The 57255-nt window shown below is 45.0% G+C and carries 38 protein-coding genes; 15 read left to right on the forward strand and 23 right to left on the reverse strand.

What is annotated here, in order from left to right; all coding sequences use genetic code 11:
* Positions 1-103 precede the first annotated feature (103 nt).
* The 7 genes from QUA16_RS02105 (at position 104) to QUA16_RS02135 (ending at position 9032) form a co-directional block, all read left to right on the forward strand.
* Entirely contained in the window at positions 104-430 is a 327-nt protein-coding gene (locus QUA16_RS02105) for a DUF433 domain-containing protein (RefSeq protein ID WP_333101719.1), read from the forward strand.
* Between the two features lie 4 nt (positions 431-434).
* Positions 435-779 (forward strand): DUF5615 family PIN-like protein, encoded by a 345-nt coding sequence (locus QUA16_RS02110; protein ID WP_333101776.1) that lies wholly within the window; start codon positions 435-437, stop codon positions 777-779.
* Between the two features lie 169 nt (positions 780-948).
* Complete coding sequence (locus QUA16_RS02115; protein ID WP_333101721.1) at positions 949-1872, forward strand: hypothetical protein; 924 nt, start codon at positions 949-951, stop codon at positions 1870-1872.
* An 83-nt stretch (positions 1873-1955) separates the two neighbouring features.
* Positions 1956-4931, forward strand: coding sequence for an L-glutamate gamma-semialdehyde dehydrogenase (gene pruA / locus QUA16_RS02120; protein WP_333101723.1), 2976 nt, complete (start codon positions 1956-1958; stop codon positions 4929-4931).
* 120 nt (positions 4932-5051) lie between these two features.
* Positions 5052-6668, forward strand: coding sequence for a glycosyltransferase family 39 protein (locus QUA16_RS02125; RefSeq protein WP_333101724.1), 1617 nt, complete (start codon positions 5052-5054; stop codon positions 6666-6668).
* 36 nt (positions 6669-6704) lie between these two features.
* Positions 6705-8375: a glycosyltransferase family 39 protein gene (locus tag QUA16_RS02130; protein WP_333101726.1), complete on the forward strand. Its 1671-nt coding sequence runs from the start codon at positions 6705-6707 to the stop codon at positions 8373-8375.
* A gap of 177 nt (positions 8376-8552) precedes the next feature.
* The gene (locus QUA16_RS02135) at positions 8553-9032 is read left to right on the forward strand and encodes a hypothetical protein (protein ID WP_333101727.1); all 480 of its coding nucleotides are present in this window, start codon (positions 8553-8555) and stop codon (positions 9030-9032) included.
* 191 nt (positions 9033-9223) lie between these two features.
* Here QUA16_RS02135 and QUA16_RS02140 read toward each other — a convergent pair whose 3' ends face one another.
* Entirely contained in the window at positions 9224-11269 is a 2046-nt protein-coding gene (locus QUA16_RS02140; protein ID WP_333101728.1) for a S8 family serine peptidase, read from the reverse strand.
* A gap of 632 nt (positions 11270-11901) precedes the next feature.
* Between QUA16_RS02140 and QUA16_RS02145 the strand changes: the two genes are divergently transcribed.
* On the forward strand, positions 11902-12951 hold the full coding sequence (locus QUA16_RS02145) for a lysylphosphatidylglycerol synthase domain-containing protein (protein WP_333101730.1): 1050 nt from the start codon (positions 11902-11904) through the stop codon (positions 12949-12951).
* 332 nt (positions 12952-13283) lie between these two features.
* The gene (locus QUA16_RS02150) at positions 13284-18119 is read left to right on the forward strand and encodes a DUF4347 domain-containing protein (protein WP_333101732.1); all 4836 of its coding nucleotides are present in this window, start codon (positions 13284-13286) and stop codon (positions 18117-18119) included.
* A 172-nt stretch (positions 18120-18291) separates the two neighbouring features.
* Here QUA16_RS02150 and QUA16_RS02155 read toward each other — a convergent pair whose 3' ends face one another.
* From QUA16_RS02155 to QUA16_RS36840, 3 genes are read right to left on the reverse strand one after another with little or no spacing between them, the layout of a single operon-like run.
* The gene (locus QUA16_RS02155; RefSeq protein WP_445252138.1) at positions 18292-18582 is read right to left on the reverse strand and encodes a hypothetical protein; all 291 of its coding nucleotides are present in this window, start codon (positions 18580-18582) and stop codon (positions 18292-18294) included.
* Positions 18506-18958, reverse strand: a complete 453-nt coding sequence (locus tag QUA16_RS36835) for a hypothetical protein (protein ID WP_445252139.1) — start codon at positions 18956-18958, stop codon at positions 18506-18508. The genes QUA16_RS02155 and QUA16_RS36835 overlap by 77 nt, the downstream gene beginning before the upstream one ends.
* Positions 18952-19131: a hypothetical protein gene (locus QUA16_RS36840; protein WP_445252140.1), complete on the reverse strand. Its 180-nt coding sequence runs from the start codon at positions 19129-19131 to the stop codon at positions 18952-18954. The genes QUA16_RS36835 and QUA16_RS36840 overlap by 7 nt, the downstream gene beginning before the upstream one ends.
* A 121-nt stretch (positions 19132-19252) precedes the next feature.
* On the opposite strand from QUA16_RS36840, the gene QUA16_RS02170 reads away from it, so the two are divergent.
* From QUA16_RS02170 to QUA16_RS02180, 3 genes are all read left to right on the forward strand, one after another.
* Positions 19253-19906, forward strand: a complete 654-nt coding sequence (locus QUA16_RS02170; RefSeq protein ID WP_333101734.1) for a DUF1190 domain-containing protein — start codon at positions 19253-19255, stop codon at positions 19904-19906.
* A 331-nt stretch (positions 19907-20237) separates the two neighbouring features.
* On the forward strand, positions 20238-21545 hold the full coding sequence (locus tag QUA16_RS02175) for a glutathionylspermidine synthase family protein (RefSeq protein ID WP_333101735.1): 1308 nt from the start codon (positions 20238-20240) through the stop codon (positions 21543-21545).
* Positions 21546-21563: 18 nt separating this feature from the next.
* Entirely contained in the window at positions 21564-22289 is a 726-nt protein-coding gene (locus QUA16_RS02180) for a hypothetical protein (RefSeq protein ID WP_333101737.1), read from the forward strand.
* A gap of 160 nt (positions 22290-22449) precedes the next feature.
* Here QUA16_RS02180 and QUA16_RS02185 read toward each other — a convergent pair whose 3' ends face one another.
* From QUA16_RS02185 to QUA16_RS02230, 10 genes are all read right to left on the reverse strand, one after another.
* The gene (locus QUA16_RS02185; protein ID WP_333101738.1) at positions 22450-23199 is read right to left on the reverse strand and encodes an amino acid ABC transporter ATP-binding protein; all 750 of its coding nucleotides are present in this window, start codon (positions 23197-23199) and stop codon (positions 22450-22452) included.
* Positions 23165-24622 carry an ABC transporter substrate-binding protein/permease gene (locus QUA16_RS02190; RefSeq protein ID WP_333101739.1) on the reverse strand — a complete coding sequence of 486 codons (1458 nt, stop codon included), beginning with the start codon at positions 24620-24622 and terminating at the stop codon, positions 23165-23167. Before QUA16_RS02190 ends, QUA16_RS02185 begins: the two co-directional genes overlap by 35 nt.
* Positions 24623-25232: 610 nt before the next feature.
* Positions 25233-27617: a TIGR03986 family type III CRISPR-associated RAMP protein gene (locus QUA16_RS02195; RefSeq protein ID WP_333101741.1), complete on the reverse strand. Its 2385-nt coding sequence runs from the start codon at positions 27615-27617 to the stop codon at positions 25233-25235.
* 39 nt (positions 27618-27656) lie between these two features.
* A complete protein-coding gene (locus QUA16_RS02200; RefSeq protein WP_333101743.1) occupies positions 27657-28244 on the reverse strand; it encodes a Uma2 family endonuclease in 588 nt (195 codons plus the stop codon).
* A gap of 72 nt (positions 28245-28316) precedes the next feature.
* Positions 28317-28931 (reverse strand): type III-D CRISPR-associated protein Csx19, encoded by a 615-nt coding sequence (gene csx19, locus QUA16_RS02205; RefSeq protein ID WP_333101744.1) that lies wholly within the window; start codon positions 28929-28931, stop codon positions 28317-28319.
* A complete protein-coding gene (locus QUA16_RS02210) occupies positions 28924-30474 on the reverse strand; it encodes an RAMP superfamily CRISPR-associated protein (protein WP_333101746.1) in 1551 nt (516 codons plus the stop codon). The genes csx19 and QUA16_RS02210 overlap by 8 nt, the downstream gene beginning before the upstream one ends.
* Positions 30467-32158, reverse strand: a complete 1692-nt coding sequence (locus tag QUA16_RS02215) for a type III-B CRISPR module-associated Cmr3 family protein (RefSeq protein ID WP_333101748.1) — start codon at positions 32156-32158, stop codon at positions 30467-30469. The genes QUA16_RS02210 and QUA16_RS02215 overlap by 8 nt, the downstream gene beginning before the upstream one ends.
* A complete protein-coding gene (locus tag QUA16_RS02220) occupies positions 32155-32871 on the reverse strand; it encodes an RAMP superfamily CRISPR-associated protein (RefSeq protein WP_333101750.1) in 717 nt (238 codons plus the stop codon). The genes QUA16_RS02215 and QUA16_RS02220 overlap by 4 nt, the downstream gene beginning before the upstream one ends.
* Positions 32872-32875: 4 nt before the next feature.
* Positions 32876-34495 (reverse strand): Cas10/Cmr2 second palm domain-containing protein, encoded by a 1620-nt coding sequence (locus QUA16_RS02225; RefSeq protein ID WP_333101751.1) that lies wholly within the window; start codon positions 34493-34495, stop codon positions 32876-32878.
* Positions 34495-35928, reverse strand: a complete 1434-nt coding sequence (locus QUA16_RS02230; RefSeq protein WP_333101752.1) for a hypothetical protein — start codon at positions 35926-35928, stop codon at positions 34495-34497. The genes QUA16_RS02225 and QUA16_RS02230 overlap by 1 nt, the downstream gene beginning before the upstream one ends.
* Positions 35929-36010: 82 nt before the next feature.
* On the opposite strand from QUA16_RS02230, the gene QUA16_RS02235 reads away from it, so the two are divergent.
* The gene (locus QUA16_RS02235) at positions 36011-37432 is read left to right on the forward strand and encodes a TIGR03985 family CRISPR-associated protein (RefSeq protein ID WP_333101753.1); all 1422 of its coding nucleotides are present in this window, start codon (positions 36011-36013) and stop codon (positions 37430-37432) included.
* Between the two features lie 27 nt (positions 37433-37459).
* Positions 37460-37582, forward strand: a complete 123-nt coding sequence (locus tag QUA16_RS02240; RefSeq protein WP_333180993.1) for a hypothetical protein — start codon at positions 37460-37462, stop codon at positions 37580-37582.
* 65 nt (positions 37583-37647) lie between these two features.
* Here QUA16_RS02240 and QUA16_RS02245 read toward each other — a convergent pair whose 3' ends face one another.
* Positions 37648-38568, reverse strand: a complete 921-nt coding sequence (locus tag QUA16_RS02245) for a cation diffusion facilitator family transporter (RefSeq protein WP_333101755.1) — start codon at positions 38566-38568, stop codon at positions 37648-37650.
* Positions 38569-38809: 241 nt separating this feature from the next.
* Between QUA16_RS02245 and QUA16_RS02250 the strand changes: the two genes are divergently transcribed.
* Positions 38810-39157, forward strand: a complete 348-nt coding sequence (locus QUA16_RS02250; protein WP_015174783.1) for a hypothetical protein — start codon at positions 38810-38812, stop codon at positions 39155-39157.
* 391 nt (positions 39158-39548) lie between these two features.
* Here QUA16_RS02250 and QUA16_RS02255 read toward each other — a convergent pair whose 3' ends face one another.
* From QUA16_RS02255 to QUA16_RS02290, 8 genes are all read right to left on the reverse strand, one after another.
* A complete protein-coding gene (locus QUA16_RS02255; RefSeq protein WP_333101756.1) occupies positions 39549-40391 on the reverse strand; it encodes a rhodanese-like domain-containing protein in 843 nt (280 codons plus the stop codon).
* Between the two features lie 3 nt (positions 40392-40394).
* Positions 40395-40916: a type IV pilin-like G/H family protein gene (locus QUA16_RS02260; RefSeq protein ID WP_333101757.1), complete on the reverse strand. Its 522-nt coding sequence runs from the start codon at positions 40914-40916 to the stop codon at positions 40395-40397.
* Between the two features lie 4 nt (positions 40917-40920).
* Entirely contained in the window at positions 40921-41982 is a 1062-nt protein-coding gene (gene mtnA, locus QUA16_RS02265; RefSeq protein WP_333101759.1) for an S-methyl-5-thioribose-1-phosphate isomerase, read from the reverse strand.
* A 328-nt stretch (positions 41983-42310) separates the two neighbouring features.
* Positions 42311-43135, reverse strand: a complete 825-nt coding sequence (locus QUA16_RS02270; RefSeq protein WP_333101760.1) for a hypothetical protein — start codon at positions 43133-43135, stop codon at positions 42311-42313.
* A 73-nt stretch (positions 43136-43208) separates the two neighbouring features.
* On the reverse strand, positions 43209-44570 hold the full coding sequence (locus QUA16_RS02275) for a cytochrome 450 (RefSeq protein WP_333101761.1): 1362 nt from the start codon (positions 44568-44570) through the stop codon (positions 43209-43211).
* A gap of 325 nt (positions 44571-44895) precedes the next feature.
* Positions 44896-52338, reverse strand: a complete 7443-nt coding sequence (locus QUA16_RS02280) for an FG-GAP-like repeat-containing protein (RefSeq protein ID WP_333101762.1) — start codon at positions 52336-52338, stop codon at positions 44896-44898.
* Between the two features lie 69 nt (positions 52339-52407).
* On the reverse strand, positions 52408-52905 hold the full coding sequence (locus QUA16_RS02285) for a hypothetical protein (RefSeq protein ID WP_333101763.1): 498 nt from the start codon (positions 52903-52905) through the stop codon (positions 52408-52410).
* Positions 52906-53166: 261 nt separating this feature from the next.
* Positions 53167-57255, reverse strand: a 4089-nt coding sequence (locus QUA16_RS02290; protein WP_333101764.1) for a S8 family serine peptidase, incomplete at its 5' end; no start/stop codon positions are given.

Genomic DNA, 57255 nt, shown 5'->3' on the forward strand with positions numbered 1-57255 from the left:
CACAAGTACCATTTTTTTGTCTGGTGGTTTATTTTTACCAGTAAAAAGCTCCATCGCTATAATAGAGATACGACCTTCCCAGCAGCCAAACTCCTGATTAACTATGACACTAAAAGAATTAGAACCGCAACTGCTTTCCCTGAGTCCGCCCGAGAAAGCTCAAGCAATACAGATATTAGCTCAAAGTTTAGCCAACACCTGGCAGGGAATTGAAAAAACTCCCGGTGTAGTCGGCGGTAATGCCAGGATTGCAGGGACTAGAATTTCTGTTTGGGGATTGGTAGAGTCTCGTCGATTAGGTGCAACTGATGCTCAACTTTTAGAAGATTATCCGCATCTTAGTGCTAGCGACTTGAAAAATGCCTGGGCTTATGCTGAAGCATTTCCTGACGAGATTGAAGCAGCGATTAAGTTGAACGATATTGACTAATATCATGGCAGGTTTGTATGCAGATGAACAATTCCCGCGGGTAGTAGTTGAATTACTTCGCGCTCTAGGTCATGATGTGCTTACTGTACAAGAAGCGAGTAATGCAAATCTGGGCATTCCTGATGAAGATGTCCTGGCTTTTGCTGTCACAAAGGAACGGGCAGTTTTAACACTCAATCGAATCGATTTTATTCGACTGCACGCTTCACAACCTAATCATGCTGGTATCATTGTCTGCAAAGACGATCAGCAGGACAGACAGAGGATGGCTACACGTATTTCGGAGGCTATTTCTAATGTGGAAACATTGATAGGAATGCTGGTTAGAGTCAATCGTCCATCTCAATAAGTAACAGAGATTTAAAAAGTTGGTAAATTGCGATCGCCCCAGCAGATAGATTTCTCGATCGACACGGACGGCATTTTGTCAATAGCCGTGCCCTATGGGTGCTGTGCAGGCGATCGCACCAGTAACGTAAAATGTCTAAAAGCGGTATTTGTAAAATAAATTTAGCCCCATGAGCGACGAACAGGAAAAAAAACAAATTTTGACTCAGCAACCGGAAACAATTTCCCCTACCAGCGATGAGTTCGAGCGCAGTGAAATTGCCAGGGCTGATTCAACTTCCGCATCAGCAGAAACTCCCGCAGAAATTGCCGCCCCCGAAGATATTTCAGCGCCAATCGACGAAGCCGAAACAATTCCAATTGCCGCCGATAGCGCGCCGGAAACAACTCAACTTGCAAGTTACCCGCCTCCAACAATTCCAACTGCCAACCCCGAACCAAAACCAGCTCGCTCGTGGCAAATTTTAGCAGTTTTTCTCAGCGGAATGTTAGTCGGTTCCGTCCTTAGTCTCGGCAGTTTGCTAGCGTGGAGAATGTATCAGGAAAGAGCGAACCTTCAAATCAAACTACCCGCTGACGTACCCCTCCCCGAAAGACCTCCAACCGTCGCAACAGCGCCCGTCAACCGCAGGCCCGGACTTCCCCCAGCCCCTGGAAATGGACGGCCCCCCACAATCCCTCCGTCGCCCCGTCCCACTCAAATCCCCTCTCTGTCTGCCGTTCCGCAACTGGCTTCGCCGTCGCCGTCGCCGTTGCCGTTGCCTTCTCCTTCTCCTTCTCCCGCTGCGGTTGAAACCCCTGTAACTGAGCGAGTTTACTTTCAAGCCGGTGCTACGGGAACTACTCTGAGCAATAGTTTGCGAGCCAACATATCGAGGCGCTACTTACTGGAGTGCAATAGCGGCCAAAGCATGACAATAAAGGTTCAAGAAGGTCAAGTTAGCGCAGCAATTATTGCTCCTAACGGTGAAAATTTAGGTACTGCTAATAGCACAGGTCAGTGGCAAGGTCAACTAGCCAGTAGCGGCGATTATACTATTGAAATTTCAGGCGATCGCCAAGCCAACTACCAAGTTAAAATTGAAGTCAAATAGCAACTATAATTGTATCAGGGGGTAGTTACAAAATACATCAGCCCCCCTGTTGCTAATTACAAATTACCAATTACTTATTACCAATGATCGCACAAGTATCTGAAAACATCTACGAAGCAAAAACCCAGGAAATTGCCAAAGAAATCCTGAAGGCAACTCAAGACAAAAAGCGCTCTTTTTTCGGGCAACTGCAAGACCAAATGCGCTGGGACGACAAATTAATGGATTGGGCGATGGCTAGCCCCGGACTGCGGGTGCAATTGTTTCGATTCATCGACTGTTTGCCGGCACTCCGCAGCAAGCCAGAAATTGCCCGCCACCTGCAAGAATACCTGACGGCCCAAGAGGTAGAATTGCCCGAAGCTTTGAAAAAATTGCTCAATTTTACTAACGCTGAGTCGATTCCTGGACAATTGGCGGCGACGACGGTTGCGCCTGCGGTGGAAACTTTGGCGCACAAGTATATTTCTGGGGAAAATATCAAGCAGGTAGTTAAAACTTTAGAGCGACTTCGCAAAGATAAAATGGGTTTTACAGTTGACCTTTTGGGGGAAGCTGTTATCACTGAAACTGAGGCGCAAATTTATCTTAACCGCTATTTAGAATTGATGGAGGAACTGGCGAAGGCAGCGAAGAATTGGCCGCAGGTAGATGCAATTGACAAAGCTGACGGCGAAACTTTGCCACGAGTGCAAGTATCCGTAAAGTTAACGGCTTTTTATTCTCAGTTTGATCCTTTGGATGCTAAAGGTAGTGAGCAGAAAGTAAGCGAGAGAATTCGCCTGTTACTGCGCCGCGCGAAGGAGTTGGGCGCGGCGGTTCATTTCGATATGGAACAGTATGCTTACAAAAGTTTAACTCTGACAATTCTCAAAGACTTATTGTTAGAGGAAGAGTTTCGCAGTCGCACGGATATCGGAATTACATTGCAAGCATATTTGCGCGACAGTGCCCAAGATTTGCGAAACCTGATTTCCTGGGCAAAAAAACGCGGAAATCCGGTGACAGTGCGGCTGGTAAAAGGCGCTTACTGGGATCAGGAAACTATCAAAGCGATGCAGAAAGATTGGCCGCAGCCGGTCTACAATGACAAAGTTGCTACCGATGCCAATTTCGAGCAGATGACGCAGTTGCTGTTAGAAAATCACGAATATTTGTATGCAGCTATTGGCAGTCATAATGTACGATCGCAAGCGAGGGCGATCGCCATTGCCGAGACTCTCAATATACCGCGCCGCCGCTTTGAAATGCAAGTGCTGTATGGCATGGGCGACAAATTGGCTAAGCTTTTGGTCGATCGGGGTTATCGCGTTCGAGTCTACTGCCCCTACGGCGATTTGCTGCCGGGAATGGCTTATTTGATCCGCCGTTTGCTGGAAAATACCGCCAACAGTTCTTTCATCCGGCAAAGTTCCGAAGAAATGCCGATCGAACAATTGTTAGCCGCACCAGTTGCTAGTGGCAATGACCAGCTAGTTTACAGCAAAGTATTTCCCAACGTTGCCGATACCGACTACGCCAATACCAAATTGCGGCAACAAGCAGAAACAGCCATCAAATCAGTGCGCGCCAACTTAGGTAAAACCTATTTACCGCTAATCAATGGCGAGTACCAAAATACTGAAGCAACAGTTAACTCACTCAACCCTTCCAATCCCACAGAAGTAGTTGGCAAAATCGGATTGCTTTCCGAAGAACAAGCCCAACAAGCCCTTGAAGCAGCAAAAGCAGCCTTCACAGGTTGGCGAAAAACCCCCGTCCGACAGCGCGCCGGCGTCCTCCGCAAAGCCGCAGAATTGATGGAACAGCGGCGGCACGAACTATCAGCTTGGATGGTGTTTGAAGTCGGCAAACCAGTCAGAGAATGCGATGCCGAAGTCTCCGAAGCTATTGATTTTTGCCGCTACTACGCCGACGAAATGGAACGGTTGGAACAAGGGAAAAATTACGACATCCCCGGAGAAACTAACCGCTACAGCTATCAGCCGCGCGGCATTTCTTTAATCATTTCGCCTTGGAATTTTCCCCTCGCAATTCCCGTCGGCATGACAGTTGCATCCCTAGTTGCAGGTAATTGTACTTTGCTCAAACCTGCGGAAGTTTCCTCAGTAATTGCAGCGCAAATAGCTGAAATATTGCTAGAAGCCGGAATCCCCAAAGGCGTATTTCAATACGTACCTTGCAAAGGTTCAACGGTGGGCGCTTACATGGTGAAACATCCTGATGTCCACATGATTACTTTCACCGGTTCTCAGGAAGTTGGCTGTCAGATTTATGCCGATGCTGCGATTTTGCAGCCTGGACAAAAACACCTGAAACGAGTAATTGCGGAAATGGGCGGCAAAAATGCAATTATTGTCGATGAAAGTGCGGATTTAGACCAAGCAGTCGCAGGCGTAGTTTATTCGGCATTTGGATACAGCGGCCAAAAATGTTCCGCTTGTTCGCGAGTAATTGTGGTCGAATCGGTGTACGATAATTTTGTGGCAAGATTGGTAGAAGCGACGCGATCGCTCAATGTCGGCCCAGCAGAAAATCCCGGCACTCAAGTCGGCCCTGTGATCGATGCAAATGCCCATTCGCGCATCCGCGAATACATCGAAACAGGTCGCGCCGAAGCTAAAATAGCTTTAGAAATGCCGGCACCAGAAACCGGTTATTTTGTCGGCCCAGTCATTGTTACCGAAGTATCGCCCACAGCCACTATCGCCCAAGAAGAAATTTTCGGCCCGGTTTTGTCGGTGATTCGGGCTCATAATTTCAGCGAAGCGATTGCGATTGCTAACGGCACGAATTTTGCTTTAACCGGCGGATTGTATTCTCGCACGCCTTCGCATATCGATCGAGCCGCATCCGATTTTGAAGTCGGAAACCTGTACATCAATCGCGGAATCACCGGCGCTGTGGTATCGCGGCAACCCTTCGGAGGATTCAAACTTTCGGGAGTTGGTTCTAAAGCTGGTGGCCCGGATTATTTGCTGCAATTCCTCGAACCCCGCACCATAACCGAAAATATTCAGCGGCAGGGTTTTGCGCCAATTGAAGGAGTAGATGATTAATCTCTAATTCGGTTGATTAAGATTTGATACCCGACTTCTTAAAGAAGTCGGGTATATGCTATCTTGGTTTCAAGAAATCGGGGTTCGGCTATTCTGTTGTTCTAATTGAATTTACTTAAAATGGAATCTACAAAAAATGGTAGTCGCCTAAATTCTCACCATCCTTCACTTGACAAGTGGGTGAGAGTTTTAATGATAGTTATATTAGTCCTGGGTATATTTTTTCGTTTCGCCAATCTCGACAAAAAAGTTTACTGGCTAGACGAAGGTTACACTTCTCTGCGGATTTCCGGTTATACAGAATCGGAATTTATTCAAGAGTTTGGTGACGGTCAAATCCAGGAAATAAAAAGTCTACAAAAGTATCAGCGGATAAATGCAGAGAAAACCGTTTTTGACACCGTAAAAGGATTGGCAATAGAAGAATCTCAACTTACTCCCCTGTACTTTGTAGCAGTGAGATTCTGGGTGCAACTGTTTGGAGATTCCATCGCAGTAACTAGAAGTTTGTCGGCGGTTTTTAGCGTGCTGGCATTACCTTGTATGTATTGGCTATGCTTAGAATTATTTGAGTCATCGGTGACAGCTTGGTTAGCAGTTGCCATAATAGCTGTATCGCCTTTTCAGGTAGTTTATGCTCAGGAAGCTCGACCTTACAGTTTGTTTGTCATGTTAATTTTACTCTCAAGCGCGGTCTTGCTACGAGGAATGCGTCGAAAAACTAATAGTAGTTGGGCAATTTATGCTGTAACATTAGTAGTTGGATTTTATTCTCACCTATTATTTGGAATAGTTGCAATAGGACATGGAGTCTATGTATTAATTATCGAAAAATTCCGGTTTAATAAGACGGTAATTGGCTATTTGCTAGCATCCATAGCAGGATTGATTGCTCTGTCTCCTTGGATTATAGCTTTTATAAAAAATTCGGGCAGTGCCGCTGATAAAACCTCCTGGCTGTCTCTGAGAAGACCTGTTTCAGAATTGATGAAAAATTGGGTATGGAACATTAGCAAGCAATTTTTTGATGTGGGAATTTACTGGGATTTGCTACGACCCTATTTGATATCTACTCTGCCAGTTAGTTTAATGATTTTAATAATGGTCGGGTATTCTTTTTATTTACTTGTCAGTAAAACCGAAATGCGAGTTTGGTTGTTTGTTGTGACCTTAACGTTCGTGATAGTAGGAATTTTCTTACCAGCGGACTTAATTAGGGGAGGGATTCGATCTATCAACACTCGTTACATGATCCCCTGTTATTTAGGAATCCAGATATCTCTTGCTTATCTTTTTACTCAACTTCAAGTTACAATCCAATTACAAAAGCTGTGGAGAGTAGCTCTAGTTGTTCTGCTCTCAATTGGAATTGCGTCTTGCTGCCTCTATGTGTCAGCAGATAATTGGTGGAATAAATCCGGCTCTCTTCTTAACGTTTCGATCGCCCGCACAATCAACTCAGCTTCTAAGCCATTAATCATAACAGACTTTTCAGAGTATATTGTATGGGATATCGGCAATTTACTCAGTCTGAGTCACAAACTCGATCCCAAAGCTAAATTATTACTAATGTCACCTACAAATAATCTTGACATACCGGAAAATTTTGACGAGATATTTTTGTACAGTATTTCTCCAGAATTAAAGACAAAAATTGCCAAAAGTAATCAATATAAAATACAAACAATCTATGCGGAAAATGACGAAATGATCCTAGGCAAAATAGTCAATAAATGATATTTTATATAGTAACAGCAGGTGAGTTTGTTGAAAATGGAATTTCCTAAAAATTGCGATCGACTCAATTCTCACAACCCTTCACTTGACAAGTGGCTGCGATTTTTAATTATAGCCGTATTAGTCATAGGTGTTTTATTTCGCTTCGCCAATCTCGATCGCAAATTTTACTGGCTCGACGAAACATATACTTCTTTGAGAGTTTCGGGCTACACCGAAGCCGAAATAATCACAGAAATTTCGTACCAGAAAATAACCTCGCCCTCGGATTTACAAAAATATCAGCAGATAAATTCAGAACACAATTTAACTGACACGCTACATTCTTTAGCAACAGAAGACCCCCAACACCCGCCGCTGTATTACATACTAGCGCGACATTGGGCGCAATGGTTCGGCAGTTCTGTTACAGCAATGAGAAGTTTGGCCGCCGTGATTAGCCTGCTAGTATTTCCCGCAATTTATTGGCTGGCTTGGGAGTTATTTGAATCTTCAGCCGTAGCGTGGATGGCGATCGCAATTTTCGCAATTTCTCCCTACCACATCTTGTTTGCCCAAGAAGCAAGACAGTACAGTTTGTGGACATTAACTACTATTTTATCCAGTGCCGCCCTACTGCGAGCCACGCGCCCTGAAAAAAATCAAAATGCTCTCGCCCTTGTGTCTCACTGGGCACTGTACGCAGTCACAGCAGCAATGGGATTTTACACCCACTTGTTATTTGTCTGCGTCGCCGCCGCCCATGCAATCTACATCGCAATCATTGCCAACTGGCGGGATATTAAAACATTTATTGCCTATTATGTAGCAGTTGTAGTAGCATTAATTGCCTCCATCCCTCCCCTGATAAATTCTTTAGAAAACTTCAATCAAATTAGAAGCACAACAGCATGGACCGAACAAACAAATTTCTTAAGATTAGTCAGCAGGTGGGTTGGTTCCGTCACCATAGCATTTTTTGATATTGGCATCGATGGAACTGCCAACGCCACACAACTAGCCTTGCTAATTCCAGTTGGGCTCATGATTCTAGCTTTAGTCGGCTATGCCCTTTATTATCTATGCCGACAAACACCAAAGCGAGTGTGGTTGATTGTATTGTTATTAATTGCAACAACTGCTTTATTTTTGGCAGTGCCTGATATAATCAAGGGTGGAAGGCGATCGGCAAATCCGCGATATTTAGTTCCTTGTTATGTGGGAATTCAGCTAGCAGTGGCTTACCTACTGTCTGCGAAAATTAGTAGCAATTTGGAGAACTTCAAACCGCAAAAACTGTGGAAAATAGTTATAGTTGCCGTTTTTTTTGCAGGTATTATATCCGGTGGAGTTAGTTCTCAAGCAGATATTTGGTGGAATAAAGGCAGCGGTTGGTTGCGTGCCTTGGAAGTAGCTGGGACTGTCAATCAAGCCAGGAATCCCCTAATTATCAGCGATGCCAATATCGCACATATCATGCCTTTAAGTTATTACCTAGAACCCAAAGTCAAACTGCTAATAGAACCCCGCTGTTACACTTCTTGCTACAAAAATCGAGAATTGGCAAATAAAAAACCCCAACCCCCGCAAATTCCCGGCGGTTTCAGCGAGTTGTTTTTATACAGACCGTCCTCTACTTTGCGATCGGCAATTCAGCAACAAAACTATCAAATAGCTCCGGCTGACACTAAAGTATATCTTAATCTGTGGAAAATTACCAAGAAATAATCTCAAATATTAAGGCAAAAAACACTTGTTTGCTGCCAAGAAATAAATTTATTATTCAAGGCGACATACTGGCCATAAACGGTCTTTTTGGAAGTATGTCGCAAGTATAGTTCGATAGGTTTGCTTTTCGTGGTAAGCTAAAAGTTAAGAATCAAAAAATAACATCAAAAATCTCAAATGACAGTCACTGAAACCTCCAACATTCGTAAGCTGCTGTGCGATCCAGACTTAGGGCTGATTCCTCACCTAGAAAAGTGCCTGAAAGATTTGCACTCATCTGCGATCGCCAGTGGAGAGAAATTCAAGGTAGAACCTTACGATATAGAACTCAAAAGCTGCCACACCCAGAAGCATCCCAACGACCAAAAACCCCTCGTCACTCAGTCAGTGTTAATAAAAGTTCCCCTGACTGGGAAAGTTCAAGACAAGATGCACCTATATCTGATCGCAACTGAGTTGCAGAACCAAATCGACGTTAAAATTATCGACTGGAGTGCCTTAGAACGCCGCCAATACGACATTCAGGGCATCCCCTTAAAGCAGCCGATCACCAAAATAGACGGGCAGATGAATTACGAGTTAGTATTCGATCGACCAACCTACTGCTGCATCACCCTGTGTCGCCAATTTGACTTAACTTACGCCGCCAATTTTTAATTTGGCTTGTAGGGGCGGGTTTCACCAACAATATTTAGGTTAATTAACAATCTATAAAACCCGCCCCTATCCCACGGTAAACCCCTTGTACATTTTTCGCATTCAATACAAATCAATGTTGATGTAGATTGTTAGTTGTGTGGGGGCGGGATATTATGGTTAATCGATCGGACATGATATTATCAATGAATTCAAACCGCTCGATTGGCAGTTTCCGCAAGAATCCTCTTAATATCAGCAGGAGTCAGACTCGGATTAGCTTGCAACATCAAAGCTATCACGCCGGATACTTGTGGCACTGCCATTGAAGTACCGGCAAAATATCGATAGGGAATCCCCGGTTGAGAAAGTGGCACAGTGGAATAAACATCACTAGAATCCGCCCTACCACCGTCGCCGCCCGGAGCAACAAAATAATTAATAGTCTCCGTACCCGCCCGGTTAGAATACTCCCCAAACAAGCCATTTCGGGTAACACCACCGACAGCAATTCCTACCTCATTGGCAAACCGAGCCGGATAATCTACTTGTGGGCGAGCATCATTTCCCGCCGCCGAAATCACGATCGCGCCTTGAGCTTCGGCCGCTCGAATAGCATCCAATTCTTGAGCATTCAACTGTTGACCGCCCAAACTCACATTGATTATCTTCGCTCCATTTGCCACCGCATAATTAATCGCATTAATTTCATCCCGAATTTTACCTACCCCTGCCCGATCGAGTATTTTCAAAGGCATAATCTTCGCAGTCGGAGCCGTTCCAGTAATCCCAACCCCATCTTTTTTCGCAGCAACTAAACCCGATATATGAGTGCCGTGATTGTTATCATCCATCGGGTCATTATCGTTATTGACAAAATCCCATCCTCGGAAATCGTCAACAAACCCATTGTTGTCATCATCAACCCCGTTGCTAGCTTTATTGCGACCGATCGCATCAACGCCGGTTTCCCCCGCATTGCTCCAAATATTCCCCGTCAAATCCGGGTGATTGTAGTCCACTCCGCTGTCGATAACTGCCACCACAATTCCGTCTCCAGTCAAGCCCTGGGCCCAAACCTCTGGAGCTTTAATTAAATCTCTGCCCCACTCGTCGCCACCCAAGTCGGGAACATCAGGAAAAGTTGCAGTACCTTGAGCTTTAGCAACTGCCGCTGCAGCATTCACCAAACCGAACCCAAAACGAGAGTCAAAACCCTGCAAGTTGCTCGGATTGTTAGGAGAAACAGTTGCAGGGGTTGCAGACAGATTGAGGGAGAAATTTGTACTGCCTTGGTATTGATAAATTCTGACAAAGTAAGTTCCTGCAGCTAAACCGTTGATGTCGATCGTTTCCGGCGATAAATCCGGTTGTTGAGAAGAAGCAATAATATCGGTGAAGTCAATAGAATTGTCGCCGTTAATATCTTTAATGAGAGCAACATCAACATCTGCCGTCAAACCGGTGACAGTTAATTTAAAGTCGCTAGTTGCAGGCAAAGTAAAGCGGTAAAGGCCGTCTGGCCGGGCGTTGCTAAGCGAGTCTGCGATCGTTTGAGTGCCGCCCAAAACGCCTAAATCGCGAGCTTGATCCAGTTGGTTGCCCAATACGGTAGTTGCAGAGATGAATGTATTGGCGAGGTCTTGTGGAGATGCGTTGGCTACCAAGCCTAAAATAGCATTGGATTGGCGAATTTTAATTAATGTATTGGAAATACCGGGGGCGATCGATATTTCTTCGAGAATCAAGTCAGCTTCGGTAAGATTGTCAGTCAGTCCGATCGAATCCACAAAACTGTTAAAGTCAGTAATAACGTCTGCAGCCGCCGGATCGGACACTGCGGAGTTGCTGCGGAGGACAAAGGTATCGGGGCCCAAACCCCCTGTCAGCGTATCTTTACCCCCATCCCCCACTAAAACGTCGCTGCCGTCGCCGCCGTTGAGGGCGTCATCTCCCTTACCTCCCTGCAAGGTATCGCTGCCGGCATCGCCAAACAGGAAGTCGCTGCTGACACCGCCGTTAAGTACATCGTTGTCTGCGCCCCCTAACAGCGTATCGGAATTGCCACCGCCGAGAATGCGATCGTTACCATTATCACCGCTGATTATTTCGGCATCCGACGAACCGACAATAAAATCGTTGCCGCCGAGGGCAAAAAATCCGTTAGGATAAGGAGTCAAAAAGCCCGGAGTCAAGGCGAAACTATTGGGGTTATCATCTAAAAGATAGGAAAGACCGTCAGGGCTCGGGCCGGGCATAGAAATGTACTCCTAGTGAGGTATATCGATCTAAATTTTAGATTTTAAATTTAAGTTTGTGGTTAAAAACGCCCTAAATAGTCTGTAATGCGGGCATTACGCACAGTCTGTAGAGGTCTGCATAGGTTAGGCTAAACTGAGATGTTCCACCCTTCTCAATTACTTGTTTAGGAACAGGCAAGATGCCTGTTCCACAAAAATGTTGAGTTATTGTGGCACGGGCATCTTGCCCGTTTAGGAACAGGCAAGATGCCTGTTCCACAAGAATGTTGAGTTATTGTGGAACCAACAGGCAAGATGCCTGTTCCACAAAAATGTTGAGTTATTGTGGAACGGGCATCTTGCCCGTTTAGGAACAGGCAAGATGCCTGTTCCACAAGAATGTTGAGTTATTGTGGCACGGGCATCTTGCCCGTTTAGGAACAGGCAAGATGCCTGTTCCACAAAAATGTTGAGTTATTGTGGAACGGGCATCTTGCCCGTTCTTGACAATGGTGCAACATCTCAGGTTAAACAGATTTATTCCGTCATATCATGCCGTGTAAATCAACCACAATTCCGTCTTAGCCCATCTAAAATATAAAATCTAAAACAGTATAACTTAATCCCAAATTCAAAATCGGGATCAGAAAATGGGGAAACAACACTTGCATCGAATTCAGAATTTTTTGAAGATTGCGAAGTCGCATTTAAAGCCTTATTTGCGCTATTTGATTTTAGGCGGGACGTTTTTATTTATTGCCAAAGCTTTTTTAACTCACTGGCGAGAAGTCGCGAATATCCAAATTCGAGCAGAAAGTTTTCCGTTGCTGGCGATCGCCCTTGGCGTCACTTTACTTTCTCTAATTTTTGTCGGCTGGGTGTGGATGTTGATTTTGCGGGAATTCCGTCAACCTGTAACTGCTGCCTGGGCGATTCAAGTTTTTCTCAAAACTAATATTGCCAAGTATTTGCCGGGGAATATTTGGCATTTTTGGGGTCGAATATTGGAAGCCAAAAAAGCCGGCATTTTCCCGAAAGCTGCTACTCTCAGCGTGTTGCTGGAACCGCTGCTGATGGCTTCTGCGGGCGTTTTGATTGGGTTGATTTGTTTTGACAAATTCAATTGGTGGTTGCGGCTTGTGGGTTGTGCTGCTATTTTAACGGCGATTCATCCCCGCATTTTAAATCCGATCGTTCTCTTTGTAGAGCGGTTGAAGTTATCAAAAAATAATGGGGAAAATTCCCAGGCTGGGGCGGCTGCGGGCGAGGAACTGAATTTTCGTGAAGAGTCTACCTCCAATCTAGCTAAAAGAACATCGAATGTCAAGTCCCGACGCAAAATTAATTTGCCAATTAAACGCTATCCTTTAGTGCCGTTAATCGGACAAATGTGTTTTATCGGATTGCGGGGCTGCGGTTTTTTGCTAACTGTAATGGTTTTAACTCCGGTGAACTTTAGCAATATTCCCAACTTGTTCGGTGCTTTTTGTTTTGCGTTTGTTGTCGGTTTAGTCGTACCGGGAGCACCGGGGGGAATGGGAGTATTTGAAGCAACGGCGATCGCCCTGCTGTCCGATCGCTTTTCTACGGGTATAATTTTGAGTGCGGTGGCTTTGTATCGGATAATTAGCATTCTGGCGGATGTTTCCGGTGCTGCTTTGGCAAAGCTCGATCGCCAGCGCGATCGGCACAGTCGGTGAGTGGGAAAATATATGAGGCCAGCGGACTTGCCCCGATTAGCAGGACTCGAAAATATGTATTTTTATTAAGATTTTTTGCATACGTACGTATGCTGGGTATATTGGACTCAATAAAAAAAATCTCAACTCATTTGTTTAGGCTGCTAAGAAAAAAAGCCACAAACAATAGAGTCTGAATCCATAAATTTAAGACCTGCAAACAAACCGAGTTGCTCTCATAAAATCTACACCTTTAGGTATTTCTACCGTGAAGAAAACGGTTTTTTTAGTTCCGGTGTGCTTGTCCTGGATTTATGAAAAATTGTTAACTTTAGGATATAGGGTACACAGCCATGATGCCAGTTTTATCAGCAGGTGCGATCGAACTTCCGAATCAAATCAACGCGGGCAATGGGAGTTTTGGGGAAAAGAGCGATCGGCCCAATAACCCCAGTACAATAGTATTTATCGATGCCGCAGTAGCAGACTATCAAACACTCCTAGATGGAGTGAAATTGGGAGTAGAAGCAATAGTTATCGACTCGCACAGAGATGGAGTAGAACAAATTAGCGAAGTCTTAGCGAATCGCACTAATATTGACAGCATTCATCTAGTTTCCCACGGCGAACCTGGAAGCTTGCAACTCGGTAAAACCAGACTGTGTGTGGATAACCTAGAAGCTTATAGCCAGCAATTGCAGCAATGGCGACGCGCTTTAACAATTGATGGAGACATCCTGATTTACGGCTGCAATGTAGCAGCAGCATCCCGCGCTTGTCAGAAAGTCCGCCAGGGAATTTATTCCCTGTCTCAAAGCGAAAGTCGGTTGAAACCGACATCTTGCAGCAATATCAATAAGAGGATTTTTCGTGGGATCGGGCGGGTTTATAGAACCTATTTGCAAGCTTTAAGGCTGTTGGCGAACCCGCCCCTAGGGCTAATTGAGAATGGTGCAATATCTCAGTTGAAACCGACTAAAAACAATTTCATTAGACAGTCCTCTTTAGAGGACTTTTGCTATGAGACGGGGGTTGAAACGAACGGCGGAATCGAGGGCGAACTAGCCTTAGAATACTTTGGTGAAACGAGAATTGAAACCTCCAGCGGACTCGATGAACAAGCGGTAGATGGTAAGCACTTCCTCCACCGCATTGCATCCCTCACTGGTGCAAATATCGCCGCATCCAAGCATCTCACAGGGAGTGCAAAATTAGGTGGCAACTGGGAACTCGAAACACAAATCGGCTACATCAAATCTCCCCTAGCATTCGAGTCAAAGGCGATGCAAAACTATGCGTCGGTTTTGAATACCTATACCGTTAAAAATACTTTCGATAGCGGTACAGATTCTCTGAGAGATGCGATCGAAAAAGCTAATTTTAATCCCGGATTAGACACAATTAACTTTAACATTCCCGGCACTGGCCCTTATACCATTACCCTTAATCAAGCCTTACCTGTCATCACCAGCCCAGTTAGTATCGATGGGACATTTCAACCTGGATATGCTGGTAAACCGATAATTGAACTAAATGGCAGTTTAGTACAACAACCAGCATCATTTTCAAACTCTTTTTATATCAATGGTTTAGAGTTAGGCAAGAATCCTTTGGGCGGCGCAGAAGATTCCAGTGGAAGTACCATTCAAGGATTGGTTATTAACGGATTCGGAAAGGGTGGAAATTCTATAGGTCACGGCATTGGGGTACAGACTAACAACAATATCATCCAAGACAACTACATTGGTACTGATATTAGCGGTACGACTGCTGTAGGCAACACTTTCACTGGGATCAGAATCCAAAGTTACACTCAAAACAATCCTCCTAACGTTGTCCCTCCCGTAACAGGTAATATTATCTCCCGCAACGTCATCTCTGGCAACGGCTTGACAGGCATATTTGTGGCGAGGGAAGGAGTCACAAATACCAAAATTACTGGCAATTACATCGGGACTGATGCCACGGGAACAATAGCTTTAGGTACCGAGGGCGATGGCATTTTGATCTTAGGCAAAAACGGGAATAATACTATCGGGGGTACAGCACCTGGAGAAGGTAATATCATTGCTAACAATAAAGGGAGTGGTATTGAAATTAATGCACGTTCCGGCAGTAACACCATACAAGGCAATCGTATCTTTAATAACAAACGATTAGGAATTGACTTAATCGGCAATACTGGCATCACTCCCAACGATTTGGGCGATGCGGATATAGGCAGCAACAACCTGCAAAATTACCCGGTTCTGACCTCAGTTAGCGGCAACACAGTCAGCGGCATTCTCAACAGCACTCCTAACGCCAACTTCCGCGTCGAATTCTTTGCTAATAGCAGTTATGACCCGGCAGGGGCCGGTCAAGGTGAAACTTTCCTGGGTTTCCAAGACGTTACTACAGATAGTGCGGGCAATGCTAATATCAACTTCGCCTACACTCCAGTAGCAGGGAAACCGGTTCTCGCTGCTACTGCTACTAACAAAACTACAGGCGATACCTCGGAATTTTCCCGTCGCAATCAATCTCCTATTAATTCAATACCGGGAAGAACAACCACCACCACAACTAACCCGAATAACATTACCCTCAACAGCGGAGACTTCGTATATAACGTTTTAGCGACACCCTATCCGTCTGCTATTGACGTTTCAGGTGTAACAGGAAAAGTAGACAGCGTTACGATCGCTCTTAACAATGTTAAAACGGTTTATGGTCAATATCCCGATGAATCGCAGGTCATCAATCTCTTGCTAGTTGGGCCAGAGGGACAAAACGTGGTGTTAATGTCTCACGTTCCATCGACACCACTCAACAACGTCACGTTGAAGTTGGATGATAATGCAGCCTCTTTTCTTTATGATTTTTCTAGTTCTACAGTCCCAACTATCGCTTCAGGCAACTACAAACCGAGTAACTATTCGTTAAACAATGCTCGCGATATTTATCCCTTAGCTTTACCACCCGGTACGCCGACAGGGGCACCAGAAGGGCCTTACGGTTCGACTCTTTCTGTTTTCAATAAAACTAACCCCAACGGCACTTGGAAATTGTATGCAGTTGATGCTAACCAATATAATTCTAAAGCTTCCAATGCTACTACTCCAGGAAATATTGCTAGTTGGAGTGTAGACATTACTACTGATATCGGCAAAGAAACGACGACTCAAAATACTCCTCGCATCTTCTCGGCTAGCAACGGCAATAGTATCTCTGTATCGGATTCAGATAGCGAGTCGGTGGAAGTTAATCTCAGCGTTACCAGCGGCACTCTTACACTCAAGTCGCTGACGGGAGTTACCGGATCGGGGAATGGCAGCAACAGCCTGATTTATACGGGAAAACAGGCTGATATTAATGCTGCTTTAGATGGTTTAACTTATACGCCGAATCCGAATTTTAGCGGAACAGATACGCTGACTTTGACGACAAACGATCGCGGATCGGCAGAATTAGGCGGTGCTCAAACCGATAGCGATCGTGTGGATATTACCGTCAACCCACTAACTCCGACACCAACTCCACCGACGCCAACTCCGACTCCAACTCCGACGCCAACCCCGACTCCGACTCCAACTCCAACGCCAACTCCAACGCCAACTCCAACGCCAACTCCAACGCCAACTCCAACTCCGACTCCAACTCCGACTCCGACTCCCACGCCGACGCCCACTCCAACTCCGACTCCAACTCCGACGCCAACCCCGACTCCGACTCCGACTCCAACGCCCACTCCAACGCCCACTCCAACGCCCACTCCAACGCCCACTCCAACGCCAACTCCAACGCCAACTCCAACGCCAACTCCGACTCCGACTCCCACGCCAACTCCGACTCCGACTCCCACGCCGACGCCTACTCCGACTCCCACGCCGACGCCTACTCCGACTCCGACTCCGACTCCGACTCCGACTCCGACTCCGACTCCGACGCCAACTCCGACGCCAACTCCGACGCCAACTCCGACTCCTGCGGAAACTCCGACACCTACGCCGACTCCTTCGGAAACTTCTACTCCGACTCCGACGCCGACTCCGACTCCAACTCCGACTCCGACTCCGACTCCGACGCCGACTCCGACTCCGACGCCTGCGGAAACTTCTACTCCGACGCCAACTCCGACCCCAACACCAACGCCTGCGGAAACTTCTACTCCGACGCCGACTCCAGCAGAAAATCCGACGCCAACACCAACACCAACGCCTGCGGAAACTCCGACTCCGACTCCGACTCCAACTCCGACGCCTGCGGAAACTCCGACCCCAACACCGACCCCAACACCATCAGTACCTGTTGTTACAACAGGAAGTGATACTGATTGCATTTGCAATACTATTGAGTATCCAAAAGTCGATCGCCAAAACCAAGCTGACAACATTATCAACGGCAATGGTAGCGGTGCAATTCTGTTTGGTACACCAGAAAATGATGCTTTTTACGGCAGTCCAACTCCGAATATTTTCGATGCGGATTTAGGCGATGACAACCTCTACGGCGGTGAAGAAGACGACATCCTTTACGGCAACCGAGGCAATGATTTTATTGACGGCAACCAGGGAGATGATATCCTTTTTGGCGGCAAGGGCAATGACATCTTTGTTGGCGGTGAAGGCGAAGATATAATTTTTGGCAATAGCGGCAATGATTCAATAAATGGTAAACAAGACAACGACTTAATTTTGGGCGGTGAAGGTGATGATTTTATCGACGGTGGCAAAGGCAGCGATATCGCATTGGGAGGCAAGGGAAATGATATAATCTTCGGCAGCGAAGGCGAGGATTCTCTCTACGGCGATTATGGTAATGATACCCTCTGCGGAGGTGCTGGCAATGATTGTCTGAGTGGAGGTGCTGGCAATGATTTGCTAGACGGGTGCGAGGGAAATGATACTTTGATTGGTGGCAAAGGTAATGATACTCTGATTGGCGGTTTGGGGGATGATTGTTTAATTGGAGGTGCTGGGAGCGATCGCTTTTTACTGTCTGCCAATTCTGGTATCGATATTATTGCCGATTTTGAAGCGGGAAAAGATTTGCTGATGCTAGCTAATGGCTTGACATTCGAGCAATTAACTCTTACTGAGAATAGCGGTGCAACATTGATTCAGTTTGGGAAAACAGGAGAAATTATAGCTGCTTTAAACGGAGTTTCTGCTAGCATAATAAGCGCCAGTGATTTCACTTTCATTTAAACAGGCTCACCACTGATGCAGGTCGGCAACAAACGGTGTCCCGGAACTCGACTTTTTGTGCCGATCGAGCCTCTCCAACCTGACGCACCCTACCGCAACTTTCTCTTTCCCCTCTAACTCTCTCTGTGTCCTCTGTGTCCTCTGCGGTTAAAAACTCTAATTCTTATATGAATTAAAGCATTTTTTCCAGAAATTGCTTGGCGCGATCGCACTTCGGGTTACTAAAAAACTCCTGCGGCGGCACATCTTCCGCCACCTTTCCCCCATCCAAAAACAAAATCCGGTGGGCGACTTCCCGCGCAAAACCCATTTCGTGAGTTACAATCGCCATCGTAATTCCCGTTTTTGTCAAAGCTTTCATCACATCTAACACTTCTTTAACCATTTCAGGATCGAGTGCAGAAGTCGGTTCGTCCATCCACAAAATATCCGGTTCCATAGCCAAACAGCGGGCGATCGCCACCCGCTGTTTTTGCCCCCCGAAAGCTGAGAAGGATAAACCTCTGCCTATCTGACAAACCCACTTTTTCCAGCAATTCTAACCCCTTCAGACGCGCATCATCCGATTCAATTTGCTTCACCTTTACAGGCGCATAGAGCGCATTTTGCAGCACAGTCATGTGCCCAAGTGGAAATGCTGAAAAACCATCCCTACTTTCTGGCGGATTTTCATAATATCTGCCTTCGGCAAAGTAATATCCACCTGTTGTCGGTTTAGTCGTACCGGGAGCACCGGGGGGAATGGGAGTATTTGAAGCAACGGCGATCGCCCTGCTGTCCGATCGCTTTTCTACGGGTATAATTCTGAGTGCGGTGGCTTTGTATCGGATAATTAGCATTCTGGCGGATGTTTCGGGTGCTGCTTTGGCAAAGCTCGATCGCCAGCGCGATCGGCACAGTAAAAAAAAGGTGAATTTGAAATAAAATATTTGAGGAATATAATTTGCTGCGATCGAGGAATCCCTGAATCGGGCAATCTAGTCAAAGCTATAATCAAAGTCGTGAGTGCCAACTCACAGACTTAGGTAAATTACTTGAACTTTGGCTGACCGTGTAAATCCAATCATCTCAGTGGCAGCAAATTCATCACATTACAGGTTCTTTGAAATAATGACTCTAACCTCCGGTTAGCCATGACTCATAACAACAATCGAACGACAACAATTCGTTACCTTCTAATTACATCAGGTGTACTGGCGATCGGTGGATTAGGCTATCTTGCTTATACCATGTTGCGGCAACCCAACGAAGTACGCTACTACGAATCCGAACAGCAATGTATTGTAGATGCGATGAACCAAAGCAACGGGTTCACCAAAGAGCAGTGTCAGGCCCAGTTCCGGTACGCAATGCAGGAATACGAACGCATTACGCCCGTGTATCGCACGCAGCCAGAATGCCAAGAAGACACAGCAAGCATTTGCTCGCAGGTATCGAATTCCAGCGTTGCTACCCCCGGATGGCGACCAGAGTTCGGCGGCTTCTATTTCACCGATGATGTCGATGATGATGCCCCTCCAACAGTGGTCAACGGCGGCCCCAGCGGCTCCTACACGATTTATCCAGTGCAACCCGTTTACCGCTCCAACATCGGAATTGTAACTCCAGATAGAACCCAGATTACTCGTCCCCTACAGGGCATACCGCTAGATTCTCCCTACTTTTCCTCCAGTCGCGACACCCCAAATCGCCCCCCAGGCCACGCAGCTCGCGGAACCATCAAGGGACGAGGGAGCTTTGGTAATTCTGTCCGCTCCACGGCTCCTTTGGGAAGCGGAGGCAAGTGATATCGATTCCGGTTGCACTCCTTATCATTGTTGAATGTTGACTGTTGACTGTTGACTGTTGACTGTTGACTGTTGACTGTTGACTGTTGACTGTTGACTGTAGAAGGAGGGGTCAAAAAAATGAAAATTGCGCGAATTATTCGTTGGCAGCTTGATTCGACTTTACGCCCGACTTTCTAAGCGCGGATTTGATATCATTTCGGCGCAGCCGGAATTGATATGATGCAAGCATTTTTGAGAGGCTATTCATCCTACAACTATTTTTTCTCTAGTTCTTTTCTCTGTTTTTGTAGCTCATTGAGTTCCACACCACTAGCAAGGCGCTTCAACCATGTATCCCTTTTTGTTTCAGCGACGACGCAACTGGCAGCAGCACGTATTAGATAACGCCTACCAATGTCAGCCTCTTGCAGACATCAAGCAACGCTACTGGGCAGAAGCCTTAGACCGTCCCTTTGGGGTGATGTTTTCGCGCCAGGAAGAGGCGAGGATCTGGGATGCTACTGAGGCTCTTTGGGATATGTGTGGGGAGTTTTTGGACTGGTTTTTCACCGCTGATGGCCTAGAAAATCGGATGAAAAAACTCGCTATTCCCCCTGCTTTCTGGGAAGCAATTCAGGTTTCGTGGGATCGGGTTGACGAAGCAGAAGATATGTCTCTTTATACCCGTTTCGATCTTGCCGTCACTGAAGATGGAAAAATTAGCCTTCTAGAAATCAACGGCGAAACTCCTCTATTGGGTGCAGAAACAGTCTATCAATGGCTGTGGTTAGATGACATGAAAAAAACAAGCCGAGATTTGATCTCGCTTCCCAACGATGCCAATCAGTTCAACAACTTTTGGGACGAAGTTGCGGGTCGATTCCGCACTCTAAGTCGTCATTATGATTTAAAGCAGTTCGGTCTGAGCTTGTTAATTGACGAGCATCTGTCAGAAGATACCGAGATGGCAGGACAACTGGTCGAAATTATTAATCAAGAATTGGGAAACGATCGCTTTTTCACCCAACTTGTAGGATTGCGTAACCATCTGGGCGTGGATGAAGAAGGATTTTTTGTCGATCAATTCAATAATCGGATCATGCGGCTGTGGAAAATCGTCGATTGGCTGGATTTGCAACTTGCAAGCGAATCTTTTAACGCAGATGAAGCCCTAGCATCGCGCCTGATAGCGGGGGACGTGAAAATCATTGAGCCGCTCTGGAAACAGATTTTAAGCAATAAAGGAGCGATGGTGTGGATGTGGGAATTATTTGGCAACCACCCAGTTTACGCTCAATTCTTGCTACCCACTTTCTTCACAGATACTATCTCGATCGAATCCACAGCATTACTGACCCAAATGCACGTCAAAAAGCCCCTCGTCGGTCTAGAAGGTGTTGGGGTTTCTATTGAAACAGGCGATTTTGTTGCGGGAGCCGTTCACGCCCGCGAGGCGATGGGCTACGATCGCGAAGGATTCATTATTCAGTCCTATCAACCCTTGCCCGAATATTTTGGCTACCACTTCGTCGTAGGTTCCTGGATTGTCGGCGATACTCCATCCGGCATCGTATTGCGCGGAGATACCAATCCGATCACCGGACGACATTGCTTAATCGTTCCGCATATCGTGAGCGATCGTCTAGTGAATACTTAAATTATAATCAGAAAAACTATGAAATTACAAACTCATGATGTCCGGGGAATTCCGATTCTTAGCAGTGAGTGGAGTGTAGATGAATTTATTGCCGATGAGTTTAAAATTCCCGAAGTCGCGCCTACAATTCAGGCTGGATTTATGGATCTCCTTAGCCGAGATGTGTTCTCTGAGGGAGACAGTCAGCCACTCTACGAGCACCTGCTATCTCGCAGTTCGGAGTTCTCGTTAGAATTCATGAGTGCGATCGAACTTTGGCTGCAAGACGAATTACGGCACTACGTTGCTCTACGTAAGGTCTATCACATGGTATCAGGTTTGTCCCCAGAGGCGATCGACCAAAAAAACCAGAGTCGGGTGCATGAACTCGAACCGATCTCGTTTCTGATTGAGAACGAATTCACCATTCTAGTTGGTTTAATGTTTGACGAAATGGGTTCCGTGTGGTCTTATCACCGGGATATTAAGGAATTCTACCAACACTATGGGAAGGGCTTTGCTCGCGTAGGACATTTGGTCACGCAGGATGAGGGGCGGCATTTTAGGAATGCTGCGACTCTCATCCAACATCGCCATCCCGACAAAATCGATCGGATCGAACCCTTATTAGAAAAGATTAGCGAAATGGAAGCCAATCTTGCTTATTATCCCAAGACTTTCTTTCTCGATCACGCTCAGGAAAGACACCGCTTCCCGAAAGATTTTAATACCCAGGTGATTCAAAGAATTCTCTCCTTTTTCTAACAGAATTACCAAGTTAATCATCGGATCAACATTATTATACTTTCCGTGCCGATCAAGCCTCTCCAACCTGACGCACCCTACCGCAACTTTCTCTTTCCCCTCTAACTCTCTCTGTGTCCTCTGTGTCCTCTGCGGTTAAAAACTCTAATCCTTATATGAATTAAAGCATTTTTTCCAGAAATTGCTTAGCGCGATCGCACTTCGGGTTACTAAAAAACTCCTGCGGCGGCACATCTTCCGCCACCTTTCCCCCATCCAGAAACAAAATCCGGTGGGCGACTTCCCGCGCAAAACCCATCTCGTGAGTTACAATTGCCATTGTAATGCCCGTTTTCGTCAAAGCTTTCATCACATCTAACACTTCTTTAACCATCTCTGGATCGAGTGCAGAAGTCGGTTCGTCCATCAACAAAATTTCCGGTTCCATAGCCAAACAGCGGGCGATCGCCACCCGCTGTTTTTGTCCCCCCGAAAGCTTAGAAGGATAAACGTCCGCCTTATCTGACAAACCCACTTTTTCCAGCAATTCTAACCCCTTGAGACGCGCCTCATCCTTAGCCACCTGCTTCACCTTGACAGGGGCATACATCACATTTTGCAGCACTGTCATGTGCGGAAACAAGTGGAAATGCTGAAAAACCATCCCCACTTTCTGGCGGATTTTCAGAATATCTACCTTCGGCAGAGTAATATCCACCCCCTCAATATATATGTGTCCAGAAGTGGGAATTTCCAGTAAATTCAAACACCGCAAAAAAGTAGACTTGCCGCACCCCGAAGGGCCGATAATGGCAATCACTTCTCCTTGATGAATCTCAGTAGTTATCTCGCGCAAAACCTTGAGATTGCCAAAAGATTTATACAGGCGATCGACCTTAACTGCTACTTTGGAGTCTGCGTTCGAGTACATTGGCCCCCCAAGTTAAACTAAGCACCATCAAATAATAAATTGCGCCGACAAATATCAAAGGTTCAAAGTAAATATACTTTTCTGCTCCCACAATTGTAGCGCGACGCAGCAAGTCTTCTACGCCAATTACTGAAACTAAAGCTGAATCCTTCAGCAAAGCAATACTTTCATTCACCAATGCAGGCAAAATATTTTTCAAGGCTTGCGGCAAGATTATATCGCCCATCATCAGTTTGTAGGGAACGCCAAGGGATTCTGCGGCTTCTTTTTGACCTTTATCTACGGCTTGAATTCCCGCGCGGATTGTTTCGGAAATATAAGCCCCAGAATTCAGGAAAAAAGTAATCACGCCAGCTTGCAGCGCCGATATATTATAGCCCGTAAGCTGCGGCGTTGCAAAATAAACTAAAGTCAACTGCAAAATTAGCGGTGTTCCGCGAAAAATTGAGGTGTAAGCAGTGGCAAACCAGAACAGCGGTTTAATGCTAGAAATCTTAAACAGAGACAGGACGATTCCCCAGATAAATCCGAGAAATGCCGACAGCAAGGTAAAAGTTAGCGTTACCCAAAGCCCGGACAAAATATAAGGCAGACTCGGCAAGATTTTGCCAAAATCTAACCCGAACTTGGGCGCTACCGGAGGCTGATTTGCTTGAGCAGTTTCTTGCGGAATCGGTCGAGAAAACCACTTAGTAGCTAGTTCCTTAATTTGACCGCTGGCTTTCATTTGCTGGAGGACTCGGTTGAATTCTGGAACTAATCTTGAACCTTTCGGAAAGGCGATCGCCGAACCGCTTTCTTCAGTATTCGGGATTGTGTTAAATTCCAAGTCCGGGTTCGCTGCTGCATAACCCGTAGCAACAGTATCCTCGATCACTCCTGCAGCGATGCGGTTCGATTTAATTTCTTGAATGATATCAGGAATCCTATTGAGAGCAGCCAGTTGCACACCAGGCATTTTTTTCACCGCTTCCTGCTGAATGCTTCCGAGTTGAACGCCTACTTTTTTCCCGGCTAAATCTTCAGCTTTGGTCAAATTGCTGCCTTTATTGGCGACAATTGTATTTTGAGCTTCGTAGTAAAGGTCAGAAAAATCAACATTTTTTTTCCTTTCTGCTGTGGGCGTCATTCCAGCCATCACAAAATCGGCTCTGCCCGCCTGCAAAGCGGGAATTAAGCCGTTAAAATCCATGCCAATTACTTTCAGTTCGTAGCCTAATTTTTTAGTAATATATTTGGCAATATCGATGTCAAAACCGATGATTTCGTTGCCACTAACAGCCGTATCTTTAAATTCATAGGGCGGGTAGTCTGGGGAAGTCGCCAGTGTTAAAGTCTTGTTGGCTTGGGCGTAGCTGGCGATCGCAATTAAACAAAGGGCGATCGCCGCCGCCAGCATTGATTTTAATTTTAAACGTTTCATGTCGAACATTGTGCTAAAAAATCCCCTCGCCACCAAAACATACCACAAATCGGAATCAAGTCACCTTTGTAAAGGAAGATATAGTCCTGGACGCACGGGTTTCCAGAAACCGGGTTTGATGGACAAACAAACTGCATAATTAGCTTTTAACAAGGGTAAAAAGCCCGGTTATAAAGGTATTAATGCGCCTAGGGCTAAAGATAGATAATTATGCCACTAAGTTATATTTAAAAAATGTCCTAAATGCACAGTTTTTAACATTTTAGAAAGTAAAGCTTGTCCGCACAACTCCCACCCATGTTGTACCGTTGTCCTATTTGCGATCGGTATTTGTAATCATCCAGCATATTCCATCTATATGTGGTACAAAGTATTCAGTAGATCAGAGCAAAAAATGCGATATTACTTCTAAGCCGCCGGGAACGATCGAGTGGGAGTGATTTGTCGTTAGTCATTAAGTAGGCGGACAGATTTTTTCGTCTGTCTGCTTATTGTGATTTTGGATAAAAGGGCGATTCCCTACGGGATAGCTACGCTTCACGGGCTTGAGGGGATGGGGGAGTGCGAAGGGCGATCGGCTCAACATTAGGGTTTGGATATTTAATGAAGTTTATTGAATTAACTTCACTATTCTAATACTTACTCCTCTAGTTTTAATAATACTGACTTTGACAATATCATTAATGGCGAGGGAAATAGTACGCTTATAAATCTCCTCTTTTGCCAGACAATCTGAGCCTTCAATCTCATAGGTAATGGTTGTTTTAAGTTTCTTGCCTTTTTGTACTTGAATATCAACTACCTTGGCATCAATTTCTTGTCCTTCTGAAAACCGTTGTGTTTCTTGACTAATTGAATCTTGAGGAGAAGGAGGAGATGGGCGATCGCTATCCAGTTTAATTCTCATCACATCTAAAGGGTTTGGTAGCACAAGACGCTCTTTATATTCATTTACTGTCTTATCGTTCCGTTTGACAGGACTACCAATGTGATGTTTGGCGGTGTCTCGTTCAATCTCCATATATCGAGTAGTTTCTTCAATATTTGCTGGCCCTGGCCAACTCAAAATAGCCAGCAACATCTGGATTCTACATAACTTTTCAAAGTCACCACTATAATTAAGTTGCTCCAGCATATAGTTTTCAAAGCATTGCTTATACTCTGAATCGTTTTTTAAATTTTCTGCGGTTTCCCAGTCGTTGCTGTTGTCACTGAATAACTGGGTGTAGCGTTTTTGGTGATCGCTCACATACAGCTTATTTTCAATCTTAACGGCTCCTAATCCCAAAGGCTTGCCCATGCCAAGTTTAAGACGATAGCGATCGTTTTGAGCAATATCGAGTACCCACAGCAGCGCACCTAGTTCAACTTTGCTCAGATTTTCAAAGTGAATGTAGAATTTAAAGCTAACTCCTTTGTTAATTGGTTTAATCAGAGTTGTTTGGGTATCAGAAACTTGTTTGGGGGAACCAATAACTTTTTTCGGGGTAGGAAGTTTGAAATCTGGAGCGCTTCCTTTATGCCAGTACAGCTTATGACCGCGAATCACCGTCTCTATAACAGGTTGGCTTGCATAATGTTTGAGTTGTGATTTATCTACATTGGGTTGAACTAGATAATGTGGAAAATAGCTTGGCTTTGGTTCAGATAGGATTTGTGGAGTTAATGGTTCGCTTTCATACCAGATACTATTTTGACTGCTTTGATATAAAGCATCAGTAACAAACACACGTCCTGCTCTTTGTTTATCAAAATCTTTAGGCAGTTTTTCATCTTTAGTTTCTTTTTTGACCCAACCAAATATTGCCTCAGCTAGATCGATTGAAGCTAATTTTCTCAAATCTTTAGGAATAAAATCTACTACAGTGGTTGCATGACCATTACCTTCAGGAGAGTACGGAATACGGAAATTAGGACTTTGCCCAAAAAAACATACTATATTTTTTCCCTTTTCAGGAGGACAGTAGAAGATGGGAGCATTTTCTTTTTCTTTTAATACTCCCCAATCCTTATCAAAGGGAGATTCTTTCTGAAAATCAGTCAAAGCATTACGATAATGCTCAATTGCTTTCTCATTTAGTCTCAACTTAGGAGAATTTGAACTTGCTTCAAATACTAAACATTCAAAAACTACACAGTGATTGCGACGAGGTGACGGTTCATTTCCTTGTTTCATGTTGCCACTGGTAACAAGTACACCTTTTTTTGGGTGAGTGTCAGGTAATTCGACATTATGAGCAAATAAGCGTTTAGCTCTATCTGTATTATCTACAGCTACACTTCTGTAGCTAACAGAAACATACTGAGGCTCATATTTATCATCATTGAATTTTTTAAATTTAGGCAAGTTAAGAGACGTTTCTCTAACCCAACAAAATGTTGCGCCTTGTTCAGTCTTAGCAGGTTGAATATACCATCCTTCACTATCTTTTTTAAGATAACCAGCTTTAATTTTTTCTGGAGCGACATACTTATTGTATTCTTCACCCCAAGATTCTTTAGTTTTATTTGCCGCTACTGCACGAAAAAATAGGCGATGCTCATCTGATACTCTATCAAGTTTACTAAAACTCACAATTTCAACTAGAGTTCGTAGCATCCCTCGTAAACTGCTACCAGGAACAATAGGAATAAGGTCGGTTCTGTATGTAAAAAATGGAGCTAAAACTGTTTTTCTTTCAGATTCCCATTGTTTTTTATCCTCTTCCCACTGTTTCTTCTGTTTCTCTCTCACATCTTTTGGTGGCTTTAAGTATTTTTCTGGGATCTCTGAATACTTAATAAAATTAGCTGGAGTCATTCCACAGCGAATATACAAAGGAGATTCAGTGGTCAAAGTGCATTCAATCCTTCCTGTGTGATAATCTGGATGATAGCGATCGCCCTCTGGTAAAGGTAGTTTAGCTTTGACAACTGTATCGGGAAGTTCGACAAAGTTATAAGGTGCGATCGCTCTTCTGTGAGCGGGAACTTCATCAATATGCTTAGGATTCATAATTCAATCTCCTTATAGTTCAGTAATTTCACTTAATCTCTATTGATTCTGTAACTCTTGCTCAAAACTAACCCCTTCATACAAAAGTTCGATCGCACATTCAAACTCAATACTTTCTAGAGCGATCGCCTCGCCAGCTTCATACTCATAATAAAGCCACATTTTACCTTCTCCTCGACGATAAACCTCAACTACTATTTCTTCTGAATCAACTAAGACATATTCTTGCAAACTCGGAATCTGGCGATAATATTTGAGTTTTTTGGTGCGATCGTAAGTTTCTGTACCGGGCGAAAGAACCTCAACAATGACTTTAGGATTTTGAATGAAATCGCGCGCTTTCAAGTCATCTGAGTCGCAGGTTACAACTAAATCGGGATAGAAATAACGACTACTTTTAATAGGTTGAACTTTCGCATCTGACACATAAGCTTGACAACCTCTGTGACGTAAATGAGGTCTTAGGGCTGTATAAAAGTTGAGAGCAACGCTGTTATGAGGAAGAGTACCCCCAGTCATTGCCAAAATTTCGCCATCAATATATTCATAACGAAGTTCTTGCTTGGCTTCCCATTCTACGTATTCTTCCGCCGTCATTTTTTGATATTGTTCGCGATTGGCGATCATAGTTCGCTCCTTGATGGAATGTATTCCTATTTTAACAAGTGTTTTTGAAATTACATAACTGGTTACTAAAATCTACTTTTTTGGATGAGAATATAAATCTACCAGGCGACTCAGATAAATTCTGGCTACACCGCTCTCATCATCATAATCAATATAATGACGTACTTTCAAACGTAAGGGGCGAGAATCTTTACCTGTGAAAGTAATCCCAGTTAAAGGTACAGCGTGTTTTAATCCTTGAGAACCATCTGAAACTAAACTAAATCCCTTTGATTCTTTCTCTACTTTAGTTCCCCAAAGGATTTGATCTTCATCTGGGAGGCATTTTGGTTTATTGTCATCTTGAACTAGACGTGCTTTCCAGTTTTGACCGACTTTCCAAAGCATAACTTCAGCATTTTTACCAAAGATTCGACATTGTTGGAGAGTAGGCGATCGCAATTTAGCCAATTGGGGAAATACATCCTCATCTCCTGATGTCACCAACTTGTAGTCATCGCCTCTAAATTTACCCCAAATTACTCCATCATCAGCATGAGCTAATAACCAAATTACTCTATCGTCACCATGAGATAATAAGTTTTGAAATTGATACTGCTTTGCCTTAGCTTGTAACCAGTTGTACAAAGAAGGCGTATCCATAATATCCTGAGTATCTTCAAGGGTTTTGCAATCGGGTTTATTCATTAGCATTCAATACCTCAGTTGGATAATTGACTAATTTTTGAAAAAATTTTTCTAATCTACCAGAATCGCTCACTACAAGGGGTTCTTTTTCACCTGTTTGATTGATCGTCCATACCTCTTTATGCTGTAACTTTTTTTCCCGATCCCAGATATACTGGGTCAAGGTTGCGTTTTTTCCCTGTAACCTTCCCCGCCCGATACTACTTTCACCTCCAACAGGTAAATCACTTGTCCATAAATCTTTCAGCAAGAGTAACAATAATCCAATTTCATGGTTGTATGGATTGCGTAACTCTAGTTCAATAGTGACAATGGTTTTATCACCACCAAAGATAGGTTGTTCCTCAAATAATGCACCGTGATACGCACCACCTGTAAAGCGATCGATCGCAATCCGATTTTGTACTAATTCAGTTGCATCTTTGATAACTTTTTCATGGACAACTAAACGGCTTGCTTTTGCCTGTTTGCTTTTATCCTTGCTAAAGTCAGGGCCAAATACTTCATCAATGATGCTTGTTGGCTTCTCAAGGGTATTAATAATCCTCTCAGCACGATGCCGTAATACTCCTGCTAAACTCGTACCAGATAATACTGATACTGGATTAGTTTCGTTATGTCGATGAGATTTTAAGTGTACAACATCAGGGGCGCGTCCAGTAGAATCTTGACCAGAACGAATGAGGAGAGAACCAGCTAATTTGAAAGTGGCGTGGATGAGGAAGCGATCGCGCTTATCCTCCCAGTCTTCTGCTACCTCAAGTCCTGCTTGTTTCATTGCTTCGACAATTGAAGCATCAACAGCGGGTGGTTTACTACAGGGTGGGTCAGTTAACCAAGAATGGTCAAGGGTTAACCAAGCCATGCGATCGCCTGGATCTTCCAGATTAAAATTCCAAACCTGCCAGTTATGAACTTTACAGCGGCCGAAACCGCGTCGCTTTTTCATACCGAGGCTGATTTCACCTTTTTCTAAGCCGGAGAGTGCGATCGCTAATCCTTTTAGTAAATCAGCTTCATTAGCTTCTCTCTCGACCAAGAGTTCAAAACTTAGAGGAAATTCTGTCCCAGCTTGCAGCAACTCTAAGTCATACTTAGCTTTATCTTCTGCGGTTCCTGTACCCCCATTGATTTTTACTCCATCTCTGAGTTCAGCTTTGATTGGTTTAGTGCCGATCGCATCATCAATAATCAGAAGACTTTGAGTATCTTGTTCTCTTAACTTAATCTTTTCTTTTTCACTTTTATCCTTTTCATCTTTATAGGCAAAGAGGTCTCCAAATAGTTTGGCTGCTAAGTCGTAGCGTCTGTCGCTTTCTTGATATCCCTTCTTTCGTTCCCGCAAATAATTTCGTAAAGCGCCCCCAATAGATGAACCTGTTAGTAAAGCATGGTTACTGATACTATCGCGAAGCAACGGCAAATCAATAGGACTATCTGCATCACCACTTCCCAGACTGGTGGGTGTATCTAATACTAGAGTGCCGCGTACAATAATCCGCTTGATAATATGGCGATTTGACTTATGACGCAGTTCAGTCATTATTTTTCTCCTTCATGGTCTTTTTTGCAACTGCTATAATTAACCGTAGCGAATATTCTAGCGCTAGGTAATTATCAAAACCTTGCGGTACACTAGCAATCGTCACAGTTGGTTTACCAGCAACCACTAAATCTGTAGTTTGTGGATCGCTACGCCAAGAGTTATTAAGCCAGCTATCTGGAAAATCCAGCCAATTATGAATTTTCTCATCCAGTCTTTCACCTGTGGTGAGTCTGATACTCTCAAATTGTTTGCGAGCATTAGATGGCAAATTGCGTAGTAACTCACGAACAGGCTCAGCTAATTCTGTAATAGTCTTACGTTCAGCTTCCGGTTTGTCATTCTCGATATCAAGCTCAGACAATGCCTTTCTAGTTACAATCATTAATCGAGAAAGTTGACTATTTGAAATTTGCTCTTTCTTGGTCATTTCGATACTGCTAACTTCCTTTAACAACAGTTGATCGAGTTTTGTCCGTAGTATTGTAGTAGCTATATTTGTAGCAATTTTTAATGATTCGGGTGCTAATGATTCAGGTGTGTTAGCGGATTTGCGTTCGGACTGTGGCAGTCTTGCCTTGTATTCTGTATGTTCATCATTTAACCAGTTGGTGAGCACTCGTCCAAAACCATCTACCCTCCTCTCTCCAATGCCTTGTTCCTCAAGTAGTTTAATTCTTTGCAAATCCAGGTTAACTTTGTGAAAAACAAAGACACTTCCTGCTGCCAAAGCTAGAGTTTGAGGTAAAGGTAGTCCCCATTTCCGATTGAATCCTCCAACAATAAGACTGCTGGCATATATTCCCCCTTTTTGAAATTCAAGTTCTACATTTAGCGATGCTGAAAGTAGCTGACGTAATACTTCAGGCTCGGCTACTAATTGTCCCCATTCATTGCGTAGAATCATGTCACTGAGAAGCGTAATCGTTAAATTTTCGTTTTGTTCTATTCGCTCTTCAGTGGCCATTCCTACTTCATGGCAATCGTCATCGTTTGATATTAGCTCTATTGTGGTGTGACCGTAGCCTGCGCTTTGGGAACCACCTAACCAGATATCCTTTGGTTGCAGTAAAGATTCAATGATATCTTTATCGTCTTGAGAGTCGCATAAGACAAGTGCTTGAAAAGTCTGCTTTGCATCTATGGCATCGTAGCAAAATATAGCACCGTTAGCCTCTGTTCCTCTGCCTTTTTTGCGATCGCGCTGATTGTGAATATTGATTCGTCGCTTCACTCTGTACAAAACTACATCTTCATCTTGAACTGTACAGAATTTTTCATCTAACAATTTTGGAGATAAATCTTCATCTCGCTCATCAACGGGAATCTTGCTGAAATCGTATATCGTTCGATCTTCGGTTTCCGAAAATTCCACACCTTTCTCCTTGTACCAGGAACGCGGTACAGGCAAAGTACGCTTTTGATGAATATCGGCAGGATAAGCATTCAAGTAACGGGTTTTCTCATCGTCAAAAAACAATCGGGTTACATCTGGGAAACTCTGATTATCTAAAATATCATCGGTTTCTCGCAGTCCATGACGCTTGAGATAGCGGCCAATCAGCACCCCGCGAATCATGCTGCCAGGAATATAGGGATAGGATACATCACTGTTAGGATCTCCCTGTAGGGATGTCGCTAGAATCGGTTGCTGAGTATGCAATAAAAACGTAACTGCTTTCATCTGATTCTCCCAAAACGCTCGATAGAATCCATATCTTTTGTAATCTCATTGCTAGAGTTGTACAGGCTGCATTGTACGTGACCCCGACCTCGATTGCGTCCGCTTCCAATACGTCGCAGTGCTAATGTACCCACTGCCATAAGCGCTAACATATCTTTATCGTCATCAGAACCTTTATTGAGTTCAGTTTCAAATAAAAGTTTTGATTCAAAAGGCAATTCTCGCAGAATTACACGAGCCGATCGCAAGCTGTGTTCAGTAGGTGCGCCATCTTCTGGATCGATCGCAGTCTGACGACGAATGGTAGTAAGAGATTCTAGAATATCTGTGGAAGTTAGAACGGGTTTATATGTAGGGTTCCTTCGCTTTCTATCTTGCTCTGCATCTAGCTGTGCTGCGATCGCCTTTCGTAGATCGCCCGGTAAACAAGCATCTCCAACATGAATTTTTGCCTGACTTTCCAGGGTACTTCCTGGTATACCAAACAAACGATCTGCAATTTTTTGCCAGTGCTGACGCTGATTATCATCAGGTAACACAGCTATTAAGTTATCGCATTCTTCACTAAGCAAGCCTTTAAGAGTGCGTCCCCGTAAATAGGGAAATCCATAGCGATCGTGTTCTACCTCTTGGTCAACTAAACCTGCTACTCCATCACCACGTCCAAAGGTAGTATCGCTCCAAAGTTTAATTTTGAGGGTATAGGTACTCATCGGGTTATTCTTCGATAGAGGTGTAAAAATCCATTGCTTCAATCACGTCAAAATACCCGCAGATGTCTTTATACCAACCTTCTTTTGCAAGATCTGAATTTGCTTCTGTAAAAGCAGGTAGGCTCTCTAGACTGTAAGCTTGGATAAATTGCGCTGTTGCTTTCTTACCTTGTCGCAATACTTCGCGTAGAGCCATAACTTTGTTGCGGCGATCCTTCCAGTCCTTATGTGTATTGAAATCATTGAGTACCTGGGAAAAACCAGCCCAAGTACGCCACTGCTTTGGGCAAGAGTGCGACCGCATGGGGCGCATTGTTAAAGAAGCAGGTTTATCAAGATCTGGAATTTGGACGCGGTACTCGCGATCGCGAATTTCACCAATACTTCCCAAAAGACCACTAGCTGCAATATGCCAATCAAGGGCAGAAAATAAAGGTTTTTCATAGTCATTTGTTTCTTGCCGCATCCATTGTTTAGCTTGACTGCATAATGCTTCACTCAACGCATAAGCTCGTGAAAAGGGATAGTGAGTTTTAACAATCGCAATTCCCGCACAAGCTGTTGCTTTACCTTTTCCATCAGGTAAATCCTGAGTAAATTCCTCAAATTTTTCTAAGAATTTAACTGCTAACGATAAACCTAATCGTCCATCACACACAAAAGTAACATCATCACCACCGTACACAATTGGGCGAAATGGTAAGTAGTTATCTTTAATCTCAAATTTCTCTTGATCAACTAACTTAATTACTGCACGACCCACTGCTTCCAATGCTCTGCGGCTAGCTTCACTAACTCCCCAGGAAAGCTTACGCATTGCAATAATAAACTTTGGGTTATCAGATTGGCTTTTTCCATAACTTTCAAATCGTTTCCCCATCTGATTGCCATCAATATGAACAACAGCAATATAGCTGCTTTCATTTTCGGATCGTCCTAAATCATCAACATCTAGAGGGATATCGTACTGTTCGTTACGCTTTCTAGGTTTGCGATCGTCAAATAGTATTTTTCTCAATTCCCCGTTAGCTTCATTAACTTTATCCAGCTTTTTAACAACTTCTCTGGATATTGGTTTTGTAACTCCATCAATTTCTCTTATTTCTACAGCGACTAATCCAGTTGAAACACAGCTAGCTGTCACTCCTAAACCCAATAAAGGAGCCGAAGGTCTTGGTTTTCTTTTTTGAATGTCTAGCTTGCCTTTGATTAGGTCATTTTCAATGACATTTTGTAACAACCTCTGATTCCAATTAAATGATTGATGGGCAATTTCAACATTAAGTCCTGGGGCTTGAAAAAGTATCTTTTTGCTCCAAGCTTCAGTAAACTTTATGGCATAGTTTTCTTCCGTATCTCGGAATAATAAAAACGTATTGCCACCACCGGAGTAGATTAACTCAGCAATAATTTCAGGCTTTTCGTTAATGCGCGGTTCAGCTTGACTGGGATTGCGATCGGGAATGTAAACATTACCCATATCTGCCAAACATTCTTTCACCCAATCATCCGTCGCTAACTTCACCAAGTAAGAACCAGCAACATTTTCCTTCAGTCGGTTACTGCCAAAAATGTACTTCTGAATTCCCGTGGTATCAATTACTGTGGCAATATATTTACTCATTATTTATCTACCCCCTGAATCCAGGTTTTCAGTTTTTCTGATAGGTCGGCCAGGTCGTTTAAACCAAAAACATTCACCTTATCATCTTTAATTTGAGACATAAAACCTTTTTTGATTTTCTCAGGCTTGTCATAGCAGCAGACTAAAGCAACTCGTGCCTCATCTCCCCCCATTTGTCGCGCTCGACGATAAGCTTCAAATAGTTTTAACTTGCATAACCCAGGCTCAGTATCAGTCGTACAGGAAAGTGCAAAAAGTTGATACCCTCGCAAAAATGCCACATCAAATTCAAAATGACCAATATCATCATTTTCAGGAAAATTAAATGACATTCCTACTTCATCTATTAACCTTTCCTCATCTTTTTTTATTTTTTCATCAATCTCTTTTTGCTCTTGTTCCTGAATGTCTTTTAAATTCTGTAAAACATAATCTTCTAACCAAACTCCCTCAAGCCATTTACAGATTTCTTTTGGATATTTATTTTTATCTTTAGCTTTACTGGGTTTTGGTATTAAGCTTGCGTGTTCTAGGTTTTGTATAGATAAATAGCCATTTTCGTCGCAGAGTTTATGTTGTTGTAGAATGTTAGTTATTTCTTGTGGCAATTCTTGAAGAGGCAAGGCTAGTTGTCTAAGCTCAGTAGCATTTTTCCAGTCACTTAATTCAAAAAATTTTTCTATTTCATTATTGGCATTTGTGAATTCTCCTAGCTCTATCTTCTGTCTGGCTTCTAGACGCAGTAACTTGTAACACCAATTTCGCCACTCATATTTGTGCTTTACTATAGCCTTTACTAACTCAGAAAACGTGACTTTAGTTTTAGGTGGCTTGCTGAGATTAAAACCATGTAACTTAAAGAGCTTTTCTAACGAAAAATCGAGATCCTCTTTAGGTATATCTAAAGGATCGGGATTAGTTGGCTGGTCAATCAGCATCTTGAGGTTACGGGAATCTAAGTAACTGAAGATAGGTTCAGGGTTGAGCTTGTATTGAGGCTCTTCAAGTCTTAATTGAGGCTCTTCAAGTCTTGGCTGAAGTAGTGCTTGATAAGCATGAACTGCCATTGCTTTTGTCCCACCTGTGTAGTTCAACCCAAAGCGCTGCTTATTTGCATGATCTGGTTTTTTTTGAATTTCTTTCACTATTTTCCAAATCTTTTTCTTGATTTCGGCAGCATTGGATTCGTTGTTATCCAGTGACCACATTTCTTGGTCACTTAAACCTAATGCTTCCTGAAGACGTTCAGCCGGTTTTTGGGTGTATTCGGTGAACACTAGATAGGGCTTGCCACCTTCTGCTAGCAAGGTTTTCGCCGCCACATAGTTAGGCAAAGGGTTCTCGCCAACCAGCAAAAACAGGTGGTCAACTTTGTACTTGTCGAACTCAGATGTACTCATAAAGCCTGTCTCTCCGTCTTGCTCAACTTTCATGCCGATTATCGCATTCTATCGGAAACACCCCTTTCCGATCGCCCTTACGCTAAAAAACACAACACAAATCTCTAAACCCACGATGAACCCAACCTTTACCAATCCGCCACACCCCAGACTCCTAGAGAATTTCGCCAACGGAACCCTCGACCAAATTCAAAATCTCACCCGTGCCGTCAGGTTGTGGGTTTTGGTAAGTTGGCTGTACAGCGACGAGGGATATATTGCCCTTAGCAGCCCCTTTACCTATGCTGATTGGCGCGAAGCCTTCTTTGGCAAAAATTACAAAGATGAAAAGCAGGAAGATATTCTTAACTATTCAGACCCCAATTGTGCTTGCAACAAAACAACGCAACAGTGGTTGACAAAATGGAATGTATCTGTAAACGACTGGCGGCATTCTTTGCGAAAACAAATAGCTATTGCCGATGCTGATTTAGACAAGCTCTTAGCAGAAAAGTTATTCGCTCAGGTGCGAAAATCGCTGCAAAATGACTTCGATTTATTGGTGGATCGGCATTTGCTGCAACGGTTAACCAGGGTGACGGGGAGAAGTAAAAACTACCGCCGAGTTGACACAATGCCGCCAATTTCCAGCCTAACAGAAAACCCCAATACAGACAGCAATTTGACTCCAAAAACACAGGCTTATCTCGCTGCTACTTTGGGGATGTTTAGTTTTCTCGACCCAAGTTTGCCTTTATTAGCCGACCAATTTTCAGAAGAGGTAGTTGATGAAGACAATCACCGCGTCTTTTTGTACGTTGATTATCTCGTACCCGAATCTAGTCCCATGCAAGATGCTGTCGATCAATTTCAAAGCGAATTGCAGGAAATGTGGGATTCTCAAAATATCGCTCCTTTGCTATTAACTTATCGCAGCGCTCATCAAAATCAGATTAAAGAGTGCGTTGTTTATCCTGTTTGTATTTACTTTATGGATCGAGCTAAATATTTGTGTGCCTACGGCAGCACCCCCAGAGGTGAAATTAATTGGTACAAATATCGGCTCGATCGCATTATTTCAAAACGTCTCGAATCCTTGGATTGGCAAGATTCTCGGGTTCCGCAATTACTCAAGGAAAAATATCAGGAAAATAACCTGCCAACTCCCAAAACAGTTAACGATATGTTAAATGAAGCTTGGGGCTGCGATTTTTATAAAGAAACTGCGCTGATGGTATTGCGGTTCGATCGCACTTTTCATCAAAGTTATATGCAGGGAATCAGCATTCACTCTACCTGTACCGCCATAGATATCGATCACGCCGCCACATTAATCACACAATATACTCCCAACCCAGAACATCGATCGGCACTTTTACAAATCCTCCAGTCTCGCCCAACCGACGATGCTTACTACCAAGTCACTTACCGAGAGACAGACTACTACCCGCTGAGGTGGTTGCGAGCTCTGGGTTCACAAGTCGAGATTCTGCTACCTTGGGACTTGCGACAGAAAATGGCCGTAGAAATCCAAAAAACTCGGAACTTATACCAATAGTCTTTTGCTCGATAATTATCAAAGCTATTGTGGAAAACCACCCTTTTCCTGTGGAAAAACCCCTTTTTCCTGTGGAAAACAGCCACTAATTTAAGTGCGATCGCTCTCACCCGATTGATAGCATTTAAAAAATTGGAGCAATTGCAGTAAGTAAAAATACTTTCCCGATTCTTCAATTAATCCGTGTATCCGTGTCAAAATCACTGGTTGTGCCTTCATTTTTCCGAATCGTAGCTAATTTCGTCAGATTTGTAAGCTGGTGGCTCAACGTGAATTAAGATGCGTACAGGGCTGAAACGTTCTTCCAAACGGGCTTCTACTTCTTCTGTAATCCGGTGAGCAGTTTCTACATCAGCCGCATCCACAATCATGTGCATATCAATAAATACTTGACGCCCTACAACGCCACGGGAGGCGATCGAGTGACAGTTGACAACCCCCGGTACATCGATCGCGATCGCATGAATAACTTCCGGTGCGATCGCCATTTCATCCACCAACCAAGGCAGATTTTCAGTTAAAACCTTCCAACCGCTTCTAAATACCAAAACAGCCACAGGAAAAGACAAAAACACATCCAGGGATTGTAATTGAGGTATATTCCAAACCTCTCCTTGCCAAACGCCGATCAACCCCCCGATGACCATAATTGTCACCCAAACATCGCTCATCGTGTGCTGAGCGTCAGCCACTAAAATCGCGCTACCGAGACGTTGGCCAACTCTGCGCTCGTAAAAAGTGACAAAAATATTAATCCCCAGTACGAGCAACAAAATCCACAATTCATTTGGCGATATTTTGACAACTGTGCCACCTTTGAGCAGCCTTTCAACAGCGCCGCTGAGAATTTCAAAACAGGCAATTCCCAGAAAAACAGCAATTCCCAGAGCTCCGAGAGCGTCAAATTTCTGGTGTCCGTAGGGATGATCGCGATCGGGCTGCGGATTGGCATAATGATTAGTTACCAATCCTAAAATATTATTAGCGCTGTCAGTGACGCTGTGCAAAGCATCTGCCAGCAAACTGAGGGAACCAGTCAGCCATCCCACGGCTGCTTTAATTGCCATCACCAGCAAATTTAGCAATAAGGTAATTATTAAAACCTTGCGGATTTCGGAACGGTTATCGGCCACCATAAAATATCCTCGCTCAGCCGTCAAGTTTTCTGGCTTCTAGTTTAAAGCTTATCAAGTCATAAAAGGTTAAAACTCTTGCGGAATCTAGCTGGCGACTAGATTTATATTCATTAATTTAGCCTAGCTTCTTGAGACAAATTTTAATTAATAGCAGTTTCGCCGCCCAATTTAGCTGGCAGGTACTTCTTTTAGGTTATTGTATATTTTATCATTAACAATTGTATGTTAAATTTCATTGCCCATGTCTCTTTCTCCGCTGACACTGAATTTAGTCGAAGGTTCTGTCTCCTTTAGCTTTTCCCCGCAAGCCGCGCGGGATTTGCAAAGCGAAATTGCAGCTTTGATGGAAAGCTTGAAAGCTGTAGCAGCCAAAACCGCTGGCGCTAAAGCTTCTCCCCAAAAACCGATGGAATATCGGTATGCAGGAGATGTATTTTTGGAAGTTTTCTGCAACCCGAATATCTGGCCCACTCCTTTTGCTGCAAAAGTGCTGATTACGGTTAGGGACGATCGCGTGCGCGTCACCACCGAAGCCGAACTCAGCCGCCTGCGCGACGATCTCGCTCAGTATATCGAACAAGTCGGTTGAAATTCTCAACCTGAAGCCCGCGCGTTTGTCAAGGTTAAATTCCCATTAGAATCATTGGGGTTTTGGCTTCAGTAGGGTGCGTCAGCTAGGGTTATTTTATCGGTAATTGAGAGACTCTCTTCTGACGCACCCTAGGACTAAGGAATGAGAATTAAATAACTTACAATGCGTGATGGTTCTTGTGGGATGGGCGTCCCGCCCGTCCAGAAAGGGCGGGCTAAGAGTGCCCAACCCCTACTCCCCACTTTCAAGAGTGTAAATTATTTAATTCGCGATCCTAATTGGCTTAGTAAGGTGCGTCAGCTAGGTTTCTTTTATCGGTAATTGAGAGACTCTCTTCTGACGCACCCTACGACTGACATACCCTACGACTAATTTCTAATTGCTAGTTTTAATTTTTGTTCAGGGGATAACTATCTGCCGGCGACGCCGACCATTCCCACATTGAACCTGCATAATTCCTAGCATTAAATTCCACATTTGTCAAGACACAAGTCAACCATGCAGAGCGAATTCCCCCGGAGCAATAAATCACAATTTGAGTTGACTGCGAAACTCCTTTTTGCTGCAAAATAGCGACAATTTCCCCACGACTCAGCAGTTTTCCCTGTTTGTCCATTAACTGTTTGTAATAGAGGTGAACCGCACCGGGAATGTGGCCGCCCCGCTTTTCTCCGTAAGGTGTTTTACCTGCATATTCTCGCCGCTCTCTGGCGTCAATAATGACTAAATTCTCATCTCCTAAAATAGCTTTCAATTCATCCCGCTGAATTTCCCAATTCCAACGGCGAGATATTACAAAATCTTCTGTTTTCGGTGGATTGTTTGCAGCTTTTACTCGATTAATTCCAGCTTTGATTAAAGCCCGATATCCTCCATCAACAAAAACTGCTTTTTCGTGTCCCAAAGTCCGCAACATCCAAACAATTCGCCCGTCTTCGCCCCACCCTTTTACGGAATCGGCAACGACTATGACCGGTTTGTCTTGACAAATACCAATTGCTTGCAGTTTTTGAGTTAAAACTGTGTTATTTTCGATAATCTTTCCCTTGTGGGGAAAGTCCGATCGCGAAAATTCCTGCCAAGTTACGGGAATAGCTGGTGGGAGACGACAAAACCACTTTAAAATAGGTGCGCGAGCATCTAATAAAGTAGCTTCTTGTTCCAGCAATTGCTTAGCTAAATCTGCATTTACTATCCAGTTATTTGCTAAATTACCCAGTAAATTAGACATAATTTATTGAGTAACTTTGGCTGTATTAGCACCGCAGGCTAAAACCCCCTTGGTATTAGTTGGATTAGCTGGTTTAGTCTTGCCAGGAGCAGCATTTATACACAAGATTGTTTGGGTCTTGTTTCCCACCAAAAAGACTCCCCCCACAAAACTTTTGAGATTAGCTTGCTTCGATACTCCGTAGTTAAATACAGCACCTTTTTTCACCATACCGATCGAGTAGCTGTAATTGGCTGCGTCAGGTTTAACTTGGAGACCGAGATAAACCAATAGATTGGAAACAGAACTTGTAAACCCGGCTTTTTCAGCATAGTAAACTTGCTGAGCTTTATTCATCGAACCCACAAATTTTTTCGCTTGTGATTCCTTAGCTGTAAGCGTTTGTGACACTTGAGCTTCCGAGACCGGACTGAAAACAACTGGCAGAGTTAGAGCTGCGATCGCAACTTTGAGCTGCCAGTTACTGCTGCTATATATCCTGCTTAATGTCACAGGCAACAGGCGGAATGAGCGGTTGAGAAACATACAATCAAACTAATTGTTTTGCCTGAAACTGTTTCAACGCCCCAGGAGCAACCGTGCCGTGTTCTGTGATTATTCCCGATATTAATTCCGCCGGAGTTACGTCAAAAGCGGGATTGTAAAATTCGACTCCCACAGGACAAATCCGCGTAGTTCCAACTTGATACATTTCAACGGGATCGCGTTCTTCAATTGGGATTTTGCTGCCGTCGGAAAGTTCAAAATCAATTGTTGACAGAGGAGCGGCGACAAAAAACGGGACGTTGTGAGCTTTGGCAACAATTGCTAAACTGTAAGTGCCAATTTTATTAGCAGCGTCGCCGTTAGCAGCAATTCTGTCGGCGCCCACAACTACTGCGTGAATCATGCCGAGTTTCATGCAGTGAGCGGCCATATTGTCGGCTATTAATGTGACAGGAATTCCTTCTTGCACGCATTCCCAAGTGGTGAGTTTTGCACCTTGGAGACGGGGCCGAGTTTCATCAGCAAAAACTCTTCCGAGTCTTCCTTCACGCCAAGCAGAACGAAATACACCTAAAGCAGTACCGTAGCCGGCAGTTGCTAATGCACCGGCATTACAGTGAGTTAGTAAGTTCAATTTTTCCGGTGTAGCGGGCAGAACTTCTAAACCTTTGTCCCCGATATCTTTACAAGTTTGCAAGTCTTCTGCTTGAATGGTTTTAGCCATTTCTAACAAAGTTTTTTGCACTTGTTCGACAGAACCGCTAGTTCTCTCGGCAGTTTTGAGCATTCGCGATATTGCCCAAAACAAATTAACCGCAGTGGGACGAGTCGATCGCAATAACTCGCCAACTTGTTCTAATTTAGCGAGAAATTCGGTACGATCGCCCGTTTCGATTTCTCGCGCCCCCAAATACATCCCGTAAGCTGCTGCTACCCCGATCGCCGGAGCACCTCGGACTATCATAGTTTTAATCGCCTCAGCCATATCTTCGCAGCGGCTAATTTCGACTACACCGTATTCTTTCGGTAGCCGATTTTGGTCAATTAGCAGAACTCGGTCTTCCATCCAGGTGACGGGGGAAACAGGGGAGTTTTGAGCGGTCATCTATTTCAATTATGTGAGGGACAAGTTTCTATGATGCCATGAAGGCGACTATTCCCGCCACTTCGATCGACAAAACCCGCCTAATTAAGCGGGTTTTGTATAGCAATCCTCGCATCATTTGTGAATTTCTTACTCCCTCCCCGAACTCGCGGGGAGGGTTGGGGTGGGGTAAAAAATTTACGACTCCTGCAAGGAATGCTATAGCCTTTCTCAGAAAGATGAGGTACTCATGGGCATTGGCCAAACAGGGCATTGGCCAAACAGGGCATTGGGCCGAAAAGCATACCTCAGTTTTTTGAGAACCGCTATATAGTTTTCCTAAATATTTTCACTCTTGGGCAATGATTAAACAATCACTCTCAACTTTAGACAGCATATCTGCAAAAGCTGATGTGTAATTGCCATCTTTGTCTACAACCCTGCGAAGTATATATCCGCTCTCAGCAGGTCTGCCGAAAAACGAGTTTGTGCGATGCCAGATATCTCCATTCGGAGTGTTCGGATCTCGATCGATCAAAAAATCTACAAGCCACTGCGGCACACACCATCCAAACACTATCGGCGTAATGTGTCCGTGCTGCAAAGTTGCATCCGAGAATCGGAACAAGTAGCTGAAGCGAGAAAGTTTAACAAAATAAAGTAACATCCGTCCCGCCATTGATGAATGAAATGTCCAGATAACAGGGTCAAAAACGCGCAGCAATAACGTTTTTTCGTCAGCATTCCAGTCTGAACTGTGCATCGTCAGACAATGGTCTGGTAAAACATTCCCGTCCATAAAAAAGATACCTTGCAGGACTTCAGGTAACTCCGCTGGATGTTCTACTTTCATCCAATTCGCGATGTCTTTTAGTTGCTTTTGTTCGATTAACATGATATTATTTATCCTGGTATTTGTGTTTTGGTTTCCTATTAGATACCCCCTTGATTTCTGAGTCGCTCGATCGGACTTCGTTTGTGTGGCGTGCGGTTTCAACTCACATCTTGCACCATTCTCAATAAGGCTTTTATGTGCGGGCAGGATGCCCACCCCACAAGCAATTAATTCTTTGTGGAACAGGCATCTTGCCTGTTCTTGAGAATTGTGTAATATAGCGGTTCTCAAGCGTGGTGAGGTATGCCCGATGCCCGATGCCCGATGCCCGATGCCCATGAGTACCTCATATGAGAGCTCGAAAGGCTATATCTCAGTTTCAACCGCTGTCTGATGCGAGCTTTTGGATTGATTACCGCCCCAAGTTAGGCTCAAAGCCTCGCCGCACTTTGCCTACCGTACTGACGACATCCACCAGCATCTTGAGTGCGATGTCTTTAGCTGGACAAATCCGTCCCGCACTCCGATCGCCCACCGAATGAAATCCCATATGAAAAGGGCAGAGATTCTCCCGCTTAGCGTTAAATTCGTATACCGTAGAGCCCCAGAAACTCTCGTCTAGCAGCCCCAGGCTGAGCGGTATCAGTACCTTGGTGCCGGCAGGGAAAGTGCGCTCTTTGCCCGCTACCGTTGCGCTGAAAGGCTCTGTCGCGACTCGGTGCGTGGCGCTGACGGGGGCCCAGAGGCGGGCGCATTCCAGGAGAAAGAGTTCGATCGACTGGCGATCGTCCAAATCGAGCCGATCCCAAAAATCAGTCGGGTTAATTTCGGCCGTCTGCTGTCCTTTATAGGCAGGGAGAGGGCGGTATCCCATTGCCGTGTAGCCTAGGTGCAGGGGGCCTTGCATTCCCGCTATCCCCATAATTGATGTCATCAGCTTCGCCAATTCCCGCTTAGTCATGCCATTGTTTTCCGAGCTCTCCTCGAAGTCGGCTAAAGCTGGGGAATTTTCATAGATAGTCGCTGCACGCTGGATTAGAGTGGACAAATCCCCGTGTCCAAACAGGTTCAGGCTTTGCAGCAGGTTGCCGATGACGGCGAAGTAGTGCAGCGGGCTTTGGCGGGTGTAATGCAATTCGGTGAGAAGTTCGATCGACTCTGAATCGTCTGGATTAATCCCAAAGATCACGTAGTGCAGGTATCGGACTAAAAATCCCATCCAACCGCGCTTGACATCGGTAAAAAACGCTCCCCCCGCACCGTGCGACATCGCGCCATAATCTGCGGCTAGCCGATCGAGCAACCGTTTGCTGATTTCGTCTCCCTGGCGATCCGTTGTCGCACTGTTGAAGAGATATTTCTGCATACAGCTTCGGAATGCCGCGTGGTTGCTGCTACCGTCAGGTTCGCGATCCGACAAAGACAGCAGGAAAAGGTTCCTACCGCCGACATCTTGGTTGGGCGCGCGATCGGGATCGAGTACAGAAGTACCAAGCCGCCATCCGCGCGCCTGGGGCGATGTGAGTGCTTTTTCCAGCGTGTCAAACTCTCCCATCACGACTTGCCCCGCGCAGCAAAAGTTCGCTCCAAAAGCCAGCCGTTTTATCTGCAAATAGGTGGGTTCGTTGGCAATCAAACCCTCAATCAGGGCGATCGGAGGTAGCATCGTTTTGCTGAGACTTTCTTCCGGGTTTTGCAAAGCCCAAACCTGAAACTCGTTCAGGGCCGGGTTCATCAGCGATGAGAAAATAGTATCTAAATTTAGGTTCATCATAATTCCTCCGAGAATCCTTCGCCATAACGCGCTTCGCATTTAGCAGCAAGAGGGTATTGAGCGGCAATTGAGCCGGTATTCAATCCCACTTAATTGCCAAAATAAGTAAGTATAACTATAGCCATCTTTATTGGTGCACGCAGTGGCAATATAGATATAGTTTTACTGAATATGTATGCGCCCAAGTCTAGCCTTGTCCCGGAGATTGAGTGGAATTTATAACGATTTCTGGTAAGTATATCTACTTTCTGCATCTAAACTATTAGCCCCAATCTCTGAGAGCCGCACATAAATACGATTTATGTGCGACTACTTGCTATTAAAGTTAGCCGAAATTTGCGACATTAATTAGAGTGGACGATACCCCATTAATAGAAGCTAAAATTTCTCCGGTTGCAGCCAACCGGATTAAAGTTGAACCGCTATCTTGGACAATCGCCAATTGCGAGAAAATCAGTCCGTTACCCAATACTAACAAATCTTTACCGACTTCAAAGTCAGTAATCGTATCAGTACCGGAATTCGTAGAGAGTAAAAACTTATCTACTCCCATGCCTCCCGTCAAAGTATCAAGTCCCAAACCGCCCGTCAGTAAATCATCTCCCTTACCTCCGTAAAGCATATCATTACCATCATCGCCATTCAAAATGTCAGCACCACGGTTGCCAAATAAGGTATCATCACCGCTACTTCCGAGTAAAGTATCGCTACCTTTGCCACCGAAAACCGAGTCATTCCCCAGACTTCCGTCGAGGGAATCATTGCCCCTCATGCCCATCAATACATTATTCGCGCTGTCGCCAGTCAGGATATCGTCGCCATTGGTACCGAGAATTGCATTCGGGGAATTGCTGCCCAAATCTACATCGCCGCTGACAACAGGAGTTGCAATCACAGCCGGCAATACTACAGCTTCAATTCTGCTATCTAAAGCAGCACCAGTATTCTCAGTAACTACCTGGGAAATTGTCTTAGTTCCGCTACCAACTGATTTGAAGTCTTGAGTAGTTGGACCTAAAGCTACTTGTTGGACGCGGGCAAGTGATTCAGGAATTGAGGTTCCTGTTGGGTTGGAGACAGCGCTATCAATGCGCTGATTGGCTGTTGCCATTACTGTCGCTGCTTGGGAGGTAATTTGGGTAACAGTTTGGCTGTTGAAGCTGGGGTCTATTTGCTGGATTTTAGCTGCTGCTTGCTGAATGATTGGTTCTAAGGCTGCTGCATTACTGAGGTTTAAAACTGTACCGGATTGAATTTGAGCGGTAATTGAACTGACAACAGCTTTGACAATATCCTGATTAGCTGCACTGGAAGCACCGTCAATCAAAGCGCTGGTTTGAGTGATGAAGTTTTGGACTTTGACCATTTCGGATAAGACTTGGACTCCGCCCGGTTGATTGTTGTTGGTAGCGTCGATCGGGTCGAAATCGGTGATGTCAACATCAGCGGGAATCGCCAGAGAAGATTTGACAAGAGATTGCGCTGTTTCCGGTGCAACTCCCTTATCAATTAAATCCACTACCAAACTCGTTAACAGCGTGACAACAGTAGCATCCGCAGGTGCTGTGACGGGTGTTTCTAGTGGCAAACCAGTAGCGGTGTCAGTGCCTCCAAAAGCAACTATATTGCCTTCCTCTGCATCAACTTCCCCATTCTGATTTTTGTCAAAGGTTTCCAAGGGAATATCGAGTTCGTATTCACCTTTAGGGCCCGTTATTGTAGAGGATTCGTTCGCATCCTTTACCCCATTCTTGTTACCATCAAAGAACACAGTAGCGCCAGCAATGTAACCGTCGATTACAGAACCCCGACCTTGATTGTAAACATCGAAAAATGCTATATCCGATGCACCAGCAGCATCCCTGGCTGTTACCCGAATCCAGTAGTTTTGATCGAGAGGCAACCTACGGTCAACTCTGAAAGTCCGACTGCTGGCGTCGAAACTCATTCCTGTTGGTAAGGGGCTAATGCGGTTCCAACTTGTCGGGATTGGCGATCGCCCCCCGCTGACATTTCGCCACTCAAAGTTGGTGACATTTTCATACCAATCAGCAGTGTAAGTCAGCGTATCGCCCGGATCGGGGTCAGCGAAAGTGTTGTTTTGAAAAGTAAACTGCAATCTGCTAGGAGTCAAACCCGATGCCAGTAACCTCAAACCTTGTTCGCGAAAAGGAATGGTCAAGACTGGCGGACGGTTGACGCCAGGACTCAGATTCAGATTAATATAACCTGACGATCCGCCGAAGCCATCTACTGCTATTTTGTAAGTCGTACCGGCAGTAGCAGTAAATGCAACTCGACTGGTTTGACCTCCAGCAGGGTCGTTATTATTGCTAGCAACAGTCGTCAAACTAGACACAGAACTGCCAGTGTAAACCCCTAGCAAAGTATCGAAGGAACTCCCCGCCGTAGAAACTGTTACCGGGCCAGAACTTGGGGCTGTCCAAGACCACCAAATAGATTTACCACCGCTGTTACCTGCGTGATTTAATTCTCCTGTCTGTTTAGTGCCATTGACATTTAAGCCAGTTGTGGAAAAAGAACTACCGCTGACAGTTTTTGCCTTCTCAAGATTATCATTTGAGTGCCGCCAATTAGCACCGTAAATTGCAGTATTGTTCAGCGTGCGAGCATTATTTGTGGAACTCGTTCCTGTGGGTTCGCCGAGATATGTGCGATCGGGATTAGACCAGCGATTAATCCGTGTAGTGGGCGGATCGCTTTGGTAAGACATGATGGTACGGAAAGTGTTTGGGCCAGCGGTATCCTGATAGCCGTAAGAGTAGGGATAAGAAACAGCACCGCCCGCGTCTTTTGAATTGTGGTGAGCACCTAGATTGTGTCCTAGTTCGTGACCAAAACTGTAATTACCTGTGGCACAACTCCTCTTGACTACAGTAAAACCTGAATCTGCAAACTCATAGCTTGGAGTAGTCATATAATAACCGATACCGCAGGCATCTAAGTTATTAACAAATAGGCTCACCATGTCAGCCGAATAGGTATTCCGCAATTGCTGAACGTTGTCTAGAAAACCGTCGGAAGGATTCTTGAGCCGCTGTAAATCTGTGCTGGAATTGCCACTTTCTGTGTAGGATATTTCCTGTCTGTGTACTATCCGTATCCGCTGGTTTACGCCACTATTTTCGTAACCCTGATTGGTTTCAGATTCAGCTAGGTCAATCAAGGTATTCATAGCAGCAGTACCACCTGCACCGTCTTTGGCTGACGCGGTATAAACGACCATGACATCTATTACCGCAGGGTCGTCGCCAGTCAAATCGTAGCTGATGTCTGGAAGGTCAGCCAAACTGTCGCTGGGGACGGGAACTGCATCGCTTTCTTGGTTAAATTCGGGAGGATCGGGAAAGGCTGCTTGGTCGATTTCTCGAATGCTGTGCAGACCGTTACCTGCATAACGAATTTGGTAAAATTTGTCTTTATACCTGATATTGCCGATCGCAACGCCATCCTTTTTACTGCTGGTCAAGATGACTTCACTGTCATCTAAAGCACCTTGAATTCTGCCAATCCGCACCCAACTTTCTCCATTAGATGAGGTTTGTACTTTGTCAATGATTACGTCAAAAGACGTATCGTTGAATAAGTTAAGGTTGAGCGGGCCTGCGTCTAAATTCTGTTGTGGGTCGTCAATTAAGTCAAATTTGACGTTAGATAAGCGCTGTCGCTTAACAGTGGGGTCGTCAAGGTCAGCTTCTGCGACAACTTGCCCGGGTGACAGGGGAATGAATAAAGAATTGCGTTTGTTGGCTAGGGTATCATTATCGCTATTGGTGACAGCGACATCGGCTGCATTTAAGCCGTTATAATTGTTGTCCGCACTAACAGCAGGGGCAGTAACAATCGTGTAAGCTTGATCGCCGTCAACAACATTATCATCAACACCTGTTAATGTTACCGTTTGCGCTGCATTCCAGTTACCAGAATTGAAAGTCAGCGAGACAGGTGAAACTGTTCCTTCTGTTGTATTTGAACTTCCTAAATCTATTTTGACATCAGCAGTAGGTTGGCTGTTGAGTTTGACATTAAATGTGGCTGTTTGGCCTGCTTCTGTCGTGGTTAATCCACTTGCAGCATTAACACTAATTCCAGCAGGTGTCGGTGTTGGTATTGGAGGTGTTGGGGTTGGTGTTGGGGTTGGTGTTGGGGTTGGTGTTGGTATAGGAGGTGTAGGGGTTGGAGGTGTAGGAGTTGGAGGTGTAGGAGTTGGAGGTGTGGGAGTTGGAGGTGTGGGAGTTGGAGGTGTGGGAGTTGGAGGTGTAGGTGTTGGAGGTGTAGGTGTTGGAGGTGTAGGTGTTGGAGGTGTAGGAGTTGGAGGTGTTGGGGTTGGCGCAGTGTCGTTATCAGTAATGGCGACATTAACAGGGGAAATGGTGATGCCGTTATATTTAACATCGTTACTGGTAGAAGTATGCCCGATCGCCCCGGCATGATTTCCTTCCACAACCGCATCGTCTGTAGCCGTTACTGTGACGGGTTTGGCAACATTCCAGTTAGTAGCGTCGAAGGTAATTGCACCCATCGCATTTATTTGATTTCCCGCATCAAAGCTGATAGTAACTGGTGCAGTTGGCTGGGAATTTAACTTGAGTGTAAAACTGCCTGTGGCACCGCCTTCTGTAGCAGTTGTGCTCTCCGGTGAAATACTCACACCCGTCGTGTCGTTGTCAGCAATCGTCGCAGTCACAGGAGAAATTGTCAGGTTATTATACTTGATATCGGTACTGACAGAGGTGTGAGCGATCGTGCCGCTGCGGGTTCCTTGGGCTATGCTGTCATCGATCGCACTAACAGTCACATTTTGAGCAACATTCCAATTATTGGGGGTGAAAGTGATAGGTGCGATCGCATTAATTTCATTGCCCGTGTCAAAATTTATCGTGACGTTTGCAGTAGGTGCGGTAGTCAGAAGTACGCCGTAGCTATCGGTTACACCGCCTTCAGCAATAGCTGTTCCGCCTTCTGATTGGACAAGAGAAATACCGGGACTATCGTTATCAGTAATTGATGCCGTCACATTGGGAATGACCTTCGCGTTATAATTCGCATCGGTACTCGTAACTGTGTGAGCGATCGTGCCGCTGTGGGTTCCTTGTGCTAGATTGTCGTCGATCGCACTGACAGTGACAGTTTGAGCAACATTCCAATTAGTGTTGTCAAAAGTAAGAGGTGTGGCGATCGGATTAAGTTGATTGTCAGTATTGAAACTGATAGTAACCGGTGCCTTCGGTTCCGAAGTTAGCTGGATTTTGTAACTGCCATTTGCGCCGCCTTCTGTAGCAGTTATGTTCGTAGGTGCAATGCTGAAACCTGCCGTGTCATTATCGGTAATGGCGACGCTAACAGCCCCAATTGTGATGCTGTTATAGTTAGTATCGGTACTGGTAGCAGTATGGGCGATCGTACCTGCATGATTTCCTTCAACTGCATTGTCGTCCACAGCAGCCACCGCAACAGTTTGAGCAACATTCCAATTATTCGGTGTAAAATTAAGTGCGGTAATTGGTTGAATTTGACTGCCTGTAGCTAAGTTAATCGTCACAGGTGCGATCGGTTGACTATTTAACTGAACAGTGTAACTTCCATTTGCACCGCCTTCCGTTGCAGTTGTGCTGGCAGGATTAATCGTAATGCCAGGAGTTTCATTATCGCTGTTACTGGCGCTGACATCATCGGGATTGAGATTGCTGTAATTAATGTCGGTACTGACAGCCGCAGCAGTGACAATATTGTAAATTTTACTGCCATCAGCAACGCTGTCGTCAACACCTGTCACCGTTACCGTTTGCGGTTGATTCCAGTTCGCAGGCGTGAAAGTTAAACTGTTGCTGGAAACTGTTGCTTCGGCGGGATTGGAACTGCTCAAACCAATGCTAAGATTAGCAGTGGGTTGACTGTTAAGTTTAACGGTAAATGTAGCGCTGTCGCCTGCTTCTGTCGTCACTAATCCGCTGGCAGGATTGACGGTGACTCCGGCAGTGTCATCATTACTGATCGTAGTTGTAGCGGTAGCAGCGGTAATAGTCGGAGTCGGGCCGGGCGCAACCGGATTTGAGAGAGTAACAGTAATAGTTTCGTCCGGTTCAATTATGGCATCGCCCAACACATCTAAAGTAATAGTTTTCGATGTCTCGCCCGCCGCAAAATTAACCGTACCAGTAATGCTAGTTCCCCCAGAAGTTCCGCCGATATTGTTGTAATCGCTGCTGTTTGTAGCAGTTCCTCCAATTGCATAATTTACACTGCTGGCAGCATCAATCCCGCCGCTGCGAGTCACGGTAAAAGTAACGGGAGTAGTGCCACTGTTGCCTTCGGCGAGGCTGGCAGTACCGGCAGCAATGGCGTAATCTATAGCGTCATTGGCCGGAATAGTTAGTGTTGTTTCTTTTGTTGTACCTGCAATCCCGTCAGTAATTGTGCCAAAGTCGAACACTGCTGTTTCGTCGTTCTCTGGGATATTGTCAGCTTTGACAGTGACAGCAACATTCTGAGTCAGGGTGTTAGTACCTGCACTGAATGTGAGAGTGGCAGGTGAAAAAGTGTAGTCTGAATCTTGGGTAGCTGTGCTGCTGGGGTTAAGTGCGATCGCAACTGTCAAATCTTGGACGGGACTGCTGCTGACAGTAACGGGAATATTAATAATAGTATCCGCGTTTCCTTCTGTGCCGCTGTAGGCAGCAGCACCGAAATTCACTGTCGGTGTATTGTTGAGTAAAACCGAGACATTGTTAGAGTTTGTCCCATTGTTCGCTGTCGCTAAGTCTGTCTTGCCGTCAGCGTTAAAGTCCCCAACAGCAACGGAATATGGATTTGTCCCTGCCGCAAAGTTAGCCACCGCACCAAAACTGCCCGTACCATCTCCCAACAAAATGGAGACTGTGTTAGCACCGCTGTTCCCTACAGCTAAGTCTGACTTGTTATCGCTGTTAAAGTCTCCGACTGTAACAGAAGAGGGACTTGTCCCCGCATTAAAGTTAGTAGCAGCCCCAAAGCTACCTGTCCCTGTCCCCAACAGGATCGATACGTTGTTAGATCCACTGTTTGCTAAAGCTAAGTCTGACTTGCTATCGGCATTAAAGTCTCCGACAGTAACAGAATAGGGACTTGTCCCCGCATTAAAGTTAGTAGCAGCCCCAAAGCTGCCTGTCCCTGTCCCCAAAAGGATGGAGACGCTCCCCGATTGATTGTTCGCCGTGGCTAAGTCTAACTTGCCATCGCCGTTAAAGTCCCCCGCCACAACAGACCTGGGCAAATTTCCGACATTAAAGTTGGTGGCCGCCCCAAAGCTGCCCGTACCCGTCCCCAACAGGAGAGAGACGTTGTTGCCGCCATTTGCCGTAACTAAGTCTGGCTTGCTGTCCCCGTTAAAGTCACCTACGGCGACGGCATAGGGATATGATACTACGTCAAAGCTGGTGGCAGTGCCAAAGCTACCTGTGCCATTTCCCAACAGGATGGCTACCCGATAAGAGGGAAACTCCCCTCCGCTACCCCACGGTGCAGCTATATCGAGGTTGCCGTCGCTGTTAAAGTCCCCTAATGCCAGAGATCCCGGGCCAATCCCAGCACTAAAGTTAGCGGCAGTGCCAAAGCTGCCAGTGCCTGTGCCCAACAGAATGGAGACGTTGCTAGAGGCGCCGTTGGATGTGGCGATATCTGGCTTGCCGTCTTTGTTAAAGTCTCCTACAACAACGGAATTGGGGTTTGTGCCGACAGGAAAGTTGGTTGCGGTACTGAAAGTAGACATGATTAATTTACCTCTTAATTGAAAAGTAATTTTTGATGTTTGGAGTTGTGAAACTGATGCAAATCGCACCTAAGTTGGTGGCATCAGTGTCCCGACGATCGCAAGTACAAGCAGGCTGCCTCCCACAGCGATAGTTACTATATTCCATACCGAAAATCGACTGTTAGGATTGTGGTTTGGTGCTGCTAAACTGTTCAGTTCATTCACAATCGCTTGAACAGGAAGCAAAACTATTACAGATAAAAAACTAACTAGCCAGTATGGGTCTGGCAGTCGGGCACACAGCGCAAGCCCCAACCAAGCCAGAGTCAGCAAGAAGGGACTAAAGTTGGCATCAATACCGCGCAATTTAGCCCTATTTCTAATTTTTGTAATCAATGAATAACAAAAAATACCGTTGAAAACAGCTCTCCAAAATGGGCTAATGTCGTCTCCTGTTGCGGCTTTGAATAGCTGCCAGTTTTTGTAAAACCAAAAAATTTGATAGAGGCCCAAGGTTACTAGGGACATCACTAGCAACTTCAGCCGAGAAACAGGAAAAAACATTGGTGGTGCATCTTCATTCATATCAAAAACCTCATAGGTGGATAGACTACTACTCGATCGAGACTTATACCCAATGCGGTCGATTATCAGGTCGATGGTAGGGGCGGGTTCACCCACAATATCTGCTAATAGACAATTTCAAAAACCCGCCCCGGCCGCGATCGTACTGTCGAATATCGGGGCGGGTTTACAGAATCTCTCGTTTCTCTTAAAGATATCCGCGAACCCGCCCCTACAGGAATTATGGTCGATTAACCGGACATCATATCAGTCCTCTTGCTATTAGATTGAGCCAAAATTTGCGACACCGATCGCACTTGCCGTCACACCATTCAGAGATGCTAAAATCTCTCCGGTTGCGGACAAGCGGATGAATGTTGAACTGTTTTCTTGAGTAATTGACAATTGCGAGAAAGTCAGACCATTACCCAAAACTAACAAGTCTTTACCAACTTCAAAGTCAGTAATAGTATCAGTACCGGAATTGGTAGATAGCAAGAATTTATCTACCCCATTCCCTCCCGTCAAACTATCACTTCCCAAACCGCCATTCAGCAAATCGTCACCGCGATTGCCAAATAAGGTATCATCACCGCTACTTCCCAGGATTGTATCGCTACCTTTGCCACCGAAAACCGAGTCATTCCCCAGACTTCCGTCGAGGGAATCATTGCCCCTCATGCCCATCAACACATTATTCGCGCTGTCGCCAGTCAGGATATCGTCGCCATTGGTACCGAGAATTGCATTCGGAGAATTGCTGCCCAAATCTACATCGCCGCTGACAACAGGAGTTGCAATCACAGCCGGCAATACTACAGCTTCAATTCTCCTATCTAAAGCAGCACCAGTATTCTCAGTAACTACCTGGGAAATTGTCTTAGTTCCCGCACCAACTTCTTTGAAGTCTTGAGTAGTTGGGCCTAAAGCTACTTGTTGGAGGCGGGCAAGTGATTCAGGAATTGAGGTTCCTGTTGGGTTGGAGACAGCGCTATCAATGCGCTGATTTGCTGTTGCCATTACTGTCGCAGCTTGCGAGGCAATTGAGGTAACTTTTTGACTGTCGAAACTGGGTTCTATCTGCTGAATTTTCGCGGCAGCTTGCTGAATGATTGCTTCTAAAACTGCTGAAGAGCTCAGATTTAAAACAGTACCGGATTGAATTGGATCGCTAATTGAACTGACAACAGCCTTGACCATATCCTTGCTAGCTGCACTGGAAGTACCGTCAATCAAAGCGCTAGTTTGAGTGATGAAGTTTTGGACTTTCACCATTGCTGCTAAGACTTGGACGCCGCCCGGTTCGTTGTTGTTGGTGGCGCCGATGGGGTCGAAATCGGTGATGTCAACATCAGCGGGAATCGCCAGAGAAGATTTGACAAGAGATTGCGCTGTTTCCGGTGCAAGTCCTTTGTCGATAAAGTCAGCGACTAAGCTGGTTAAGAGGGTGACAACAGTAGAATCTGGTGGTGCGGTGACTGGTGTTTCTAGGGGTAAGCCGGTGGCGGTGTCAGTGCCTCCAAAAGCAACTAAATTACCTTCTGATGAGTCAATTTCGCCATTCTGATTTTTGTCAAAAGTCTCGAAGGGAATATCGAGGTAATATTCACCGTTAGAGTCAGTAGTAGTTGATGGTTCCCCGGCATCAAGGACACCGTTTTTGTTGGCATCTAAGAAGAGAGTCGCACCGGAGATATAACCGTCAATGACAGCACCAAAGTTCGATAGTTTCATTAAAATGACATCACTTGCAGTTGCCCCCGATGTGTCCGTTGCTGTTAATTTAATTTCCAAATTTCGCCGCCCTGGAATTGTTCCTTGGAAGGTGCGGGTATTCGGGTTAAAAGTCAGCCAATACGGTAAAGCTTCACCGTTTTTTAAAGTAGCTGAGTAGGTGAGGCTATCTCCCGGATCGGGATCTGTAAAAGTATTTGTCGGAAAGGTGTATTTGAAGTTCCTGCCATTGCTGACTCGCAAGTTCTTGAAATGCCACGGAGTTGTATTCGGGCCGTAGTTTAACAGTGGCGGGTGATTGCCAACAATACCTTGACCCAAAGCCAGCACATCAACGCGCTTGTAATTAAGACCAGTGTGGGTAACGTTATCGTCTTCGTCGTCGCCGTCATTGATAGTGACACCGGTTGATTTCAAAAGATCGGCGAACTCGGTTGGTGTCAGTCGGCGGCCTAATTCTCGCTGTGCTAACTGTTGGGCTAATACTGCTATGCCGCTAATGTGGGCTGTAGCTTGACTAGCGCCGTGATAGGTGCTTCTCTCGTTTATATCGCCATCTTTGCCAGCCCCGGTGATGGGTGCTCCTGGAGCAAAAACTGTGGTTAATGTCCCGTTACGCTGAGAAAAAGGAGCAATGCGATCGGCAGCAGTGGTATAAGCTATTACAGACTCCCCATTATCTTCACCAGGCTTATTCGCAAAATAACCTCCCAAAGAGAAAGAACCAATGTCGGAATTATATACCGCGCCAACCGACAGCGAATTCGGATCTGCTGAAGGGTAGTTTACACCTGGATTATTCCGGTACGGGTAGTAACGGTTGCCTGATGAAGAGACAACAATTATATTCTTTGCCGCTAATGCTGCCAGTTCATCTCCAATACCGTAGAGTGAAGGTTGACTGGTGGGAAAATTTTCACCGCTGCCGAATGCCATACAAACGCTGGCAATGTTGTAAGCATCTGCATTTTGCAATACCCACTGCAAGGCTTGCTCAACATACGGAAACTTATTAATTTCGTCTGAACTACCAGCAGGTATAGTATCCTTTCTGATTTTGAGGTCGATAATCTTAGCCCCTGGTGCCATCCCTGTATAGGTTGGGTCTTGGGAGGCAATAATGCTGGCAATGTTCGATCCGTGTCCGTCTTTGTCGCTAGCATCCGCGTCGCCGTCGGCAAAATCGTAGTTATAAACGATGCGATCGCTAATGCCGTTTGAGTCGCTGTCCGGGCCAAAGAATGGGTGGTTTAAGTTGATGCCAGTCTCTAATACCGCTACAGAGAAACCGCTGCCGTCAATGCCGGAAAAACGCGGTGTGGCGCGGAATTTGTCCAGATTTATTTGCGCGCTGGATACACTAGCAGGTTTCTCATGAAATGGGTCGTTGCCGCTGCCGTCAAAACCACCAGAAAAGTCTGCTGGGAGGAAGTTATTAACGAAACTTGAAGCATTACTATTGCCACCAACACCACTAAACAACACTGAGTCGAGGAAATTGCTATCAATCAGGGAAGTGGATAGATTGTTAGTGAGTAGATTGTTGTTGATGCCGCGCAAAATGCGGCTGCTAGGTGAATTTGAGTGCGGATTTGTGACTGCAGGGCCTTCATATCCTGTAGTTGTGACACCTGCAAGACGAGGTACAACCGACAAATTCAAATTGTATGGAGTCTCGGCGCTATTAACTGAAGAAACTCGAATGCTGTAAGTCCCGTGTTCCAAAATGCGGTTAATTAATTTTGAGCCAGCGCCCGAACTTTGTGCAGTTGAGATGACATTTTGATTACTGTCAAGCAATTCCAGATTAATATCTCCCGTAAATCCGCTGACTGACAAGTTGAAGTCATTGCTAGCACCGATCGTGAATTTGTAGTAATCGGGATCGTTACTACTCACTGAATCACTGTAGTTTCTGAGATCGGAACTTGCATTGAGTACGCGGGCTGTACTTGCAGTGTTTCCAGACGAGTCTTCGGCTGGTATACTGCTGTCATTATCGTTATTGGTGACAGCGACATCGGACGCATTTAATCCGTTAAATCTGTTATCCGTACTGACAGCAGGGCTAGTAACAATGGTGTAAGCTTTATCGCCGTCAATAGCAAAGTCGTCAACGCCTGTTACCGTTACTGTTTGCGGCTGATTCCAATTAGTAGAGTTGAAGGTAAGCGATTGCGGGGAAACTGTTCCTTCTGCTGTATTGGAACTTGCTAAATCTATTTTCACATCGCCAGTAGGTGGGATGTTTAAGGTGTTGAGTTCAACATTAAATGTTGCTGTTTGGCCTGATTCTGTGGTGATTAATCCACTTGTAGGATTAACGGTAATTCCAGCAGGTGTTGGAGTTGGTGTCGGTGTTGGAGTTGGTAACGGAGGTGTTGGGGTTGGTAACGGAGTTGGTAACGGAGGTGTTGGTGTCGGTGTTGGTGTTGGTAACGGAGGTGTTGGGGTTGGTGTTGGAGTTGGTAACGGAGGTGTTGGTGTCGGGGTTGGGGTTGGTAACGGAGGTGTTGGTGTTGGTGTTGGTGTTGGAGTTGGTAACGGAGGTGTTGGTGTCGGTGTTGGAGTTGGTAACGGAGGTGTTGGTGTCGGTGTTGGAGTTGGTAACGGAGGTGTTGGTGTCGGTGTTGGAGT

The sequence above is a fragment of the Microcoleus sp. S13_C3 genome (assembly GCF_036700905.1).
Lineage (GTDB): Bacteria > Cyanobacteriota > Cyanobacteriia > Cyanobacteriales > Microcoleaceae > Microcoleus.

Coding starts and splice junctions, on each gene's coding strand:
- QUA16_RS02110 (WP_333101776.1), top strand. CDS start 435: ATGGCAGGTTTGTATGCAGATGAACAATTCCCGCGGGTAGTAGTTGAA.
- QUA16_RS02210 (WP_333101746.1), bottom strand. CDS start 30,474: ATGACTGAACTGCGTCATAAGTCAAATCGCCATATTATCAAGCGGATT.
- QUA16_RS02230 (WP_333101752.1), bottom strand. CDS start 35,928: ATGAAAGTTGAGCAAGACGGAGAGACAGGCTTTATGAGTACATCTGAG.
- QUA16_RS02200 (WP_333101743.1), bottom strand. CDS start 28,244: ATGATCGCCAATCGCGAACAATATCAAAAAATGACGGCGGAAGAATAC.
- QUA16_RS02145 (WP_333101730.1), top strand. CDS start 11,902: ATGGGGAAACAACACTTGCATCGAATTCAGAATTTTTTGAAGATTGCG.
- csx19 (WP_333101744.1), bottom strand. CDS start 28,931: ATGAATAAACCCGATTGCAAAACCCTTGAAGATACTCAGGATATTATG.
- QUA16_RS02135 (WP_333101727.1), top strand. CDS start 8,553: ATGACAGTCACTGAAACCTCCAACATTCGTAAGCTGCTGTGCGATCCA.
- QUA16_RS02215 (WP_333101748.1), bottom strand. CDS start 32,158: ATGAAAGCAGTTACGTTTTTATTGCATACTCAGCAACCGATTCTAGCG.
- QUA16_RS02245 (WP_333101755.1), bottom strand. CDS start 38,568: ATGGTGGCCGATAACCGTTCCGAAATCCGCAAGGTTTTAATAATTACC.
- mtnA (WP_333101759.1), bottom strand. CDS start 41,982: ATGACCGCTCAAAACTCCCCTGTTTCCCCCGTCACCTGGATGGAAGAC.
- QUA16_RS02280 (WP_333101762.1), bottom strand. CDS start 52,338: ATGTCTACTTTCAGTACCGCAACCAACTTTCCTGTCGGCACAAACCCC.
- QUA16_RS02225 (WP_333101751.1), bottom strand. CDS start 34,495: ATGAGTAAATATATTGCCACAGTAATTGATACCACGGGAATTCAGAAG.
- QUA16_RS02125 (WP_333101724.1), top strand. CDS start 5,052: ATGGAATCTACAAAAAATGGTAGTCGCCTAAATTCTCACCATCCTTCA.
- QUA16_RS02275 (WP_333101761.1), bottom strand. CDS start 44,570: ATGATGAACCTAAATTTAGATACTATTTTCTCATCGCTGATGAACCCG.
- QUA16_RS02105 (WP_333101719.1), top strand. CDS start 104: ATGACACTAAAAGAATTAGAACCGCAACTGCTTTCCCTGAGTCCGCCC.
- QUA16_RS02150 (WP_333101732.1), top strand. CDS start 13,284: ATGATGCCAGTTTTATCAGCAGGTGCGATCGAACTTCCGAATCAAATC.
- QUA16_RS02195 (WP_333101741.1), bottom strand. CDS start 27,617: ATGAATCCTAAGCATATTGATGAAGTTCCCGCTCACAGAAGAGCGATC.
- QUA16_RS02180 (WP_333101737.1), top strand. CDS start 21,564: ATGAAATTACAAACTCATGATGTCCGGGGAATTCCGATTCTTAGCAGT.
- QUA16_RS02250 (WP_015174783.1), top strand. CDS start 38,810: ATGTCTCTTTCTCCGCTGACACTGAATTTAGTCGAAGGTTCTGTCTCC.
- QUA16_RS02130 (WP_333101726.1), top strand. CDS start 6,705: ATGGAATTTCCTAAAAATTGCGATCGACTCAATTCTCACAACCCTTCA.
- QUA16_RS02235 (WP_333101753.1), top strand. CDS start 36,011: ATGAACCCAACCTTTACCAATCCGCCACACCCCAGACTCCTAGAGAAT.
- pruA (WP_333101723.1), top strand. CDS start 1,956: ATGATCGCACAAGTATCTGAAAACATCTACGAAGCAAAAACCCAGGAA.
- QUA16_RS02285 (WP_333101763.1), bottom strand. CDS start 52,905: ATGAATGAAGATGCACCACCAATGTTTTTTCCTGTTTCTCGGCTGAAG.
- QUA16_RS02220 (WP_333101750.1), bottom strand. CDS start 32,871: ATGAGTACCTATACCCTCAAAATTAAACTTTGGAGCGATACTACCTTT.
- QUA16_RS02170 (WP_333101734.1), top strand. CDS start 19,253: ATGACTCATAACAACAATCGAACGACAACAATTCGTTACCTTCTAATT.
- QUA16_RS02140 (WP_333101728.1), bottom strand. CDS start 11,269: ATGCCCGGCCCGAGCCCTGACGGTCTTTCCTATCTTTTAGATGATAAC.
- QUA16_RS02190 (WP_333101739.1), bottom strand. CDS start 24,622: ATGAAACGTTTAAAATTAAAATCAATGCTGGCGGCGGCGATCGCCCTT.
- QUA16_RS02185 (WP_333101738.1), bottom strand. CDS start 23,199: ATGTACTCGAACGCAGACTCCAAAGTAGCAGTTAAGGTCGATCGCCTG.
- QUA16_RS02270 (WP_333101760.1), bottom strand. CDS start 43,135: ATGGGCATCGGGCATCGGGCATCGGGCATCGGGCATACCTCACCACGC.
- QUA16_RS02115 (WP_333101721.1), top strand. CDS start 949: ATGAGCGACGAACAGGAAAAAAAACAAATTTTGACTCAGCAACCGGAA.
- QUA16_RS02255 (WP_333101756.1), bottom strand. CDS start 40,391: ATGTCTAATTTACTGGGTAATTTAGCAAATAACTGGATAGTAAATGCA.
- QUA16_RS02175 (WP_333101735.1), top strand. CDS start 20,238: ATGTATCCCTTTTTGTTTCAGCGACGACGCAACTGGCAGCAGCACGTA.
- QUA16_RS36835 (WP_445252139.1), bottom strand. CDS start 18,958: ATGCTAATTATCCGATACAAAGCCACCGCACTCAGAATTATACCCGTA.
- QUA16_RS02260 (WP_333101757.1), bottom strand. CDS start 40,916: ATGTTTCTCAACCGCTCATTCCGCCTGTTGCCTGTGACATTAAGCAGG.